This is a genomic window from Bacillus mycoides (assembly GCF_001757995.1).
Classification (GTDB): domain Bacteria; phylum Bacillota; class Bacilli; order Bacillales; family Bacillaceae_G; genus Bacillus_A; species Bacillus_A mycoides_B.
Map to the genome: position 1 here is coordinate 1 of NZ_LXLV01000002.1, position 48,598 is coordinate 48,598.

50 protein-coding genes, 2 tRNA genes and 2 rRNA genes are annotated in these 48,598 nt (G+C 36.3%); 53 read left to right on the forward strand and 1 reads right to left on the reverse strand.

What is annotated here, in order from left to right:
- The 11 genes from BWGOE10_RS00110 to rsmI form a co-directional block, all read left to right on the forward strand.
- Positions 1 to 115: ribosomal RNA gene (locus BWGOE10_RS00110) — 23S ribosomal RNA — on the forward strand; the annotation flags it as partial.
- Positions 116 to 164: 49 nt separating this feature from the next.
- A 5S ribosomal RNA gene (rrf, locus tag BWGOE10_RS00115) occupies positions 165 to 280 on the forward strand.
- 198 nt (positions 281 to 478) lie between these two features.
- Entirely contained in the window at positions 479 to 658 is a 180-nt protein-coding gene (locus BWGOE10_RS00120; protein WP_070140493.1) for a sigma factor G inhibitor Gin, read from the forward strand.
- A gap of 79 nt (positions 659 to 737) precedes the next feature.
- The gene (locus tag BWGOE10_RS00125) at positions 738 to 2,159 is read left to right on the forward strand and encodes an aminotransferase class I/II-fold pyridoxal phosphate-dependent enzyme (RefSeq protein ID WP_070140494.1); all 1,422 of its coding nucleotides are present in this window, start codon (positions 738 to 740) and stop codon (positions 2,157 to 2,159) included.
- Between the two features lies 1 nt (position 2,160).
- Positions 2,161 to 2,787: a dTMP kinase gene (gene tmk, locus BWGOE10_RS00130; protein WP_002091594.1), complete on the forward strand. Its 627-nt coding sequence runs from the start codon at positions 2,161 to 2,163 to the stop codon at positions 2,785 to 2,787.
- Between the two features lie 35 nt (positions 2,788 to 2,822).
- Complete coding sequence (gene holB, locus BWGOE10_RS00135) at positions 2,823 to 3,806, forward strand: DNA polymerase III subunit delta' (protein WP_002009636.1); 984 nt, start codon at positions 2,823 to 2,825, stop codon at positions 3,804 to 3,806.
- Positions 3,807 to 3,811: 5 nt separating this feature from the next.
- Positions 3,812 to 4,639 carry a stage 0 sporulation family protein gene (locus tag BWGOE10_RS00140; RefSeq protein WP_002107285.1) on the forward strand — a complete coding sequence of 276 codons (828 nt, stop codon included), beginning with the start codon at positions 3,812 to 3,814 and terminating at the stop codon, positions 4,637 to 4,639.
- 14 nt (positions 4,640 to 4,653) lie between these two features.
- Positions 4,654 to 5,004, forward strand: coding sequence for a DNA replication initiation control protein YabA (gene yabA / locus BWGOE10_RS00145; protein WP_002009639.1), 351 nt, complete (start codon positions 4,654 to 4,656; stop codon positions 5,002 to 5,004).
- A 120-nt stretch (positions 5,005 to 5,124) separates the two neighbouring features.
- Positions 5,125 to 5,865: a tRNA1(Val) (adenine(37)-N6)-methyltransferase gene (locus BWGOE10_RS00150; protein WP_016106811.1), complete on the forward strand. Its 741-nt coding sequence runs from the start codon at positions 5,125 to 5,127 to the stop codon at positions 5,863 to 5,865.
- A complete protein-coding gene (locus tag BWGOE10_RS00155) occupies positions 5,852 to 6,142 on the forward strand; it encodes a GIY-YIG nuclease family protein (RefSeq protein ID WP_070140495.1) in 291 nt (96 codons plus the stop codon). The genes BWGOE10_RS00150 and BWGOE10_RS00155 overlap by 14 nt, the downstream gene beginning before the upstream one ends.
- Positions 6,111 to 6,986, forward strand: a complete 876-nt coding sequence (gene rsmI / locus BWGOE10_RS00160; protein WP_070140496.1) for a 16S rRNA (cytidine(1402)-2'-O)-methyltransferase — start codon at positions 6,111 to 6,113, stop codon at positions 6,984 to 6,986. The genes BWGOE10_RS00155 and rsmI overlap by 32 nt, the downstream gene beginning before the upstream one ends.
- A gap of 20 nt (positions 6,987 to 7,006) precedes the next feature.
- Here the strand turns inward: rsmI and BWGOE10_RS00165 are convergent, their stop codons facing one another.
- Positions 7,007 to 7,291: an AbrB/MazE/SpoVT family DNA-binding domain-containing protein gene (locus BWGOE10_RS00165; RefSeq protein WP_000843037.1), complete on the reverse strand. Its 285-nt coding sequence runs from the start codon at positions 7,289 to 7,291 to the stop codon at positions 7,007 to 7,009.
- A 366-nt stretch (positions 7,292 to 7,657) separates the two neighbouring features.
- Between BWGOE10_RS00165 and metG the strand changes: the two genes are divergently transcribed.
- The 42 genes from metG (at position 7,658) to lysS (ending at position 48,147) form a co-directional block, all read left to right on the forward strand.
- Complete coding sequence (metG, locus tag BWGOE10_RS00170) at positions 7,658 to 9,640, forward strand: methionine--tRNA ligase (protein ID WP_070140497.1); 1,983 nt, start codon at positions 7,658 to 7,660, stop codon at positions 9,638 to 9,640.
- A gap of 164 nt (positions 9,641 to 9,804) precedes the next feature.
- A complete protein-coding gene (locus BWGOE10_RS00175) occupies positions 9,805 to 10,572 on the forward strand; it encodes a TatD family hydrolase (RefSeq protein WP_070140498.1) in 768 nt (255 codons plus the stop codon).
- Between the two features lie 260 nt (positions 10,573 to 10,832).
- Positions 10,833 to 11,390, forward strand: coding sequence for a ribonuclease M5 (rnmV, locus tag BWGOE10_RS00180; protein ID WP_070140499.1), 558 nt, complete (start codon positions 10,833 to 10,835; stop codon positions 11,388 to 11,390).
- The gene (gene rsmA / locus BWGOE10_RS00185) at positions 11,387 to 12,265 is read left to right on the forward strand and encodes a 16S rRNA (adenine(1518)-N(6)/adenine(1519)-N(6))-dimethyltransferase RsmA (protein WP_070140500.1); all 879 of its coding nucleotides are present in this window, start codon (positions 11,387 to 11,389) and stop codon (positions 12,263 to 12,265) included. The genes rnmV and rsmA overlap by 4 nt, the downstream gene beginning before the upstream one ends.
- A 110-nt stretch (positions 12,266 to 12,375) precedes the next feature.
- Positions 12,376 to 13,239, forward strand: coding sequence for a sporulation peptidase YabG (yabG, locus tag BWGOE10_RS00190; RefSeq protein WP_070140501.1), 864 nt, complete (start codon positions 12,376 to 12,378; stop codon positions 13,237 to 13,239).
- Between the two features lie 238 nt (positions 13,240 to 13,477).
- Positions 13,478 to 13,741, forward strand: a complete 264-nt coding sequence (gene veg, locus BWGOE10_RS00195) for a biofilm formation stimulator Veg (RefSeq protein ID WP_002107294.1) — start codon at positions 13,478 to 13,480, stop codon at positions 13,739 to 13,741.
- A 91-nt stretch (positions 13,742 to 13,832) separates the two neighbouring features.
- Positions 13,833 to 14,012 carry an acid-soluble spore protein SspF gene (gene sspF / locus BWGOE10_RS00200; protein ID WP_002094215.1) on the forward strand — a complete coding sequence of 60 codons (180 nt, stop codon included), beginning with the start codon at positions 13,833 to 13,835 and terminating at the stop codon, positions 14,010 to 14,012.
- Positions 14,013 to 14,208: 196 nt separating this feature from the next.
- On the forward strand, positions 14,209 to 15,078 hold the full coding sequence (gene ispE, locus BWGOE10_RS00205; protein ID WP_131798945.1) for a 4-(cytidine 5'-diphospho)-2-C-methyl-D-erythritol kinase: 870 nt from the start codon (positions 14,209 to 14,211) through the stop codon (positions 15,076 to 15,078).
- A 54-nt stretch (positions 15,079 to 15,132) separates the two neighbouring features.
- Entirely contained in the window at positions 15,133 to 15,981 is an 849-nt protein-coding gene (gene purR, locus BWGOE10_RS00210; RefSeq protein WP_070140503.1) for a pur operon repressor, read from the forward strand.
- Between the two features lie 123 nt (positions 15,982 to 16,104).
- Positions 16,105 to 16,479: a RidA family protein gene (locus BWGOE10_RS00215; protein ID WP_070140504.1), complete on the forward strand. Its 375-nt coding sequence runs from the start codon at positions 16,105 to 16,107 to the stop codon at positions 16,477 to 16,479.
- Positions 16,480 to 16,631: 152 nt separating this feature from the next.
- On the forward strand, positions 16,632 to 16,925 hold the full coding sequence (spoVG, locus tag BWGOE10_RS00220) for a septation regulator SpoVG (RefSeq protein ID WP_000454042.1): 294 nt from the start codon (positions 16,632 to 16,634) through the stop codon (positions 16,923 to 16,925).
- Between the two features lie 322 nt (positions 16,926 to 17,247).
- Entirely contained in the window at positions 17,248 to 18,627 is a 1,380-nt protein-coding gene (gene glmU / locus BWGOE10_RS00225; protein WP_002091584.1) for a bifunctional UDP-N-acetylglucosamine diphosphorylase/glucosamine-1-phosphate N-acetyltransferase GlmU, read from the forward strand.
- An 18-nt stretch (positions 18,628 to 18,645) separates the two neighbouring features.
- Positions 18,646 to 19,599: a ribose-phosphate diphosphokinase gene (locus tag BWGOE10_RS00230; protein WP_000107420.1), complete on the forward strand. Its 954-nt coding sequence runs from the start codon at positions 18,646 to 18,648 to the stop codon at positions 19,597 to 19,599.
- Positions 19,600 to 19,671: 72 nt separating this feature from the next.
- The gene (pth, locus tag BWGOE10_RS00235) at positions 19,672 to 20,232 is read left to right on the forward strand and encodes an aminoacyl-tRNA hydrolase (protein ID WP_002144538.1); all 561 of its coding nucleotides are present in this window, start codon (positions 19,672 to 19,674) and stop codon (positions 20,230 to 20,232) included.
- Positions 20,233 to 20,302: 70 nt separating this feature from the next.
- The gene (locus tag BWGOE10_RS00240; protein ID WP_002091576.1) at positions 20,303 to 20,527 is read left to right on the forward strand and encodes an anti-sigma-F factor Fin family protein; all 225 of its coding nucleotides are present in this window, start codon (positions 20,303 to 20,305) and stop codon (positions 20,525 to 20,527) included.
- Between the two features lie 105 nt (positions 20,528 to 20,632).
- Positions 20,633 to 24,163 (forward strand): transcription-repair coupling factor, encoded by a 3,531-nt coding sequence (mfd, locus tag BWGOE10_RS00245; RefSeq protein ID WP_070140505.1) that lies wholly within the window; start codon positions 20,633 to 20,635, stop codon positions 24,161 to 24,163.
- Positions 24,164 to 24,298: 135 nt separating this feature from the next.
- Positions 24,299 to 24,835 carry a stage V sporulation protein T gene (gene spoVT, locus BWGOE10_RS00250; protein ID WP_000648312.1) on the forward strand — a complete coding sequence of 179 codons (537 nt, stop codon included), beginning with the start codon at positions 24,299 to 24,301 and terminating at the stop codon, positions 24,833 to 24,835.
- Positions 24,836 to 25,066: 231 nt separating this feature from the next.
- The gene (locus BWGOE10_RS00255) at positions 25,067 to 26,668 is read left to right on the forward strand and encodes an oligosaccharide flippase family protein (protein WP_070140506.1); all 1,602 of its coding nucleotides are present in this window, start codon (positions 25,067 to 25,069) and stop codon (positions 26,666 to 26,668) included.
- 12 nt (positions 26,669 to 26,680) lie between these two features.
- Positions 26,681 to 28,141, forward strand: a complete 1,461-nt coding sequence (mazG, locus tag BWGOE10_RS00260) for a nucleoside triphosphate pyrophosphohydrolase (RefSeq protein WP_070140507.1) — start codon at positions 26,681 to 26,683, stop codon at positions 28,139 to 28,141.
- 14 nt (positions 28,142 to 28,155) lie between these two features.
- Positions 28,156 to 28,431, forward strand: a complete 276-nt coding sequence (locus BWGOE10_RS00265) for an RNA-binding S4 domain-containing protein (protein ID WP_070140508.1) — start codon at positions 28,156 to 28,158, stop codon at positions 28,429 to 28,431.
- A 58-nt stretch (positions 28,432 to 28,489) separates the two neighbouring features.
- Positions 28,490 to 28,798: a sporulation protein YabP gene (gene yabP, locus BWGOE10_RS00270; RefSeq protein WP_001059101.1), complete on the forward strand. Its 309-nt coding sequence runs from the start codon at positions 28,490 to 28,492 to the stop codon at positions 28,796 to 28,798.
- Entirely contained in the window at positions 28,795 to 29,448 is a 654-nt protein-coding gene (yabQ, locus tag BWGOE10_RS00275) for a spore cortex biosynthesis protein YabQ (RefSeq protein ID WP_002107301.1), read from the forward strand. The genes yabP and yabQ overlap by 4 nt, the downstream gene beginning before the upstream one ends.
- Positions 29,445 to 29,804 (forward strand): cell division protein DivIC, encoded by a 360-nt coding sequence (gene divIC / locus BWGOE10_RS00280; protein WP_002124547.1) that lies wholly within the window; start codon positions 29,445 to 29,447, stop codon positions 29,802 to 29,804. Before yabQ ends, divIC begins: the two co-directional genes overlap by 4 nt.
- 87 nt (positions 29,805 to 29,891) lie before the next feature.
- Positions 29,892 to 30,377 (forward strand): S1 domain-containing RNA-binding protein, encoded by a 486-nt coding sequence (locus BWGOE10_RS00285; RefSeq protein WP_002009683.1) that lies wholly within the window; start codon positions 29,892 to 29,894, stop codon positions 30,375 to 30,377.
- Between the two features lie 159 nt (positions 30,378 to 30,536).
- Positions 30,537 to 30,610 (forward strand) — tRNA-Met (locus BWGOE10_RS00290).
- 13 nt (positions 30,611 to 30,623) lie between these two features.
- Positions 30,624 to 30,695: transfer RNA gene (locus BWGOE10_RS00295), tRNA-Glu, on the forward strand.
- A 260-nt stretch (positions 30,696 to 30,955) separates the two neighbouring features.
- On the forward strand, positions 30,956 to 33,427 hold the full coding sequence (spoIIE, locus tag BWGOE10_RS00300; RefSeq protein ID WP_070140509.1) for a stage II sporulation protein E: 2,472 nt from the start codon (positions 30,956 to 30,958) through the stop codon (positions 33,425 to 33,427).
- Between the two features lie 204 nt (positions 33,428 to 33,631).
- On the forward strand, positions 33,632 to 35,062 hold the full coding sequence (gene tilS, locus BWGOE10_RS00305; protein WP_070140510.1) for a tRNA lysidine(34) synthetase TilS: 1,431 nt from the start codon (positions 33,632 to 33,634) through the stop codon (positions 35,060 to 35,062).
- The gene (hpt, locus tag BWGOE10_RS00310; protein WP_002124550.1) at positions 35,059 to 35,601 is read left to right on the forward strand and encodes a hypoxanthine phosphoribosyltransferase; all 543 of its coding nucleotides are present in this window, start codon (positions 35,059 to 35,061) and stop codon (positions 35,599 to 35,601) included. The genes tilS and hpt overlap by 4 nt, the downstream gene beginning before the upstream one ends.
- Before the next feature lie 85 nt (positions 35,602 to 35,686).
- On the forward strand, positions 35,687 to 37,588 hold the full coding sequence (gene ftsH, locus BWGOE10_RS00315) for an ATP-dependent zinc metalloprotease FtsH (RefSeq protein ID WP_070140511.1): 1,902 nt from the start codon (positions 35,687 to 35,689) through the stop codon (positions 37,586 to 37,588).
- A 221-nt stretch (positions 37,589 to 37,809) separates the two neighbouring features.
- The gene (locus BWGOE10_RS00320) at positions 37,810 to 38,598 is read left to right on the forward strand and encodes a type III pantothenate kinase (RefSeq protein WP_070140512.1); all 789 of its coding nucleotides are present in this window, start codon (positions 37,810 to 37,812) and stop codon (positions 38,596 to 38,598) included.
- 6 nt (positions 38,599 to 38,604) lie between these two features.
- A complete protein-coding gene (gene hslO / locus BWGOE10_RS00325) occupies positions 38,605 to 39,480 on the forward strand; it encodes a redox-regulated molecular chaperone HslO (RefSeq protein WP_070140513.1) in 876 nt (291 codons plus the stop codon).
- A gap of 117 nt (positions 39,481 to 39,597) precedes the next feature.
- Entirely contained in the window at positions 39,598 to 40,521 is a 924-nt protein-coding gene (gene cysK, locus BWGOE10_RS00330; RefSeq protein WP_070140514.1) for a cysteine synthase A, read from the forward strand.
- Positions 40,522 to 40,744: 223 nt separating this feature from the next.
- Positions 40,745 to 42,142, forward strand: coding sequence for an anthranilate synthase component I (trpE, locus tag BWGOE10_RS00335; protein ID WP_070140515.1), 1,398 nt, complete (start codon positions 40,745 to 40,747; stop codon positions 42,140 to 42,142).
- 5 nt (positions 42,143 to 42,147) lie between these two features.
- A complete protein-coding gene (gene pabA, locus BWGOE10_RS00340; RefSeq protein WP_002113273.1) occupies positions 42,148 to 42,735 on the forward strand; it encodes an aminodeoxychorismate/anthranilate synthase component II in 588 nt (195 codons plus the stop codon).
- The gene (gene pabC / locus BWGOE10_RS00345; RefSeq protein WP_070140516.1) at positions 42,729 to 43,601 is read left to right on the forward strand and encodes an aminodeoxychorismate lyase; all 873 of its coding nucleotides are present in this window, start codon (positions 42,729 to 42,731) and stop codon (positions 43,599 to 43,601) included. Before pabA ends, pabC begins: the two co-directional genes overlap by 7 nt.
- On the forward strand, positions 43,576 to 44,436 hold the full coding sequence (folP, locus tag BWGOE10_RS00350) for a dihydropteroate synthase (RefSeq protein WP_070140517.1): 861 nt from the start codon (positions 43,576 to 43,578) through the stop codon (positions 44,434 to 44,436). The genes pabC and folP overlap by 26 nt, the downstream gene beginning before the upstream one ends.
- Complete coding sequence (folB, locus tag BWGOE10_RS00355; protein ID WP_002159624.1) at positions 44,437 to 44,799, forward strand: dihydroneopterin aldolase; 363 nt, start codon at positions 44,437 to 44,439, stop codon at positions 44,797 to 44,799. It abuts the gene before it with no gap.
- The gene (gene folK, locus BWGOE10_RS00360) at positions 44,796 to 45,311 is read left to right on the forward strand and encodes a 2-amino-4-hydroxy-6-hydroxymethyldihydropteridine diphosphokinase (RefSeq protein WP_070140518.1); all 516 of its coding nucleotides are present in this window, start codon (positions 44,796 to 44,798) and stop codon (positions 45,309 to 45,311) included. The genes folB and folK overlap by 4 nt, the downstream gene beginning before the upstream one ends.
- The gene (locus BWGOE10_RS00365; RefSeq protein ID WP_002009706.1) at positions 45,263 to 45,466 is read left to right on the forward strand and encodes a helix-turn-helix domain-containing protein; all 204 of its coding nucleotides are present in this window, start codon (positions 45,263 to 45,265) and stop codon (positions 45,464 to 45,466) included. Before folK ends, BWGOE10_RS00365 begins: the two co-directional genes overlap by 49 nt.
- 23 nt (positions 45,467 to 45,489) lie before the next feature.
- The gene (gene dusB / locus BWGOE10_RS00370; protein ID WP_070140519.1) at positions 45,490 to 46,488 is read left to right on the forward strand and encodes a tRNA dihydrouridine synthase DusB; all 999 of its coding nucleotides are present in this window, start codon (positions 45,490 to 45,492) and stop codon (positions 46,486 to 46,488) included.
- Positions 46,489 to 46,647: 159 nt separating this feature from the next.
- Positions 46,648 to 48,147, forward strand: a complete 1,500-nt coding sequence (lysS, locus tag BWGOE10_RS00375) for a lysine--tRNA ligase (protein ID WP_070140520.1) — start codon at positions 46,648 to 46,650, stop codon at positions 48,145 to 48,147.
- Positions 48,148 to 48,598: the final 451 nt, after the last annotated feature.

Here is a 48,598-nt window from a genome sequence, read left to right on the forward strand (position 1 = left end):
TTCCCATAGCGTAAGCTAGTAAGATCCCTGAAAGATGATCAGGTTGATAGGTTCGAGGTGGAAGCATGGTGACATGTGGAGCTGACGAATACTAATAGATCGAGGACTTAACCATATAATGTGTAGCAAATGTTATCTAGTTTTGAAGGAATATGCCTTCATAGTTTGGTGATGATGGCAGAGAGGTCACACCCGTTCCCATACCGAACACGGAAGTTAAGCTCTCTAGCGCCGATGGTAGTTGGGACCTTGTCCCTGTGAGAGTAGGACGTCGCCAAGCAAGATAAAAACACAAGTCTTTTGACTTGTGTTTTTTTGTTTTTAAACAGTACGCGAAAAAAGTAAAGGGAATACATAAGTAATACAAACACGTGGCCCAAGAGTAAATCATATTATATAAGAAATTGATGTATATTTTCCGGAAATTTGTTAAGGAATAGAGGTATATAATATGTTTATTTAAAAGGGAGGAAAGATTATGAAATTACTAAGTGAAATTTGCATCGTTTGTGAGACAGAAAGAAGAGAAGGAATATATGTATATAATAATTTAATATGTTACGAGTGCGAAAGAAATCTGGTGAATACTGAGACAAATGACCCGAAGTATATACATTATTTAAAACAACTGCGAAAATTAGAAGTATCATATTTTTAAATAGGCATTATGCCTATTATTTTTTTTGCCCTAATATCTGTATAATAGATACAGAATGAACAATAAGGAAGAGGTACATATGAATCAAAATCGTATGCCTTTATATGAGGCTTTAATGGAATTTAAAGAAAGGCGATTACTATCTTTTCATGTTCCAGGTCATAAGAATGGTTTAAACTTCCCTCAGAAAGCTACAGGGGGGTTTAAGGACATATTATCGATTGATGTAACAGAGTTAACAGGATTAGATGATTTACATAGTCCGTTTGAATGTATAGATGAAGCACAGCAATTATTAGCAGAAGTATATGGCGTGCACAAAAGTTATTTTTTAATTAATGGTTCAACAGTTGGAAATTTAGCAATGATTTTGTCTTGCTGCGGCGAGCATGATGTTGTCCTCGTACAAAGAAATTGTCATAAATCAATCATTAATGGTTTGAAATTAGCAGGGGCGAATCCGATCTTTTTAAATCCATGGATTGATGAAGTACATAACGTGCCAGTAGGTGTTCATGATGAAGTTATTAAGGAGGCAATTACAAAGTATCCAAATGCAAAAGCACTTATTTTAACACATCCTAATTACTATGGTATGGGAATTGATTTAGAGGCAAGTATCGCTTACGCACATGCACATAAAATTCCTGTTCTAGTAGATGAAGCCCATGGGGCACATTTTTGTATAGGGGACCCCTTCCCGAAGTCAGCATTAGTTTATGGTGCGGATATTGTGGTTCATTCCGCACATAAAACATTACCTGCGATGACAATGGGATCTTATTTACATATAAATAGCCATTTGGTGAGCGAAGAAAAAGTTTCCTCCTATTTAAGTATGCTACAATCTAGTAGCCCATCGTATCCAATTATGGCTTCTCTTGATATAGCGCGTTTTGCAATAGCGGTTATAAAGGAAGAGGGGCATGATGAAATCGTTGAGTTTTTACGCCGATTTAGAGAAGGATTGCGATTTATCCCACAAATAGCCATTTTGCAATATCCATCGCAAGACGAATTAAAGGTTACGGTGCAAACTCGCTGTCAGTTATCGGGGTATGAATTACAGTCTGTATTTGAAAAGGTCGGTATATATACGGAAATGGCAGATCCATATAACGTCCTATTTATATTACCGTTACAAGTAAATGAGGAGTATATGAAAGCTATAGAGATAATTCGAGTAGCTTTGCAGCAATATAAGGTAAAAGACAAGACAGCATCAATTCGTTATACTTATAAAGGGGAGATGTCCCCTTTACCGTATACGTATAAACAATTAGAGAGATACGAAACGAAGTTAGTATCTATAGAAGAAGCCGTTGGTATGATAGCTGCAGAAATGGTGATTCCGTATCCACCTGGAATTCCATTGATCATGTATGGGGAGAGAATTACTCAAGAACATACAAATCAAATTACTCATTTAGAGAAAACAGGGGCTCGTTTTCAAGGTAGTACGAAATATATGAACGTGTATGATATAGAAAGTAGGTTTTAGGATGAAGGGATTATTTGTAACAATTGAAGGGCCAGAAGGTTCGGGTAAAACAACATTAATTAAAAGTTTATTACCATATTTTGAGCAAAAGGAACAAAAGGTAATGGCGACCAGGGAACCGGGTGGTATTGCAATTTCTGAAGATATTAGAACAATTTTACATAAACAAGAGTATACGATGATGGAAGCACGTACAGAGGCGCTTCTGTATGCTGCTGCACGTAGACAACATTTAGTGGAAAAAGTTATGCCAGCACTTGAGGAAAACTATCTTGTACTATGTGATCGTTTTATAGATAGCTCTTTAGCGTATCAAGGATATGCAAGAGGCTTAGGTATGGATAAAGTATTTGAAATTAATCGTTTCGCAACGGAAGATTGTATGCCTAGTTTAACAATCTATTTAGATATTGAGCCAGAGGTAGGTTTAGCACGAATCGAAAAAGATGCAGGACGTGAAGTAAATCGACTAGATATGGAAGATATCTCTTTCCATAAACGTGTGCGTGAAGGGTATTTACAAGTTGTAGAGCGTTTCTCTAATCGCATTGTATTAGTAAATGCTGATCAACCAATGAAAAAACTTATAGAAGAAGTTGTTCAGATTATAGAAGATAAATTGTTATAATAGAAGGAAAGAATGAAATAAGTGAGGTATGCAGTATGATAAATACGTGGGAGCAGCTTTCTGCTATACAGCCCATCGGTGTCAAAATGTTGATGAATAGCATTGCAAAAGAGCGTATATCCCACGCTTACTTGTTAGAGGGAGGGAAAGGGACTGGGAAGTTCGCCACAGCAATTCAAATGGCAAAAAGTTTTCTCTGTTCACAAAGAAATGGTGTAGAGCCTTGTCATGTATGTACGAATTGTCGCCGAATTGATTCAGGTAACTACCCAAACTTACATATTGTAAAACCAGATGGATTATCTATTAAAAAACAGCAAATTCATGATTTACAAGAAGAGTTTTCAAAAACAGGATTAGAAGCAAATAAAAAAGTATATATTATTGAGCATGCAGATCGTATGACAGCAAATGCAGCGAATACGCTCTTAAAGTTTTTAGAAGAACCAAGTAGTGATACAACAGCTATTTTACTTACTGAACAAAGTCATCAGATTTTAAATACAATCTTATCTCGTTGTCAAGTTGTTACGTTTAGGCCGTTGCCTACAGAATCTTTAATTAAGAGGTTAGAGGAAGAAGGTATTACAGTTTCTTTATCTACACTTGCTGCGCAGCTTACAAATAGTTTTGAAGAAGCTTTATTAATGTGTAATGATGAATGGTTTGCACAAGCGAGAGCTTTAGTGATAAAATTATGTGAAGCGCTCGAAAAAGATAAGGCCTCTATTTTTTTTGTACAAGAAAAATGGGGGAAGCACTTTGGAGAGAAAGAACAATTACAGCAAGGCTTAGATATGTTACTCCTTATTTATAAGGATTTATTATATGTTCAACTTGGAGAAGAAGATCGTCTTGTTTTTCATGAGCAGAAAGAGATGTTTGAATCCTTTTCTTATGCTCAGAAGCGCATTGTATCAGCTCTCTTTAATATATTAGAGGCAAAAAATAGAATCAACGCTAATGTAAATGCGCAGCTTGTGTTCGAACAGTTAGTGTTGCGGTTGCAGGAGGGATGACCGTTTTGTATGATGTAGTAGGTGTTCGCTTTAAGAAGGCCGGAAAGGTATATTACTTTGATCCAAATCAGTTCGATATCTCAGAAAATGAGTTTGTAATTGTAGAAACGGTAAGAGGTATTGAATACGGAAAAGTAGTTATTACCAAAAAGCAAGTTGATGAAAACGACGTTGTATTACCGCTTAAAAAAGTTATTCGTATTGCAAATGAAAATGATCGTACCATTGTTGAAGAGAATAGGCATGCTGCGAAAGAAGCATATCAAGTTTGTCAACAAAAGGTAGGAGAACATAATCTTGATATGAAGCTTGTAGATGTAGAGTATACGTTCGATCGTAATAAGATTATTTTTTACTTTACTGCGGATGGTCGGATTGATTTCCGGGAACTAGTGAAAGACTTAGCGGCAATTTTTAGGACAAGAATTGAGCTGAGACAGATCGGCGTTCGTGACGAAGCAAAAATGCTTGGTGGTATTGGCCCATGTGGTCGTATGCTTTGTTGTTCTACTTTTTTAGGAGATTTTGAACCTGTATCCATTAAAATGGCAAAGGATCAAAATTTATCATTAAATCCTGCAAAAATCTCTGGTTTATGTGGTCGCTTAATGTGTTGCTTAAAATATGAGAATGATGAATATGAGGCAGCAAAGGAACAACTTCCTGATTTAGATCAACGTATACAAACACCGCATGGTACTGGCCGTGTTATCGGATTAAATATTTTAGAAAGATTAATTCAAGTGGAGCTAGTAGACAAGGAACGGATAGTAGAATATACGTTAGATGAATTAATTAATAAAGGGGTCGTTTCGAGTCAAACCACAGATTAATGAGGTGGGTGCTTGTGGAGAAAAAGGATATTTTTGCATCGGTTTCTAGTATGGAAGAGCAAATTGGACATTTATACAAACAGTTGGGAGAATTAAAACAACATCTTGCAGAATTATTGGAAGAAAACCAACATATAAAAATGGAAAATGAAAATTTGCGACATCGTTTTGAAGAAGTGCAGAACAAGGAAAAACAAAAAACTCAAAAACGCAAAGAAATGAAGGCGAAGACAGATATTGGTGAAGGCTACGATAACCTAGCAAGACTATATCAAGAAGGTTTTCATATTTGTAATCTACATTATGGAAGTGTACGTAAAGAGGGAGATTGTTTATTCTGTCTGTCATTTTTAAATAAAAAATGAGATTACCTTTCCAATATAATTGGAAAGGTAATTTTTTATACATGAGAGTAGAATGAAATTTATTTTTACATTAATAGAGGATGAAATAGGGTAGGTTAAGTGTAAGAAAGGGAGCAATATATGAATTTATATGAAGATGAGCGTTTAGATTACTTATTAGCGCAAGATATGAAGATTGTACAAAGTCCATCAGTATTTAATTTTTCTTTGGATGCTGTTTTACTTGCAGATTTTGCTTGGGTTCCAATTCAAAAAGGTAATTTACTTGATTTGTGTACAGGTAACGCAGTTATCCCTCTTTTATTAAGTACGAGGACAAAAGGGAAAATTACAGGTGTAGAAATTCAAGAGCGCTTATATGATATGGGAATAAGAAGCGTTCAATACAATAATTTAGAAGAAAGAATTCATTTAATCCATGGAGATTTGAAAGATATGCCGGAGAAACTTGGACGTCATCAATATGATGTTGTAACATGTAATCCTCCTTATTTTCAAACACCACAAACTTCTGAGAAGAATATCAATGAACATTTAGCGATAGCTCGTCATGAAATTATGTGCACATTAGAGGATGTTGTATATGCAAGTAGCCAGCTAGTGAAACAGGGTGGGAAAGTAGCATTTGTACATCGTCCAGGTCGGTTGCTCGACATCGTCACATTAATGCGCAAATACAAAATCGAACCGAAACGTGTGCGATTTGTTTATCCTAAAGCTGGTAAAGAAGCGAATACATTGTTAATTGAAGGAATTAAGGATGGGAATGCAGATTTAAAAATCTTACCACCTCTTTTTGTATACGAAGAAAACAATGAATATACAAAGGAGCTTCGTTCAATTTTATATGGAGAAGAATAAGCATTGTTTTTATGTCGTGGAGTGTTCTGATGGAAGTTATTATGCTGGATATACAAATCATATAGAAAAACGGATTCAGACCCATAATAGTGGAAAAGGCGCTAGATATACACGTGCTAGGCTTCCAGTTGGTTTAAAATATGTAGAGAATCATGAGGATAAACGAACGGCTATGCAAGCTGAATATCACTTTAAACAGTTAACGAGGAAACAAAAAGAAGAATATATGCAAAAAGGAGAACGCTATGTGGCAGCAAAAAAGCTTTCAGCAAAATGAAAAAGGGTTTTTATATTTAGTACCGACTCCAATTGGAAATTTAGAGGATATGACATTTCGTGCAGTCCGAATTTTAAAAGAGGCAGATGTTATTGCTGCGGAAGATACAAGGCAAACGAAGAAGCTTTGTAATTATTTTGAAATTGAAACACCAGTTATGAGTTATCACGAGCATAATAAAGAAGTAAGTGGACGAAAAATTTTAGATAAGTTAGAAGATGGTAAGACTGTAGCCATTGTAAGTGATGCTGGTATGCCATGTATTTCAGATCCTGGTTACGATATTGTTGTAGAGGCGGTGGCAGAACAATATCATGTTATTCCACTCCCTGGGGCAAATGCGGCTCTTACAGCATTGATTGCATCAGGACTTGAGACAAAACACTTTTATTTCTATGGTTTCCTGCAAAGAAATAAAAAGGAACGTAAGATTGAGTTAGAAAAGCTGCGCTATATTCCAACTACAATGATGTTTTACGAGGCACCGCATCGTTTAGATGATACTTTAATCTCTATGCAAGACGTGTTAGGAAATAGAGAAATCGTATTATGTCGCGAGCTAACGAAAAAATTTGAAGAATTTATTCGTGGCACAATTGAGGAAGCAATTGAATGGACGAAGCAAAATGAAGTCCGTGGTGAGTTTTGTATTTTAGTAGCAGGTTCAACAGAAGAACCTACTCCAGAAGAACAATGGTGGGAAGCTATTTCAGTATATAATCATATTGAACATTATATAAATGAAAAAGGTATGAATTCAAAAGAAGCGATTAAAACAGTCGCTAAAGACCGAGATTTGTCGAAACGTGATGTATATCAAATCTATCATGTGGATAAAAAATAAGCTTCTCATAATTGAGAAGCTTATTTTGCTGTTTCGATATAATCTTGAAGTTCGTTTAAGACCTGTTCAGCGCCTTCTTTACTTAAGATAATTTTACCTTCAGCTAAAGATAGGTTACCATCAGATACTTCACCAGTTACTTGGCAAGTCATGTTTGGTTTATATTTCTTTAAGATGATTTTCTCGTCATCAACGTAGATTTCAAGAGCATCCTTTTCTGCAATACCTAAAGTACGGCGTAATTCGATTGGAATTACTACACGACCTAATTCATCAACTTTACGAACGATACCAGTAGATTTCATAATTCTTTTCCTCCTAAATAAATAGTTTATAAGTTTCGAGTCTATTTTTTTGATTCGTCATTTTTCGACAAAATACCCTATGGACATATGATACCAATCATTTACATTTCCGTCAATTCTTAAATTCTATATTTTTAAAAAAGATTTATAGATTTTTATACTTCTTATATATAATAGAATGTGAGTCATTTCTATAATTGTTTCGTATTATTTTTATAATGTTTATACTTTTTGGAAAAATATTGTATATTTTTTTGAATATGAGTAATAGATGATAAAGATATCGAGCATTAACTCGTTTTTATATGTGAGTTTTTGATATACTGTTTATAAATACATATGAGGTTATTCGGGAGGTCCAAAACGATGAAAGAGGAAAATAAGTCCTTTTATATTACTACCCCAATTTATTATCCAAGTGGAAAGTTACACATTGGACATGCTTATACGACAGTAGCAGGAGATGCCATGGCACGATATAAGCGTATGCAAGGATACAATGTTCATTATTTAACAGGAACTGATGAGCATGGACAGAAGATCCAAAAGAAAGCAGAAGAACTAAATGTTACACCACAAGCATATGTGGATAACATTGTATCAGGGATTAAAGAACTTTGGGAGAAGATGGATATCTCTTATGATGATTTTATTCGTACAACTGAAGATCGTCATAAAGATGTTGTTGAGAAAATCTTCAAGCAGCTAGTAGATCAAGGTGATATTTATCTTGATGAATATGAAGGTTGGTATTCTGTACAAGATGAAACATTCTATACAGCGCATCAATTAGTAGATCCAATTATGGAAGGTGACAAAGTAGTTGGTGGAAAAAGCCCAGATAGTGGTCACGCTGTAGAACTTGTTCGCGAAGAATCGTATTTCTTTAGAATGGGTAAATATGTAGACCGACTATTAAAGTTCTATGAAGATAACCCTCATTTCATTCAGCCGGAGTCCCGTAAAAATGAAATGATTAATAACTTCATTAAACCAGGATTAGAAGATTTAGCTGTTTCTCGTACTTCATTTGACTGGGGAGTTCGTGTTCCAGGTAACCCAAAACACGTTATTTACGTATGGGTAGATGCGTTGTCTAATTACATTACTGCATTAGGATATGGAACAGAAAATGAAGAGAAGTATAAAAAATTCTGGCCAGCAGATGTCCATTTAGTTGGGAAAGAAATCGTTCGTTTCCATACAATTTATTGGCCAATTATTTTAATGGCTTTAGATTTACCACTTCCGAAGAAAGTCTTTGCTCATGGCTGGATTTTAATGAAGGATGGAAAAATGAGTAAGTCAAAAGGAAACGTAGTAGATCCAGTTACACTAATTGATCGTTACGGATTAGATGCATTGCGTTACTACTTACTTCGTGAAGTTCCATTTGGATCTGATGGAGTATTCACACCAGAAGGATTTGTTGAACGAATCAACTTTGATTTAGCGAATGATTTAGGTAACTTATTAAATCGTACAGTAGCTATGATTGATAAATACTTTAACGGGGAGATCCCTGCATTTAAAGCAAATGTAACTGAGTTCGATGAAACGCTAGTGACATTTGCCAAAGATACATTGAAAAAAGTAGAAGAGGCAATGGAGAATATGGAATTCTCTGTAGCACTAAGTTCCATTTGGCAATTAGTTAGCCGTACGAACAAATATATTGATGAAACGCAGCCATGGGTATTAGCGAAGGATGAGAATGATCGTGAAAAACTTGCGTCTGTAATGGCCCACTTAGCTGAGGTACTTCGTCAAACAGGTATTATGCTTATGCCATTCCTAACAGTAGCACCAAGTAAGATGTTTGCTCAACTTGGACTTACTGAAGAGGCGCATAAATCTTGGGAAAGCCTATCTACAATTGGATGTATTCCAGCTGGAACAAAAGTAGAAAAAGGAAACCCTATTTTCCCTCGTTTGGAAATGGAAGTAGAAGTGGGGTATATTAAAGAACAAATGCAAGGTTCTGCCTCTCAAGTAGAAGAGAAAAAAGCAGAAGAACCAAAGGCAGAAGAAATTACAATTGATGATTTCTTTAAAGTAGAATTACGAGTAGCTGAAGTAATATCCGCTGAACCTGTGAAAAAAGCAGATAAGTTGTTAAAAATTCAGCTTGATTTAGGTACAGAGAAGCGTCAAGTGGTTTCTGGGATTGCTAAATTCTATTCCCCAGAAGAACTAAAAGGTAAAAAGGTTATTTGTGTAACGAACTTAAAACCTGTGAAATTACGTGGTGAATTATCACAAGGTATGATTTTAGCAGGTGAAGAGGATGGCATATTGTCATTAGCATCAATTGACCAAAAATTACCAAATGGTACAAAGATCAAGTAATTGTGACAAGAAAAGAGATGTTTCACGTGTAACATTGGTGAAGCATCTTTTTTCTTTTTACATTCTTTTTTTGCATTAAAATTATAGTATTGTTATCGTTAAGTTAGAAAGAGTGTAGTTTTTCTATGAGAGAATTGATTTCAATATAAAAGGAGTTATTTATTATGTTGTTTGATACACATTCACATTTAAATGCAGAGCAATTTGAAGAAGATTTACAAGAAGTTATCGCGAGAATGAAAGAAGCGGGAGTTACATATACAGTTGTTGTTGGATTTGATGAAGTAACGATAAAGAAAGCAATTGAATTAGCAGAGGCTTATGATTTTATTTACGCTGCAGTTGGATGGCATCCTGTTGATGCAATCGACATGAAAGAAGAACATTTAGCTTGGTTAGAAGAATTAGCGGCTCACCCTAAAGTAGTTGCAATTGGAGAAATGGGATTAGATTATCACTGGGATAAGTCTCCAAAAGAAATACAGAAGGAAGTATTCCGTAAACAAATTGCATTAGCGAAAAAGGTGAAATTACCGATTATTATACATAACCGCGATGCAACTCAAGATATTGTTGATATTCTAGAGGAAGAGAATGCAGCTGAAGTAGGAGGCATTATGCATTGCTTTAGCGGTAGTGTAGAAGTAGCGCAGCGATGTGTCGATATGAACTTTTTAATTTCATTAGGTGGGCCAGTAACATTTAAAAATGCCAAGAAACCAAAAGAAGTTGCTATGGAGATTCCGTTAGAAAAATTATTGATAGAGACAGATTGCCCGTATTTAACACCACATCCATTTCGAGGGAAACGAAATGAACCTAGTTATGTAAAACTGGTAGCAGAAGAAATTGCGAATTTAAAAGGAATTTCTTATGACGAAGTAGCACAAATAACAACAAAGAATGCCAAAGCCTTATTTGGTGTTGAATAAAAAGGAATGGGGAGTCCCATTCTTTTTTTGTTTTTTGAGAAGAGAGATAGTAGAAATGATAAGAACCCACTATTTACTCATAACATAAGTGTAGAAATATTGCGGATAAATTAAGATGGAGATAGAAGTGTTACAATAAGGGTAGTGAACAAAGATTTTTCTCTTCTACTTTTTAAAATGTAAGATTGGGAAAATAATAATGGAAAAGTCGTCATTTTTTTGTTTTACTAAGTAGAGATGAAACGAGTGTGGAGGCAAGCATGAAAATTAAAGAGATTATCGTTGTAGAAGGTAAAGATGATACAGTTGCGATTAAACGTGCTGTTGATGCGGATACAATTGAAACGAACGGTTCAGCAATCGGTGATCATGTTATTGAGCAAGTTAAATTAGCGCAGCAAAAACGAGGCGTTATTATTTTCACAGATCCGGATTATCCTGGAGAGCGTATTCGAAAAATTATTTCTGACAAGGTTCCTGGATGTAAGCATGCTTTTTTACCGAAGGAAGAAGCAATTGCGAAAAGGAAAAAAGGTGTTGGAATCGAACATGCTTCTAATGAGTCGATTCGCCGTGCTTTAGAGAATATACATGAAGAAATGGAAGCTTACACAAGTGAAATTAGTTGGAGTGATCTAGTCGATGCGGGCTTAGTGGGCGGAGAAATGGCAAAGAGTCGCAGAGAAAGAGTGGGTAAGCTATTAAAGATTGGTTATACAAACGCAAAACAGTTACATAAACGTTTACAAATGTTTCAAGTTTCAAAGGAATCATTTGCAGAAGCTTATAAGCAAGTAATACAGGAGGAAAAAAAATGAAGGATATCGCAACACCAAATCGTACGAAAGACATTGTTGAAAAGTATGGATTTTCATTCAAAAAAAGTTTAGGACAAAATTTTTTAATTGATACAAATGTATTAAATCGTATCGTTGATCACGCAGAAATCGGTTCAGAAAGTGGCGTAATTGAAATTGGACCAGGTATCGGTGCGTTAACAGAGCAATTGGCGAAGCGTGCTAAAAAAGTAGTGGCTTTTGAAATTGATCAGAGATTATTACCAATTTTAGACGAGACGTTAGCTCCATATAGCAACGTTACAGTTATAAATAAAGATGTACTAAAAGCAGATGTACATGAAGTGTTTAGTGAGCAATTCGAAGAAGGACAAGATGTAATGGTAGTAGCTAACTTACCATACTACATTACAACACCAATTTTATTTAAATTGCTTGAAGAAAAATTACCGGTTCGTGGATTTGTTGTTATGATGCAAAAAGAAGTTGGAGATCGTTTAGCTGCTAAACCTGGAACGAAAGAGTATGGTTCTTTATCAATTGCCATTCAGTATTATACAGAGGTAGAAACAGTTATGACTGTACCGCGTACAGTGTTTGTACCACAACCAAATGTTGATTCAGCGATTATCCGTCTTCTAAAGCGTCCTAAACCAGTTGTAGAAGTGACAGATGAAACTTTCTTCTTTGAAGTAGTACGAGCAAGTTTCGCACAGCGTCGTAAAACTTTAATGAATAATTTATCAAATAATTTAAATGGTTTCCCGAAAGATAAAGAGCTGTTGGATCGAATTTTAACAGAAGTAGGAATTGATCCGAAGCGAAGAGGCGAAACGCTATCTATCGAAGAGTTTGCAACATTAAGTAACGCATTAATTCTTCATAAATTGTCATAAGAATATGAAAGGGACAGTTCAACTTGAGCTGTCCCTGTTGTCACCTTTCCTTTCCTAAATTCATACTTTAAAAACAGGTAAGATGGCCTAACGAGTTTGGAGGTAGGAGAATGGCTTTACATGTTGGAGAATTAGTTGAACGATATTCTCATAATAGGGATATTCTTTTTCGTATTATAGAAATAAAAGGCGATATGGCAATATTATTTGGAGAGGAAATTAGACTTGTGGCGGATGCACCACTTGCAGATTTAATTAGTATAGATCAACGAGAACATAAAAAAAGAGTGAAGCGTGAAAAAGAAACAATGGAGCGTACTTACCGGTTGTTTCAGCAAGATTACGTGTTGATGAAACAAAGACATGAACATAATTCAACTGGTGGATATACAAGTGAAGTGAATTATTTTCAAATGCCAGGGCGTGTATTGCATATAGATGGAGATCCTTTATATTTGCGCAAGTGCTTAGATTTATATAATAAAATAGGCGTGCCTGTTCAAGGTATTCATTGTAAGGAAACAGAGATGCATGAAAAGGTAGTAGACTTAATAGATCATTTTCGCCCAGACATTTTAGTTATTACAGGACATGATGCATATACAAAGTCAAAAGGAGTTATGGGAGATTTAGCAGCATATAGACATTCTAGACATTTTGTACAGGCTGTTCGAGAAGTGCGAAAAAAGTATCCATCATTAGATCAACTCGTTATTTTTGCTGGGGCTTGTCAATCACACTTTGAGGCGTTGATCCGAGCAGGTGCTAATTTCGCTAGTTCACCGTCTAGAATTAATATTCATGCTCTAGATCCGGTATATGTAGTTGGCAAAGTTAGTTTCACCTCATTTATGGAAAGAGTCAATGTATGGGACGTTGTGCGTAATACAATTACTGGTGAAAAGGGACTAGGCGGAATTGAAACAAGAGGGATTTTACGAACGGGATTACCCTTTCAACATTATGATGAATGAGCAAGGTACATACGTATCTTGCTTTTTTATGTGGAAATGATTTAAATGAATCTGGATAAAAAGGGACAAGAACGTGCAGACTATACAATGATACTTGTACAATATAGTATTTCTTCCATCTATTTGAACGCATGATGCTTTTATAAGGATATTGTCTGTAAATTGCGGTTAATAATTGGGATAGATATATCGTGTTTTAAGTGTTCAATCTAAATTACAGCGAGGTGTAGCAAGGTATATGTCAAAACGTTTAGATGAAATTAAAAGCGAATTAGATCACCATCTTGGACAGCGACTTGTATTAAAGGCGAATAGTGGAAGAAGAAAAACTGTGGAGCAATCGGGTGTACTTGCAGAAACGTATCGTTCTGTGTTTGTTGTACAGTTAGATCAGCAAGAAGATGCATTGCAACGTGTATCTTATAGTTATGCAGATGTTTTAACAGAGACAGTAGAGTTAACATTTTACGATGAACCTCATAATGAAGCATTTTATAATTAATGTGTTGTTTGTTACATATATTCCCATAAATGAAAAGCTATATTATTTTGCATACTAATTATACCGTAGCAAAATAAGGAGGGACTCTGCATTGAGTAGACGAAGAGGAGTCATGTCAAATCAATTTAAAGAAGAGCTTGCAAAAGAGCTTGGCTTTTATGATGTTGTTCAGAAAGAAGGATGGGGCGGAATTCGTGCGAAAGATGCTGGTAATATGGTGAAACGTGCTATAGAAATTGCAGAACAGCAATTAATGAAACGAAACCAGTAGTTGTAAGATACTTTCTATGCTACGGTAGCCGAGGAGAGATTCCTCGGCTTTTTGCACGCTAAAAGGTGCCGTCATTTGACATAAGTAGTTTCATTCTGAATGCTTTTCGTTATAATTAGGGAAGTGTCATCGTCTTACTATAAATTTATGGTAAAATAAACGATAAAAGATTGAGTACATAGAGTGGGTGAATAGATTGAAGCTACTAGTGAAAGCACCAGCAAAGATTAATCTGTCGTTAGATGTACTGGGAAAAAGACAAGATGGATATCATGAAGTGAAAATGATTATGACAACAATAGACCTAGCAGATCGTTTAGAGCTAATGGAATTAGCAGAAGACCGTATTGAAATTTTGTCCCATAATCGGTATGTCCCAGACGACCAACGCAATTTAGCTTATCAAGCAGCGAAATTATTAAAAGAGAAGTTTAATGTAAAAAAAGGTGTATCTATTACTATTGAAAAAACGATTCCAGTAGCCGCTGGATTAGCAGGTGGAAGTAGTGATGCAGCAGCGACATTACGTGGCCTTAATAAGTTATGGAATTTGGGGCTGACAATTGAGGAGTTAGCAGAGCTTGGCGCAGAAATTGGGTCAGATGTATCGTTCTGTGTATATGGCGGAACTGCAATTGCCACTGGAAGAGGAGAAAAAATTGAACATATAAAGACTCCACCTTCTTGTTGGGTTATTTTAGCAAAGCCCCACATCGGTGTATCTACTGCTGATGTGTACGGAAATTTAAAATTAAATCGTGTGACACATCCAAATGTAGATAAAATGGTTGAAGTCATTAATGGCGGGGACTATAAAGGAATTTGTGATACTGTTGGTAACGTTTTAGAAGATGTGACATTTGCGATGCATCCAGAGGTTGCACGTATTAAGGCGCAGATGAAACGATTCGGTGCGGATGCCGTATTAATGAGTGGAAGTGGTCCAACTGTATTTGGTCTTGTACACCATGATTCGCGAATGCATCGTATATATAACGGATTAAAAGGATTTTGCGAACAAGTATATGCAGTTCGTTTATTAGGAGAGCGAGAAACGCTTGAATAAAGACGTATAATACGTTATGATTTGTTTAGAATATTCGTGATTTGAGGTGAGAGTGTGAAAATTAGACGAAGTACAAGATTGGTTGATCTGACTTATTACTTGTTACAAAATCCTCGTCAGCTAGTTTCTCTCACTTTTTTTGCTGAAAGGTATCAATCGGCTAAATCTTCCATTAGTGAAGATTTAGTTATTATTAAGCAAACGTTTGAACAACAAGGAGTCGGCACATTGCAAACGGTACCAGGAGCAGCAGGAGGAGTGAAATATATTCCATATATAAGTGGAGAGGAGGCAAATCTGATTATTAATGAGCTTTGTAGCTTATTTGAAAATCCGGATCGTATTTTGCCAGGTGGTTACTTATATATGACGGATCTTTTAAGTAATCCTCGTCAAATTAATGGCGCGGGTCGTTTGTTCGCTTCGGTTTTTGCTAGGCAATCAATTGACGCAGTTATGACGGTAGCAACAAAAGGAATTCCACTTGCTTATGCAGTGGCGAACTACTTAGATGTACCGGTAGTAATTGCGAGAAAAGATAATAAGGTAACAGAAGGACCCACTGTTAGTATTAACTACGTATCAGGTTCCTCTAAGCGAATCCAAACGATGACTTTAGCAAAGCGTAGCCTTCCAGAAGGATCCAATGTTTTAATTATTGATGATTTTATGAAAGCTGGCGGAACGATTCAAGGTATGATGAGCATGCTAGAAGAGTTTAAAGCTAATGTTGTTGGTATTGGCGTATTAGTAGAATCCACAGACATTGAGGAAAGACTTATTAATAACTTTGTATCATTAATCCGTCTTTCAGAAGTTGATGTGAAAGAAAAAGCAATTCATGTGGAAAAAGGGAACTATTCACTTGCACCATTTGATGAAGGGCTTGTAGAGGCTGAGTAAAAAGGTAAAGCAGATAGCTTTACCTTTTTTTATCCCTATTTATAAATTACAAAATAGATGGACAAACTGCCTTTGGTACACTATTTTTAAAGAGTAAAAATAAATAATAAAAGGGTGAAAAGTATGAAAGTTGTTCAAACAAGTAAAGCACCACAAGCAATCGGACCATATTCACAAGGGATTATTGTAAATAATATGTTCTATAGTTCAGGACAAATTCCGTTAACGGCAAGTGGAGAACTTGTAACAGGAGATGTAACAGTACAAACAGAGCAAGTATTTGAAAATTTACAAGCAGTATTAACAGAAGCTGGTGCTTCATTTGATACAGTGGTAAAAACAACAGTATTCTTAAAGGATATGGATGATTTTAATGCTGTTAATGAAGTATACGGTTCTTATTTCTCTACTCATAAACCAGCGCGTTCTTGTGTACAAGTAGCAAAATTACCGAAAGATGTTTCTGTTGAAATCGAAGTAATTGCCCTAGTTAAGTAACCTTTTGTAAGTGATAACCTCTACTAATCCTTATATTCAACTACAATAAAAATTTTTATCTTAAAAATTTTTAAAAAATTAAAGGGAAAATAGAAATTTTGTGGAATTTATACAAATATATCGCTTATTTAGAAAAGGGTGGTGAACACAAGATGGAAGTGACTGACGTAAGATTACGCCGCGTAAACACAGAAGGCCGCATGAGAGCAATTGCCTCTATTACTCTAGACCATGAATTTGTTGTTCATGATATTCGTGTAATTGATGGTAATAATGGATTATTTGTAGCAATGCCAAGTAAACGTACTCCAGATGGAGAATTCCGTGACATTGCACATCCAATTAATTCTAATACACGCTCTAAAATTCAAGATGCGGTTTTAACAGAGTATCACCGTTTAGGCGAGTTGGAAGAGGTTGAGTTTGAAGAAGCAGGCGCTTCGTAAAATTCGAATGAAAAGGGCTTTTGAAAGAAAGCCTTATAATTTTGTAGCAAACTCCTGTAAGCATTTACAGGAGTTTGTTTTTTTTGATTTCATATAATTTGTATTCAGAAAATTCGAAATCTATTTAGGGAAAGAGAAGAAACTTCTAATTTTTTGAAAATCATTTTAAATAGTATAGCTTATTTCTTAAAAAAGATACTAAAGAGTAAAACATCGTATAAGAATTATGGTAAAATTTAATAGTTAAAATGTGTTTCTTGAAATATATGATGATTTAGGATAATATCGTTAATGGATAAATAGGTTGCGATGGAGGGTCTATATGTCAAACAGATTTGCAGTGATTCTAGCTGCAGGTAAAGGCACACGTATGAAGTCCAAGCTATACAAAGTGCTGCATCCTGTATGTGGAAAACCAATGGTACAACATGTAGTCAATGAAGTATCTCAATTAGGATTGCAGAAACTTGTAACAGTCGTTGGACATGGTGCTGAAAAGGTACAAGAACAGCTAGGAAACGTAAGTGAGTTTGCATTACAAGCAGAACAACTTGGTACAGCTCATGCTGTCGATCAAGCTGCAAGTGTACTTGCAAATGAAGAAGGAACAACTTTAGTTATTTGTGGTGATACACCTCTAATAACTGCTGAAACGATGGAAGCATTGCTTCAGCAACACGAAGAAGCGGGAGCAATGGCGACGGTACTAACAGCGTACATAGAAGAGCCTGCTGGATATGGCCGTATCGTTCGTAATGAGAATGGTCATGTTGAAAAGATTGTTGAGCATAAGGATGCAAATGAAAAAGAATTAGCTATTAAAGAAATCAATACAGGTACGTATTGTTTTGATAATAAAGCTTTATTTGCTTCACTTTCTAAAGTTTCAAATGATAATGTACAGGGCGAGTATTACCTTCCGGACGTTATTGAAATTTTAAAAAATGAAGGTCATATTGTATCAGCTTATCAAACAGAGCATTTCGATGAAACGTTAGGTGTTAACGACAGAGTCGCTCTATCGCAAGCGGAAATTATTATGAAAAATCGTATCAACCGAAAGAACATGGTAAATGGTGTTACAATTATTGATCCAAGTAACACATACATTTCTGCGGATGCAATTATTGGTAGTGATACAGTTCTTCACCCAGGAACGGTTATTGAGGGGAACACTGTAATTGGTTCTGATTGTGAAATTGGACCGCATACAGTAATTCGCGATAGTGAAATTGGAGACCGTACGGTAATTCGTCAATCTACTGTACATGACAGCAAACTTGGTACAGAAGTATCGGTTGGTCCATTTGCACATATTCGCCCAGATTCAGTTATTGGAGATGAAGTGCGCGTTGGAAACTTCGTAGAAATCAAAAAAACTGTTTTTGGTAATAGAAGTAAAGCTTCACACTTAAGTTATATCGGGGATGCACAAGTTGGAGAAGACGTGAATCTTGGTTGTGGTTCAATTACGGTGAACTACGACGGCAAGAATAAATTTAAAACTGTAATTGGTAACGGGGTATTTATTGGATGTAATTCAAACCTTGTTGCTCCTGTAACAGTTGAAGATGGTGCTTATGTGGCAGCAGGCTCTACAATAACAGAGAATGTTCCGTCAAAAGCATTATCTGTAGCACGTGCGCGTCAAGTTAACAAAGAAGACTATGTTGATCAATTGCTGAATAAGAAAAAATCATAATGTGGAGGGTTAATCTAGATGTCGACTCAATATCTAAATTCTAATTTGAAAGTATTCTCTTTAAACTCTAATAAGGAACTTGCTGAGCAAATCGCAAAGCATATTGGAGTAGGACTAGGAAAATGTTCTGTTGATCGTTTTAGTGATGGAGAAGTTCAAATTAACATTGAAGAAAGTATCCGTGGTTGCGATGTATTCATTATTCAATCTACAAGCTTCCCAGTAAACGAACATATCATGGAATTACTTATTATGATTGATGCATTAAAACGTGCATCTGCAAAAACAATTAATATTGTTATTCCTTACTATGGTTATGCGCGTCAAGACCGTAAAGCGCGTTCTCGTGAACCAATTACATCGAAACTTGTAGCAAACTTGCTTGAAACAGCAGGTGCAACTCGTGTAATCACTCTAGATTTACATGCTCCACAAATTCAAGGATTCTTTGATATCCCGATCGACCACTTAATGGGTGTACCGATTCTTTCAGATTACTTTGAAACAAAAGGCCTTAAAGATATCGTAATCGTATCTCCTGATCACGGTGGTGTAACTCGTGCTAGAAAAATGGCGGATCGCCTAAAAGCGCCAATCGCTATTATTGATAAGCGTCGTCCTCGTCCGAATGTATCGGAGGTAATGAACATTATCGGTAACATCGAAGGCAAAACAGCAATTTTAATTGATGACATCATTGATACAGCTGGTACAATTACATTAGCGGCAAACGCTCTTGTTGAGAACGGTGCTTCTGAAGTATATGCTTGTTGTACACATCCAGTATTATCTGGTCCAGCAATTGAGCGTATTCAAAATTCGAATATTAAAGAGTTAGTTGTAACGAACTCTATCGTATTACCAGAAGAGAAGAAAATTGATAAAGTACATGAACTTTCAGTTGCTCCATTAATCGGAGAAGCAATCATTCGTGTATACGAAGAAGAATCTGTAAGTGTATTATTCAATTAATTGGATAGAATGAGACGTAACCAAGCTTGGTTACGTCTTTTCGTATCGAAAAAAGAAAGTAGTGGTACAAGAATGAAATTAATAGTAGGACTTGGGAACCCAGGTAGAGAATATGAATTAACAAGGCATAATATTGGATTTATGGCGATCGATGAGCTTGCAAAGCGTTGGAGTATTTCTTTGAATGAACAAAAGTTTAAAGGAGTATTTGGTGCAGGCTTTGTTAATGGGGAAAAAGTCATCTTACTAAAGCCACTTACATATATGAATTTGTCTGGGGAAAGTATCCGTCCGCTCATGGATTATTATAAAATTGATGTTGAGGACTTCATTGTTATGTATGATGATTTAGATATTCCTGTAGGTAAATTACGCCTTCGCATGAAAGGTAGTGCGGGTGGACATAATGGTGTGAAATCAACAATTTCACATTTAGGAACACAAGAATTTCAACGTATCCGTATGGGAATCGATCGTCCGAAAAATGGGATGAAAGTAGTGGATTACGTATTAGGACGTTTTACATCTGAAGAAATATCTGGCGTTAATCAATCCATTGAAAATGCAGCTGATGCATGTGAGGAATGGTTAAATAAACCTTTTCTCCAAATCATGAATACTTTTAATAGTTAAGCGCACAATCTGGAATATTTTATTTTGTTTTATCCCATACTAGTAGCAATTGGATATTTAGGAGGCTAGTATGGAAGGTTATTATTACTGTAGACATTGCGGAAGTAATGTGGGCTCCATTATCGCAGAAAAAGTATATAGCGACGTTTTGTTTCAACTAACAGAGCAAGAAGTAGTGGATATGATTCATTTTCATGAGAATGGAAATATATATATAAAAACGATTTGTGAATCGTGTCAAGAAACGCTCGCATCTTATCCTGAGTATTATGAATATGAAAAATTTCTGCAATAAAATGTTGTCGCTTTGGCATGTCCAAAGCATTTTTCTGTTTTCTTTTTCCGAAATATTTGCATAAAATATAGTAACTTGCTCTTTATGTTGAGAGGAGTTTTGAAAATGATAGGTTTATTAGAGCAATTTTATAAAAATGAAGAAATACAATCGGTTATTAATGGGCTAGAAGATGGGTTGAAAGAACAACTTGTATCGGGTATGGCAACATCCTCTCGTTCATTATTAATGGCAGCTTTATATAAAAAAACAAAGCAATCACAACTTATTGTGACGCACAATTTATACCAAGCACAAAAAGTACATGAAGATTTAGTGGCGTTACTTGGTGAAAAAGATGTTTGGCTATATCCGGTAAATGAATTGATAGCATCGGAAGTTGGTGTTGCAAGTCCAGAATTGAAGGCGCAGCGTATTGAAGTGTTAAATCGCTTAGCTGCGGGAGAGAATGGAATTATTGTAGCGCCAGTTGCAGGGCTGCGTAGGTTTTTACCAATAAAAGAATTATGGAAGCAAAGGCAAATTGAAATCAATCTAGGGCAAGAGATTGATTTAGATGCACTCTTGCATACTTTACATCATATTGGCTATGAGCGTAAGTCGATGGTAGAAGCTCCAGGGGAGTTCAGTTTGCGCGGGGGAATATTAGATATTTACCCATTAACTGAAGAATTACCATTTCGTATTGAATTCTTTGATACACAGGTTGATTCTATTCGATTATTTGATGTGGAAGAACAGCGCTCTCAAGATAAAAGGGAAAGTGTTCGGTTTGGTCCGGCAACAGAGTTTTTATTTTCACAGGAAGAATTGAAATCGGGGATTAAGCATCTTGAAGAAGGTTTGACTAAGACGATGCAAAAGCTTTCCGATGATAAATTAAAGACTACTGTGCTTGAGACGGTTAGTCATGAAATTGAAATGTTGAAAAACGGGCAAAGTATAGAACAAATGTTTAAATATTTATCTATTTTCTATAAAGAACCTGCTAGTCTGATAGATTATTTACCAGAGAACGGTGTTGTAATTTTAGATGAGATTTCCCGTATTCAAGAAACAGCATCACATCTTGAAACAGAAGAAGCGGAATGGTATATCTCACTTCTTGGCGAAGGAACAATTATTCAGGATTTATCTTTCTCCCACTCGTTTGAGGAGTTTCTTCATAATAAAAAAAGAAGTTTTGTATATTTAACGTTATTTTTACGCCATATAGCACACACACATCCCCAAAATATTGTGAATGTGACATGTAAAACGATGCAAGATTTCCACGGACAGATGCATTTGTTAAAAACTGAAATTGATAGATGGAATGAAGGGCATTTTACGACCGTTGTGCTTGGAACAGATGATGAACGTGTAAAAAAACTACAACATATTTTAAGTGATTATGATATTGATGCAGACATTGTAGAGGCCACAGATATCTTATTGCCTGGAAGGTTACAAATTGCTGTAGGTGATTTACATGCAGGCTTTGAAATGCCGATGCAAAAGTTTGTTGTCATTACTGAAAAGGAGCTTTTTCATAAGAAGGTTAAAAAATCACAACGTAAGCAAAAGTTATCTAACGCTGAACGTATTAAAAGCTATTCGGAATTAAAAGTTGGAGACCATGTAGTTCATGTGAATCATGGTATAGGTAAATTTTTAGGTATTGAGACATTAGAGATTAATGGTGTTCATAAAGATTATTTAAATATTAAATATCAAGGTAATGATAAGTTATACGTTCCAATTGAACAAATTGATCAAGTGCAAAAATACGTAGGGTCTGAAGGTAAGGATCCAAAAGTTTATAAATTAGGCGGAAATGATTGGAAGAAGGTCAAAACGAAAGTTGAAAAATCTGTACAAGACATTGCAGATGACCTAATTAAATTATATGCCGAGCGTGAAGCTTCGAAAGGTTATGCATATACACCAGATACGGCAGAACAACAAGAATTTGAATCTTCTTTCCCATATCAAGAGACAGAGGATCAATTACGTTCTATTGAAGAGATTAAGAAAGATATGGAACGCGGACGTCCGATGGATAGGCTTCTTTGTGGTGACGTAGGATATGGAAAGACTGAAGTAGCTATTCGTGCGGCATTTAAAGCAATTATGGATGAAAAACAAGTTGCGATTTTAGTACCGACAACAATCCTTGCACAACAACACTATGAAACAATTCGAGAGCGTTTTCAAGATTACCCGATTAATATAGGGTTACTAAGTAGATTCCGTACACGAAAACAACAAAATGAAACGATTAAGGGTTTAAAAGATGGAACGGTGGATATTGTAATCGGAACGCATCGTATTTTATCTAAAGATGTTACGTATAAAGATTTAGGACTTCTTATTATTGATGAAGAACAAAGATTCGGCGTTACGCATAAAGAAAAAATTAAACAATTGAAAGCAAATGTTGACGTGTTAACATTAACGGCAACTCCGATTCCGCGTACACTTCATATGTCTATGCTTGGTGTGCGCGATTTATCTGTTATTGAGACACCACCAGAGAATCGTTTCCCAGTACAAACATATGTAGTAGAGTATAATCCAGCATTAATGCGAGAAGCGATAGAGCGAGAGTTAGCAAGAGGCGGTCAAATTTACTTCCTATATAACCGTGTGGAGGATATTGAAAGAAAAGCAGATGAAATTTCGATGTTAGTTCCAGATGCTCGTGTAACATACGCACATGGGAAAATGAATGAAGGTGAATTAGAGTCTGTTATGCTATCGTTTTTAGAAGGGCAGCATGATGTTCTTGTAAGTACAACAATTATTGAGACGGGTGTAGATATTCCGAATGTAAATACATTAATTGTATTTGATGCAGATCGTATGGGATTATCACAGTTGTATCAGCTTCGTGGTCGTGTTGGACGTTCTAATCGCGTCGCGTATGCCTACTTTGCATACAAACGTGATAAAGTGTTATCGGAAGTTGCAGAGAGGCGTCTGCAGGCGATTAAAGAGTTTACAGAGCTTGGATCTGGTTTCAAAATTGCGATGAGAGACTTATCAATTCGTGGTGCGGGTAATTTGTTAGGGGCAGAACAACATGGATTTATTGATTCTGTCGGATTTGATCTATATTCTCAAATGTTAAAAGATGCAATTGAGCAACGTAGAGGAACAGATGGAGTTGAAAATACCGTTAATGTTGAAATTGATTTAGAAGTCGATGCATATTTACCGGATGCGTATATTTCAGATAGTAAACAAAAAATTATGATGTATAAACAATTTAGAGGTATTTCTGCAATTGAAGATATTGAAGAGTTGCAGGAAGAGATGATCGACAGATTTGGTGATTATCCACAAGAAGTTGGTTATTTATTACAAATTGCAAACATTAAAGTGTTGGCGATGAAAGAACAAATTGAGTTAATTAAGCAAAATAAATTTGAAGTAACATTCCTGTTTTCTGAACAAGCGAGCCAAAATATAGATGGTGGAAAATTATTCATGCTAGGAAGTAGTTTTGGTCGTATGATCGGTCTTGGTATGGAGGGGTCACAATTGAAAATTGTGATGAAAACGAATGGATTAGAGACATCGAAATGGTTAACAATTGCTGAAAATTTATTAAAAGGCTTACCAGATGTAAAAAAAGAAGTAATAAATGCCTAATATAAGATAAAAAATACAATTCGACGTGCATAGAAGAACTAATGTGTAAAATACTATGTTTAATAGTTGGTGATTTTTACATGAACAGGTAAATTCACCACTTTGATCATCAGTAGAAAGTGAGGCAGCATTAGAATGAAAGCAACTGGAATCGTACGTCGAATTGATGATTTAGGCAGGGTAGTAATCCCGAAGGAAATTCGTAGAACTTTACGTATTCGAGAAGGGGACCCACTAGAAATATTTGTTGATCGCGATGGAGAAGTGATTTTGAAAAAATATTCTCCAATTAGTGAACTAGGTAATTTTGCAAAGGAATATACGGAAGCTTTATACGATAGCTTAGGACATAATGTGCTTGTATGCGATCGTGATTCTATTATCGCAGTAGCAGGCGTATCTAAAAAAGAATACTTAAATAAAAGTGTTGGCGATTTAATTGAGAAGACAATGGAAGAGCGTAAGTCTGTAATTATGACAGATGAAAGTGAAATTTCAATTATTGATGGAGTAACAGAAAAAGTGAGCTCCTATACAATTGGCCCGATTGTTGCGAATGGGGATCCAATTGGAGCTGTTGTTATCTTCTCTAAAGAGGCTATTATAAGTGAAGTAGAGCATAAGTCAGTAAATACAGCTGCAAGCTTTTTAGCGAAACAAATGGAGCAGTAGTGAAGTGTAATTTCTATAAGTAGCAATCTTTCCTAATTATGATATTTCTATTTGAGAAATTAACTATTGGGAGATATAAGTATATTGAACGAAGGTAGCGCTTTGCTACCTTTTTTCATTGAATATTTTTGCTGTTGAAAGAAGTCAGTGAATGTAAGGAATATGAAGGAGAGCCAGTTTTTCTTTGTGATATAATACGAGGGGTGAGAATAGAAAAAGGAGTTTTCTTGTATGGAAGCGAAGAAGTACCAAGCCTTTTGGCGAGGGGCTATTATATTAACAATTGCAAGTTTTGTTACGAAGGTATTAAGCGCTTTTTACCGTATTCCATATCAAAATATCGCGGGTGATGTTGGTTTTTATATTTACCAACAAATTTATCCGTTTTATGGATTTTGTTTAATTTTAGCTACTTATGGGTTTCCCATTATTATTTCAAAAATGGTCGCAGAAAGATTAGAACGAGGAAAACAAAAAGAAGCAGAAGAAATTATTTGTGTATCTTTTTGGTTTCTATTAGGAATTGGATTTATAGGGTTTTTCACATTATTCTTTGGGGCTGAAACAATTGCATCGGCTATGGGCGATATACATTTAGATAAATTATTACGTGTTATTTCGTTTTCATTCCTACTAATGCCATTTTTATCTGTAGCGAGAGGATATTTTCAAGGGTTCAATAATATGATGCCGACGGCTGTTTCGCAAGTAATTGAACAAACGATTCGTGTTTCTATTATTGTATTTTTATCACTATTCCTTATTGCTCATGGATTTGATTTATATACAGTTGGTGCGGGTGCTATGCTAGGTTCAATTGCAGGCGGGCTTATTGGGATTATCGTACTTTTACTTTATATGCGTCATGATTTCCAAGCTATTTTCTTTAAAAGTTGGAAGAGAATTGGAGGTAAAAAAAGGATTATTCGAATCCTTTTTTGGCAGGGATTAGCGATTTGTATTAGTAATTTAGTCCTTATTTTTATACAAATGGCAGATGCTATTTCCTTTTATACTTTGCTTATTCGCGCGGGAGAGCAAGTTGAAAATGCAAAGGTACTAAAAGGTGTTTATGATAGAAGTATCCCGCTTATGCAATTAGGTACTGTTGTGACAACTTCTTTCTCATTGTCACTTATTCCTATTATTACAGCGGCGAAAGAAAGAGGAGATCTTTCATTTATTCAAGAAAAGGTAAAGTTAGCAATGAAAATAACATTTGTTATTGGATTTGCAGCTGCTATTGGATTAACTTGTATTATTCAACCTACAAATATTATGTTGTTTGAAAATAGTGATGGATCAGATGTGTTATCGATTTTATCTTTATCTATTTTATTTAGTTCATTGTCAATTACAACTGCTTCTATTTTGCAAGGAGTGGGACAAACATTAAAACCAGCAATATTCGTTGTATTTGGAGGTTGTTTGAAGTTAGTTTTAAACTATATATTAATGCCGTATTTTGGTGTAAAGGGAGCTGCAATTGCAACTTTAGTTGCGCTTATTGTAATTGCCTTGCTAAATAGTGTGTTACTTATGCGAGCTGTATCGGAGCCGCTTATTGATAGGCGGAATATGTTAGGTGTAGCTATTAGTGGTATCGGTATGGGGTTTGTATTAATAATCTTTATGCGTATGTTGCGAATGTCCGGATTAGTAATTGATACAGGACATAGAGGAATTGCGACGCTTGAAGCGCTGTTAGGTGTAGCTATCGGTGGATTAGCATATATGTTTTTAATTTTAAAATTACGTGTATTTACAAAAGAAGAATTAGGAACCGTTATGAAACAAGAGAAAAAAGAAGGTTCATTGAAGAAGAGTGGATAGAGGTGACTGGTTGTGAGTGGAATCATTACTATTTTAGGATTAGGTGCTGGTGAGTTAGATCAGTTAACGATGGGTGTATATCGAAAGATAAAAGAAGCAGACCATATGTTTGTTAGAACGAAGGAACACCCAGTTATAGAAGAATTGGAGAAAGAAGCTATAAAGTATACGGCCTTTGATAATGTATATGAGGCACATGATACATTTGAAATTGTATATGAAACAATCGCGAATACATTGCTAGAACAAGCTAAAGGTGCAGAAATTATTTATGCTGTTCCAGGTCATCCGCTTGTAGCAGAAAGAACAGTTCAGCTACTTTTGGAAAAAGGAGAAGCGGCAAATATTGAAGTGCGAATTGAAGGTGGACAAAGTTTCCTTGATCCGATGTTTGCAAGTCTAAAAATTGATCCGATTGAAGGGTTCCAATTAATTGATGCTACATCATTTGAAAGAGGACAATTAGAATTACGTCAACATTTAATCTTTTGCCAAGTGTATGATGCGTTCGTTGCTTCAGATGTGAAACTGATGTTAATGGAGATGTTACCAGATGATTATGAAGTGTATATCGTAACAGCTGCAGGAACTTCATTTGAGCAAGTAAAAAAGGTACCGTTATACATGTTAGATCATGAAACGGAGTTAAATAATTTAACGAGTGTATATGTACCTCCGGTTAAGGAACGTGCGTCTTTGTATCAGCAGTTTGATGTGCTTAGAGCAATTATTGCGGAACTGCGTGGACCGAATGGTTGCCCATGGGATAAAAAGCAAACTCATCAATCTTTAAAGAAATACTTAATTGAAGAAGCGTATGAAGTGCTAGAAGCAATTGATGAAGAGGATGATGATCATTTAGTAGAAGAACTAGGTGATATATTATTACAAGTTATGCTTCATGCTCAAATTGGAGAGGATGAAGGTTGGTTCTCTATAGATGATATTATTCGGACTTTAGCTGAGAAAATGGTTCGTCGCCATCCGCATGTGTTTGGGAATACGGATGTAAATAATGCTGATGAAGTGATTGCAAATTGGGAAGAAATTAAAAAACAAGAAAAGGGATTCGTGAAAGAATCTGTTTTAGCGGGTATTCCAAAAAGCTTGCCGCAGCTAATGCGTGCTTATGAAATTCAGAAGAAAGCTGGAAAGGTTGGATTTGATTGGGTTGATGTGCAGCCGATGATAGAGAAGGCCTTAGAAGAATGGCAAGAATTCCAACAAGAAGTTGTAAACATGGATGAGAAAAAGATGCTAGGTGAATTTGGTGATTTACTATTTGCATTTGTTAATATAGCTCGTCATTATAAATTAGATCCAGAAGAAGCGTTACGTTCAACTAATGAGAAATTTATGGCTCGCTTTTTATACATGGAAGCAAAAGTAGCTGAAATGAATAAGGAAATGCAAGATTTATCATTAGAACAGTTAGATATTTTATGGGAAGAGGCAAAACAAACAGAGCGTTAATAGGGGGATTTGATATGCGTCTAGATAAATTTTTGAAAGTATCACGTTTAATTAAAAGAAGAACATTAGCAAAAGAAGTGTCTGACCAAGGAAGAATTTCGATTAATGGCCAAGTGGCAAAAGCGAGTTCAGATGTGAAGGTAGAGGATGAATTAACAATTCGTTTCGGGCAAAAAATAGTAACTGTGAAAGTAAATGAATTGAAAGAAACAACTAAAAAAGAAGAGGCAGCAAACATGTATAGTCTCGTTCGTGAGGAAAAAGTGAAAGCGGAAGAAGGCTTGTTCTAAAATAGGTTATCCCTTCATACATTACTATTAGCTAGTATAAAGCTATGGGGGGATTTTCGTGAATAATGGTTACTCACCTATGTCTTCTAATCAACAAAATGTTTCTGTAGAGCATGATATTATCATGCGTGGCAGGCGTGTAATCGATATTACTGGTGTAAAGCAAGTAGAAAGTTTTGATAGCGAAGAGTTTTTACTTGAGACTGTAATGGGTTTTTTAACAATTCGTGGTCAAAATTTGCAAATGAAGAATTTAGATGTAGAAAAGGGTGTTGTATCAATTAAAGGGAAAGTTCATGAGATGCTGTATATTGATGAGAACCAAGGGGAGAAAACTAAAGGCTTCTTTAGTAAGTTGTTTAAATGAGCCTAACAATTCAGTTGTATACAATGCTTTCAATGATTGGGATGGGTGCTTGGATTGGTGCCTCTTTAGATACATATCAACGGTTTTTAAAGCGCCAAGAGCGTAAACGTTGGCTTGTATTTATACAGGATATACTATTTTGGATTGTCCAAGCATTATTCGTTTTTTATGTATTACTGCGTGTGAATGAAGCCGAACTACGTATATATGTATTTTTGGCGTTACTATGTGGTTTTGCAGCATATCAAAGCTTATTGAAAGCACTATACATGAAGATGTTAAATTTTCTCATCTATATTTTTGTGCAAACAACACAATTTTTTGTTCGAATTATACAGCTACTCATGATAAAACCTGTTATTATTATAGCGCAGCTATTTATTGCATTTATATTATTCTTATTTCGTATACTGCTTTCAATTGGACATGTGTTATGGAAAATGGTGATTTGGATATTACTTTTCATATGGAAAGTTTTTTTCTCGCCTGTTCGATTTATTGCTTCGCTCATATGGAAACTTCTCCCTAATCGTGTTAAACTTTTTATAATGAAGCATGTAGGGTTCCTGCAATATGTAGCAAAATTGAAGGGACATATCTTCCAATTATGGGAGCGTATAAAAAAGAAGTTAGGGGGACCTCGGAAATGAGGGAACTGAGACAAAGAACAATCGAAAAACAGAGTCCAAATCCTGTTAAAGAACATATAATACAAACGGATGAGAACAGGAAGCGACTTTATCGCCGTTTAGCGGTTTTTCTTGTCTTTGCTTTTACAATTATTGCTAGTATTAGTGTGACGTTTTATCAACAAAACAGTTCCATTAAAGCAAAAGAAGCAAAAGTTAAGGACATGAAAAAAGAACTGGATTCATTAACGAAAAAAGAAAAGAATCTAAAAGATGAAGTTCAAAAGTTGAATGATGAAGAGTACGTTTTAAAGATTGCTAGAAGGGATTATTTCTTCTCCGGAAAAGGGGAGATAATTTTTCCTGTTTCTAAGTAGAGTATGTCTTATTGACACTACATTTTAGGATTATATATAATAAAGTAAAATTTGACTTTTTAACCACTAAGGAGGAGCATTTTTTTTATGTCAATCGAGGTAGGCAGCAAGTTACAGGGTAAAGTAACAGGTATTACAAATTTTGGGGCTTTTGTGGAGCTGCCAGAAGGCTTAACAGGTCTTGTTCATATTAGTGAAGTTGCTGATAATTATGTGAAAGATATTAACGATCACTTAAAAGTAGGCGACCAAGTAGAAGTAAAAGTTATCAATGTTGAAAAAGATGGCAAAATTGGCCTATCTATTAAGAAAGCGAAAGAACGTGAAAAAACAGAAGGAGATCGTCCACGTGGTGAATACCAACGCGGTGGTGATCAACAACGTTCTGGACGTCCACAACGTAATAATCGTTCTTCCAACAGAGATAACCGCGGTGGCGGTAACGAACGAGCTCCAAAAGAAACATTTGAGCAAAAGATGGCACGCTTTTTAAAAGATAGTGAAGATCGTTTAACTTCTTTAAAGCGTAACACAGAATCTAAACGTGGTGGCCGTGGCGCACGTCGCGGATAATAAGTCCGTTTAATTCTTAACATATAGAGAGGTACCCAGAGTAATTACTCGGGTACTTTTTTATGTGAGAGAATATATTTTTAAAAAAGTTTTTGAGATGTGTTGACTTTAAAACGTATCTGATGTAAGATACTAATTGTCCGTTAAATACGACGACATGGCGGTGTAGCTCAGCTGGCTAGAGCGTACGGTTCATACCCGTGAGGTCGGGGGTTCGATCCCCTCCGCCGCTATATTTAATTTAACGGCCCGTTGGTCAAGTGGTTAAGACACCGCCCTTTCACGGCGGTAACACGGGTTCGAATCCCGTACGGGTCATCTGAAAAGATCATGCAAATTTGCATGGTCTTTTTTGTTGAATATAAATTAAGACGTACAATACTTCTACAAAATCACCCTATATTTTCTGAACATTCTTTCAACTTATTTTAAATAAATTAAATACTATGTATATATGTAGATTTATTTCGAATAAAAAGTCGAACGATTATAAAAGTCAAAACTGTTGTTTTGACAAAAATCCCAACAATCATCTTTTATAATAACAGTAATTAAACTATGCAGGTGGTGTTAAAAATATGCCTAAAGCAGGAAGGACTACTATGAATACAAGTGCATTGGCGATGAATGAAAATCAGCTTGGAACAATAAAGTGGACGAGTAAGTTGCGAATGAAGTTTGAACAAGTTTTCTTTAGATGGGGATTCATTATTGCTGTTATTGGTTTTCTTTTGGGACGAGCATATATATTAACAAACATTTTACCGTTTGCATTGCCGTTTTTTGCTGCTGTTTATGTTATGAAGCGAGATAAAATGCCGCTCGCGTTCTTAGCCCTAATGGGGGGAGCACTTTCAGTTTCGATAGATAATTTATTTTTTACTTTTGCATCTATCTTTACCTTCTTTATTTATAATATCTTCTTTAGTCGGTTTACACGTAAAACTGTTGGACTGGTACCATTCCAAGTATTTATCTCCGCATTAACCGCACATTTAGTTGTTGTATATTTTGCACAGCAAACTGTCACCATGTATGATTTGCTCGTCAGTACGATCGAAGCGGGGCTTAGCTTCGTATTAACGATGATATTTTTACAAAGTGTTCCGCTTTTAGTGGAAAGGAAAGGGAAGCAACAAGCGTTAGAAACAGAAGAAATTGTTTGTTTAATTATATTACTAGCATCTGTTTTAACGGGCACAACGGATTGGTTTGTTTATGATGCTTCTATTCAACATATTTTCACTAGATATTTAGTGTTGGTATTTGCCTTTATTGCAGGGGCAGCTACAGGGTCCACAGTAGGAGTTGTCACTGGGTTAATATTAAGTTTAGCGAATGTGTCTAGCTTGTCTCAACTTAGTCTCCTTGCCTTTTCAGGATTGCTTGGGGGATTGTTAAAAGAAGGGAAGCGTATAGGAGTTAGTTTAGGTTTATTAATTGGTACAAGCTTAATTACATTATATGTAGACAAGCAAACAAGTATTTTAACAACTTTACTTGAATCTGGTGTAGCAATTGTTTTCTTCTTATTAACACCGAAGCTTGTTATGGATCGTATTGCTAAATTTATGCCGGGTACACAGGAACATTCTCAAGATCAACAACAATATTTAAGAAGGGTGCGCGATGTTACAGCAAACAAGATTAATCAATTTGCTAATGTATTTGCTGCTTTGTCTAATAGCTTTTCCGTATATGGGTATGTGGAGCAGGAAGATAAAGAAACAGAAGCTGATTTATTTTTAAGTACAATTACTGCAAAAACATGTCAAACATGCTTTAAGAAGGATCAATGTTGGGTAGTTAATTTTGATAAAACATACGATTATATGAAACAAATAATGAGTGAAACAGAAGAAGGGACGCTGCAGCATAATCGGAAGTTAGTTCGTGAATGGGACAAGCATTGTGTGAGAGGGAAGAAAGTAACGGATTTAGTAGCGGGTGAATTAGATCACTTCTATGAGGGGCAGAAATTAAGAAAACAAATGAAGGAAAATCGTAGAATTGTAGCGGAACAATTACTAGGTGTATCAAAAGTGATGGAAGATTTCGCTAAGGAGATACAACGAGAAAGAGAGAACCATCAAGCGCAGGAGGAGCAAATTTTACAAGCGTTTCGTGATTTCGGTGTCGAAGTGGAGCATGTTGATATTTATTGTTTAGATAGAGGAAGTATTGATATTGAGATGTTGATTCCAGCTGTATCTAATGAACATGGGGAATGTGAGAAGTTGGTTGCTCCAATGCTTTCAGATATTTTAAAAGAGAATATCGTCGTTAAGCATGAAGAGAAATCCTCATATCCAAATGGGCACAGTTTAATATCGTTTGGTTCAGCGAAGACGTATTCTCTGGATACAGGATTGGCCACAGCTGCAAAAGGTGGTGGGTTTGTTTCAGGTGATTCCTACGCGATGATGGATTTGAGCGTTGGTAAATATGCACTTGCGATTAGTGATGGTATGGGAAATGGACAAAGGGCTCATATGGAGAGTAGGGAAACGGTAAAATTATTACAAAAGATACTTCAATCAGGTATTGATGAAGAAATAGCAATTAAGTCCATCAATTCAATTCTTTCTTTAAGGACGACAGAGGAGATGTATACAACGCTTGACTTGGCTATGGTAGATTTACGGGATGCGAGTGCGAAGTTTTTAAAGATTGGATCGACGCCGAGTTTTGTTAAACGCGGAAATAATATTTTGAAAATTGAGGCAAGTAATTTACCGATGGGAATCATTGAAGATGTTGAAGTTGATGTGGTTGGTGAGCAATTAAAAACAGGTGATCTTCTTATCATGATGAGTGACGGCATTTTTGAGGGAGCGCAACACGTGGAGAATCACGAATTATGGATAAAACGTAAAATTAAAGAACTACAAACAGAGGATCCACAGGAAATTGCTGATATTATTATGGAAGAAGTAATTCGCTCTGGTGATGGTTATATAAATGATGATATGACTATTGTGGTGGCGAAAGTAAAGAAAAATATGCCGAAGTGGGCTACGATTCCAATAGTAGGAATGCAGGCGCAATAAAATAATCAAAAAAACCTAGGTAGATACCTAGGTTTTTTTGATTAAAAAGGTAATGTGATTACTTTGTTAAATATACAGGAGGGATGTAAGATAAAAATGTGGATTTTTTACATCTTTTTTTTGCACAATGTTTGTAAAAGTTGTACCATTATATACAAGGTAACTAATGTTGTTGTTCTTGTTTAATGAAAGGTGATTGCGAAGTTGAAAGATGCATTTGTTGAAAAAGTAGATGACTTTGTAAAGCGGCATGATTTATTAAAGAAACATTCAACAATTGTTGTAGGGGTTTCTGGTGGTCCTGACTCTTTGGCTCTTTTATATTATTTGTTAGAAAAAAGGGCAGAAAAACAGCTCGAAATTGTAGTAGCGCATGTGGATCATATGTTTAGAGGTAATGAATCTCATGAGGATCTACAATTTGTACAGGGTCTTTGCAAAGAGCTAGGAGTTATTTGTGAAACGCTAAGGATTAATGTGTCGCAATATCAACAGCAACATGGAATGAATGCGCAAGTTGCTGCTAGAGAATGCAGATATGCATTTTTGGAAAGAATAATGAAGAAATATGATGCGAGATATGTAGCTCTTGGTCACCATGGAGATGATCAAGTAGAGACGATTTTAATGCGCCTTGTACGAGGGAGTACTCCGAAAGGATACGCAGGAATTGCAGTGAAGCGTTCTTTTCATAATGGATATTTAATTAGGCCGTTACTTGGGGTAACTAAGGAAGAAATTGTTGATTACTGTAATAAATTAAAAGTTATTCCGCGTATAGATCCGAGTAATAAAAAGGAAGTATATACAAGGAATCGATTACGTAAATATGTCCTTCCTTATTTGAAAGAAGAAAATCCGCAAATGCATGAGAAATTTCAAAAATTCAGCGTGCAGATGCAAGAGGATGAGGCTTATTTGCAGGAATTAGCTTTTGAGAAAATGAATAAAGTAATTACAAAAAAAAGCGATAAACAAATTAGCTTATCAATTCCTGCCTTTGAATCCATGTCTATGCCTTTACAAAGAAGAGGGATTCAACTAATATTAAACTATCTTTATGAATATAAGGTTCCATCTTCGCTTTCTTCTATACATATTGACAAGGTGATTGAATTTTTTAAGCGGGCACAGCCTTCAGGTTCACTAGATTTTCCAGGTGGTTTGAAAATTGTTCGCACATACGAAGAATGTAGTTTTGGATTTAAACAAGAAATTGCTTCTCCTTTTTCGCAAGATTTATCAGTACCTGGGACAATTATATTGCCGAATGGGGATAAACTTGTAACAGAGGTGAGCGAAGATATACCGAGTAACATGAATGAAACAGTATTTGTTGCTAAGTATAATGATATATCATATCCACTTCGTATTCGGTCTAGGGAAAATGGAGATCGCATGTCAATGCAAGGTATGGCTGGTACAAAAAAGATAAAAGCTGTTTTTATCGAAGCGAAAGTACCGAAAGAAAAAAGAGAAGAATGGCCGATCGTTTGTGACGCAAGTGGAAATATTATTTGGGTGCCCTTGTTGAAACGATCTGCATTTGCTACTTCGAAAGAGATAGCAAAGAAGGGTAAATACATGATTATTCACTACAAAAGCAAGGAGTCTTCCGGGAGGATAATGAAATGATGAATCAAGATATCGAAAAAGTATTAATTTCTGAAGAACAAATACAGGAAAAGGTGCACGAACTAGGTGCAGTTATTGCAGAGGATTACAAAAATACAGTACCTCTTGCGATTGGTGTACTAAAGGGCGCAATGCCATTTATGGCAGATTTATTAAAGAGAACAGATACATATCTTGAAATGGATTTTATGGCTGTATCTAGCTACGGTCACTCTACAGTTTCAACAGGCGAAGTAAAAATCTTAAAAGATCTTGATACTTCTGTAGAAGGTCGCGATATTTTAATCGTTGAAGATATTATTGATAGCGGTCTTACACTAAGCTATTTAGTAGACCTGTTCAAATATCGTAAAGCGAAATCTGTAAAGATTGTTACGTTATTAGATAAGCCAACAGGCCGTAAGGTTGATCTGAAAGCAGATTATGTTGGATTTACTGTTCCTCATGAATTTGTTGTAGGATATGGATTAGATTATAAAGAGCAGTACCGTAATCTTCCTTATGTAGGAGTATTAAAACCAAGTGTTTACTCAAATTAATTAAATATAGGCGTTACAATTGTATAGGAAAGTTTGTCTATGTTACGATTTACTATAGTGTTTATGCCGTGAGAGGAGGTTAGGAATGAATCGTATCTTCCGTAATACCATCTTTTATTTACTGATATTCTTAGTAGTAATTGGAATCGTAAGCTATTTTAATGGTTCGACGCAAAAAACGACATCAGTTAGCTACGATAAATTCATTACTCAACTTGAAAAAGGTGAAGTGCGTAATGTGCAGCTTCAACCGAAAAATGGTGTATTTGAGGTAAAGGGACAATTCAAGACTTCTAGCCAAGGAGAACAATTTGTTACTTATGCACCAAATACTGAGGAATTACAAAAGAAAATTAATGATAAAGCGCAAGGGGCTGAAGTTAAGTATCAACCAGCAGAAGAAACAAGTGCTTGGGTAACGTTCTTCACTTCTATCATTCCGTTTGTCATTATCTTCATTTTATTCTTCTTCTTATTAAATCAAGCTCAGGGCGGCGGTAGCCGTGTTATGAACTTCGGGAAAAGTAAGGCGAAGCTATACAATGATGAAAAGAAAAAAATTCGTTTCCGAGATGTTGCTGGAGCGGATGAAGAGAAACAAGAACTTGTTGAGGTAGTTGAATTCTTGAAAGACCCTCGTAAGTTTGCTGAAGTTGGTGCCCGTATTCCGAAGGGTGTTCTATTAGTGGGACCTCCAGGTACAGGTAAAACTTTACTAGCACGTGCTGTTGCAGGTGAAGCAGGCGTTCCGTTCTTCTCTATTAGTGGTTCTGACTTCGTAGAGATGTTCGTCGGTGTCGGTGCATCCCGTGTACGTGATTTATTTGAAAATGCAAAGAAAAATGCTCCTTGTATCATTTTCATTGATGAAATTGATGCAGTAGGACGTCAACGTGGCGCGGGTCTTGGCGGTGGTCATGATGAGCGTGAACAAACGTTGAACCAATTGCTTGTTGAAATGGATGGGTTCGGTGCAAACGAAGGTATTATTATCATCGCTGCGACAAACCGTCCCGATATTCTTGATCCAGCGTTATTACGTCCAGGTCGTTTTGACCGTCAAATTACAGTAGATCGTCCAGATGTAAATGGTCGTGAAGCTGTACTTAAAGTACACGCTCGTAATAAACCGCTTGATGAGAATGTCAACTTAAGAGCAATTGCAACTCGTACACCAGGATTCTCTGGTGCCGATCTTGAAAACTTATTAAACGAAGCGGCTTTAGTAGCTGCGCGTCAAGATAAGAAGAAAATTGATATGAGTGACATCGATGAAGCGACGGATCGTGTTATTGCAGGTCCAGCTAAGAAAAGTCGTGTTATCTCTGAAAAAGAACGTAATATTGTTGCATTCCATGAGGCTGGCCATACGGTAATTGGTGTTGTCCTTGATGAAGCAGATATCGTTCATAAAGTAACAATTGTCCCTCGTGGTCAAGCTGGTGGATATGCGGTAATGCTTCCGAAGGAAGATCGTTACTTCATGACAAAACCAGAGTTACTTGATAAAATTACTGGTTTACTTGGTGGTCGAGTAGCTGAGGAGATTGTATTTGGTGAAGCAAGTACAGGCGCTCACAACGACTTCCAACGTGCGACTGGTATTGCAAGACGTATGGTTACAGAATTCGGGATGAGTGATAAGCTTGGACCGATGCAATTTGGTAGCTCACAAGGTGGTCAGGTATTCTTAGGAAGAGACTTCCATTCAGAACAAAACTACAGTGATGCAATCGCGCATGAAATTGATGTGGAAATGCAAACAATTATTAAAGACTGTTATGCTCGTGCGAAACAAATTCTTACTGAAAAACGAGATAAGCTTGATATTATCGCGAAAACGTTACTTGAAGTAGAAACATTAGATGCAGAGCAAATTAATCATTTATATGATTATGGCAGATTACCTGAGCGTCCAACGTCTTCAGATGATGTGAAAGTAAACATCAATATGAAGAAAGACGATGAAGATACAGAAGATAAGTAAGAAACGAAGGAGTGACAATAGTCACTCCTTTTTTTATGGAATGAATTTAAGTGGCAAAAGAATTTAAATGAAACTATTATTAAAAATTGAAATAGAGAGTAATCTTTTTGTACAATGATGAGTATAGAAAAACTGATTATATAAGTATGTGTGATATGATGTTTTTATAAGTTTTATACATACTGCACAAATAAAGATTAAATAAGATAAGTGGTGAGAATATGATTTTTGTATTGGATGTAGGGAACACAAATGCGGTACTAGGTGTGTTTGAAGAGGGGAAACTTTGTCAGCATTGGCGCATGGAAACAGATCGTCATAAAACAGAAGATGAGTATGGGATGCTTGTAAAGCAGTTACTTGAGCATGAAGGTCTTTCTTTTGAAGATGTGAAAGGTATTATTGTGTCTTCAGTCGTACCGCCAATTATGTTCGCTTTAGAGCGTATGTGTGAAAAGTATTTTAAAATTAAACCGCTTGTAGTGGGGCCTGGGATAAAAACTGGCTTGAATATTAAATATGAAAATCCACGTGAAGTAGGCGCGGACCGAATTGTAAATGCAGTAGCAGGGATCCACTTATATGGAAGTCCGCTTATTATTGTTGATTTTGGTACGGCTACTACATATTGTTATATTAACGAAGAGAAGCATTATATGGGTGGCGTCATTACGCCAGGAATTATGATTTCGGCAGAGGCCTTATATAGCAGAGCAGCAAAGCTTCCTCGTATTGAAATTACAAAACCGAGTAGTGTTATCGGGAAGAACACAGTAAGTGCAATGCAATCAGGTATTCTTTATGGATACGTTGGACAAGTGGAAGGTATTGTTAAGCGCATGAAAGAAGAAGCTAAACAAGAACCGAAAGTTATTGCGACAGGTGGATTAGCAAAATTAATTTCAGAAGAATCAAATGTAATTGATATTGTAGATCCGTTTTTAACGTTAAAAGGTTTGTATATGTTATATGAACGTAATGCAAATTTACAACATGAGAAGGGTGAATAAATAAGTATGAAAGATTATTTAGTAAAAGCGTTAGCGTTTAATGGAGAGGTTCGTGCTTATAGTGTACGTACAACAAATACAGTAAGTGAGGCGCAAAAACGTCATGATACATGGAGAACAGCTTCAGCGGCACTTGGTCGTTCTTTAACTGCGGGTACAATGATGGGTGCCATGCTAAAAGGTGAGCAGAAGCTAACGATTAAAGTAGAGGGTAACGGCCCGATTGGTCCTATCTTAGTCGATGCCCATGCAAATGGGGATGTACGTGGTTATGTAACGAATCCACATGTTGATTTTGAAGGAACGGAACAAGGGAAATTACGTGTATATCAAGCGGTAGGTACAGAAGGATTTGTAACGGTAATTAAAGATATCGGTATGCGTGAACCGTTTATCGGTCAATCTCCAATTGTTTCAGGAGAACTAGGGGAAGATTTCACATATTATTTCGCGGTTTCTGAGCAGACACCATCTTCTGTAGGTGTCGGTGTTCTCGTAAATGGCGATGATAGCATATTGGCAGCGGGTGGATTCATTCTTCAAATTATGCCAGGTGCGCAGGAAGAAACAATTTCATTTATTGAAGAGCGTTTGCAAAAAATTCCTCCTGTATCACAACTGATTGAACAAGGGCTTTCTCCAGAAGAGCTACTATATGAAGTGCTTGGAGAAGATAAAGTGAAAGTGTTAGAAACAATGGATGTTCAATTTAGTTGTACATGTTCACGCGAGCGCATTGAAAGTGTGCTAATTAGTTTAGGGAAAGCGGAATTAGAACAAATTCGTGCAGAAGAAGAAGAGACGGAAGTTCACTGTCACTTCTGTAATGAACGACATAAATTCGCTAAAGAAGATATTACAAGCCTAATTGAGAGTCTGTAATAAAGAAGTTTAGGCGGAGAATCAGCCGCCCAAATAGATTGACAAACAGGGAATTTTCTGACAAAATCTAAATATAGATAAAACCAATAAAAATACTCGGTGTTAGGAGTGACAGGAATGCGAGTGGCACAATCAGTTTCAGAATTAATCGGGAAAACGCCGATCGTTAAGTTGAACCGCATCGTAGAATCAGACAGCGCAGATGTATACTTAAAATTAGAGTTTATGAATCCGGGGAGCAGTGTTAAAGATCGTATCGCGTTAGCTATGATTGAGGATGCTGAAAATAAAGGATTATTAAAAGAGGGCGATACAATCATTGAGCCGACAAGTGGTAACACAGGTATTGGCTTAGCGATGGTAGCTGCCGCTAAAGGATATAAGGCGATTTTAGTAATGCCAGAAACAATGAGTATTGAGCGTCGTAATTTATTACGCGCTTACGGTGCTGAATTAGTATTGACTCCAGGACCTGAAGGAATGGGTGGAGCAATTCGAAAAGCGACTGAATTAGCAAAAGAGCATGGTTACTTTATACCACAACAATTCCAAAACCAAGCGAATCCAGAAATCCATCGTATAACAACGGGTCCAGAAATCGTTGAACAAATGGGTGATCAATTGGATGCGTTTATCGCAGGTATTGGTACAGGTGGAACAATTACAGGTGCCGGTGAAGTGCTGAAAGAAGCTTATAAAGATATTAAAATTTATGCGGTAGAACCTGCGGATTCACCAGTATTATCTGGTGGAAAGCCGGGACCACATAAGATCCAAGGAATTGGAGCGGGGTTTGTTCCGGATACATTGGATGTAGAGGTATATGATGAAATTATTCAAGTGAAAACGGAGCAAGCGTTCGAATATGCGAGAAGAGTGGCTAGAGAAGAAGGTATTTTAGTTGGTATCTCTTCGGGGGCAGTCGTTTATGCAGCGACAGAAGTTGCGAAGAAATTAGGTAAAGGGAAAAAGGTACTTGTTATTATCCCAAGTAATGGTGAACGTTATTTAAGTACACCGCTTTATCAATTTGAGTCATAATTGAATGTGATTTGAAAAGCATCCTTAAAAAAGGATGCTTTTTCTTTTTTGATTGGAAAAAGGAAAAGAGTGAATGACTAGAAAACTTCATGTAAAATAAGAAGTAGTATAATTAATTTATTTTCACTAGCCCTCAAGTATAATCATTCTCTATATAAATAATTTTATGTAGTTTGAGTTGATTGGCTTAAGAGGGTGGGATAACAGAAGACGGGGTGTTGATATGCAACGAAGAAAATCTTTAGCGCTTTCTATTCCATATCAGTTAGATTTTTTTAAGCAATATAAATTTCTTTCTCAGGATAAGCAGCAACATATTTTGTTAGAAAGTGGACGTGGTGGTCGTTATAACATTGTTGGGCTGGATCCAGTAGCGGTAATTCAGGGTAAGAATGAGACGTTACATATAAGTGAAAGTGGTAAGGAGACAATAGAGCGAGGGAATCCATTAGATTTGATGCAAGCGTATATGGAGAAATGGAAAACGGATTATAATCCGGAGTACCCACCTTTTCAAGGTGGGGCAATTGGATACTTTAGTTATGATTGTATCCGTTATATTGAAAAACTTTCTTCTCTTGCGGAGGATGATATTAATATACCTGACATATTCTTTTTGTTATTTGATGACGTGTTTGTGTATGATCAACAGGAGAAAGTATTATGGATTATTACGCATTATGTAGATGAGTGTGAAGAGGCAGAAGAACGATTAAATGAATGGAAGGGTCTTTGGATGAAAGAAGCACCCAAAGTGACTATGCCGTTTGAATGTCCTGAAAAGAAAAATGAAGCAGTCGCTTTTACGGAAGAGAGCTTTATGAAGGCTGTTGAACGTATTCAAGAATATATTGGAGCGGGTGATGTGTTTCAAGTAAACTTGTCGACAAGACAAGAAAGAACATTACAAACACATCCACTAGAAATATATACAAGTCTTCGTGAAATTAATCCATCTCCATATATGGGTTACTTGGAGTTTGGAGATTTTCAAATTGTTAGTGCTTCGCCTGAATTGCTAATTAAAAAGCAAGGAAAAGAAGTGAGTACAAGACCGATTGCCGGTACGCGCTCTCGAGGAGCAAGTGAACAAGAGGATGAGGAATTAGCGAAAGAATTAATTGAAAACGAAAAGGAAAGAGCAGAGCATGTAATGCTTGTGGATTTAGAACGAAATGACTTGGGCCGGGTTTGTAAATATGGCACTGTTGAAGTAGATGAATTTATGGTAATTGAAAAATACTCACACGTTATGCATATTGTTTCTAATGTGCGTGGTGAGGTGGAAGCAGATAAAGATGCTTTCGATTTGGTGAAGGCTGTATTTCCTGGTGGGACAATTACCGGTGCCCCGAAAATACGTACGATGGAAATTATTGAAGAATTAGAACCTGTTCGCCGAGGGATTTATACGGGTTCAATCGGTTGGATTGGTTATTCTGGAGATACGGAATTGAATATTGTAATCCGAACACTACTTGCTAAAGATGGACAAGCGCATGTGCAAGCTGGAGCGGGTATTGTAATTGATTCAAATCCAAAAAATGAATATAAAGAGTCGTTAAAAAAAGCAATCGCTTTATGGCGTGCAAAAGAAAGTAGCGAAGAAACGGTTAGGTGAGAGAAATGATATTAATGATTGATAATTATGATTCTTTTACATTTAATTTAGTGCAGTTTCTTGGAGAACTTGGACAAGAGCTTGTTGTTAAGCGTAATGATGAAGTGACTATTTCAGATATTGAGAATATGAAACCGGATTTTTTAATGATTTCGCCAGGTCCATGTAGTCCTAATGAGGCAGGAATCAGTATGGATGTTATTAAATATTTTGCAGGTAAGCTTCCGATTTTTGGGGTCTGTCTTGGACATCAATCAATTGCGCAAGTGTTTGGAGGGGATGTTGTCAGGGCAGAGCGTTTGATGCATGGAAAAACATCTTTAATGCATCATGATGGGCAGACGATTTTTTCTGATATTCCAAATCCATTTACCGCGACACGTTATCACTCTCTTATCGTTAAAAAAGAGACGTTACCGAATTGTTTAGAGATAACATCTTGGACTGAAGAAGGTGAAATTATGGCGCTTCGTCATAAAACGTTGCCGATTGAAGGGGTACAATTCCATCCGGAATCTATTATGACTTCTCACGGGAAAGAGTTGCTACAGAATTTCATTCGCAAATATAGCCCAAGTGTGACATCGTGTTAATTTACGTAAATGGCGCGTATGTAGAAGCGAGTGAAGCGAAAATTTCTCCGTATGACCACGGTTACCTATATGGGCTTGGGGTTTTTGAGACGTTTCGTATTTATAATGGTCATCCCTTTTTATTGGGTGATCATTATGAACGCTTAATGGATGCGCTTGATACATTGCAAATCAAATGGATAATGACAAAAGATGAAGTAATGCTTATTTTAAAGAACCTACTCGTTAAGAATGGGTTAGAGCATGCATATGTGCGCTTAAATGTATCGGCGGGTATAGATGAAATAGGACTACAAACGGAAGTATATGAAGAACCGTCTGTTATTGTTTTTATCAAACCTCTAGCAGCTCCAGGGAATGTAGTGGAAAAAGAAGGAGTTATTTTAAAGCAAGTGCGAAATACACCAGAGGGTGCGTTTCGCTTAAAGTCCCATCATTATTTAAATAATATTTTAGGGAAACGCGAAATTGGAAATGTTGTGAATAAGGAAGGTATTTTTCTTACTGAAACAGGTTATGTTGCAGAGGGTATTGTTTCGAATCTCTTTTTTGTTAAAGGAGATATTTTATATACTCCTTCATTAGAAACAGGGATTTTAAATGGAATCACTCGTGCGTTTATTATAAAGGCTGCTGAAGAGCTAGATATAGAGGTAAAGAAAGGATTCTTTACAAAAGATGAATTGCTTTCAGCGGATGAAGTGTTCGCAACGAACTCCATTCAAGAGATTATCCCCCTTTATCGTATAGAGGAGAAAGATTTCCCGGGTAAAGTGGGAGTGGTTACAAAAAGACTTATGGATCTTTATGAAGTGCAGAGAGAGAAATTGTGGAGCAGAAATGAATTGCGAAGAGGAGATGTGTAGTTTGAAGTGGGATTATGATTTGCGCTGCGGCGAATATACATTGAATTTAAATGAGAAGACATTAATTATGGGGATTTTAAATGTAACGCCAGATTCGTTTTCTGATGGTGGAAGTTACAACGAAGTAGATGCTGCGGTGCACCATGCGAAAGAAATGAAAAATGAAGGTGCTCATATTATTGATATCGGTGGTGAATCTACCCGCCCAGGTTTCGCTAAAGTTTCAGTAGAAGAAGAAATAAAGCGAGTTGTTCCAATGATTCAGGCAGTGTCAAAAGAAGTGAAGCTACCTATTTCTATTGATACGTATAAAGCTGAGGTTGCGAAACAAGCGATTGAAGCTGGTGCTCATATTATTAATGATATTTGGGGAGCGAAGGTGGAGCCGAAGATTGCTGAAGTTGCAGCCTATTATGATGTGCCCATTATTTTAATGCATAACCGAGATAATATGAACTACCGCAACTTAATGGCTGATATGATTGCTGATTTGTATGAGAGTATTAAAATTGCTAAAGATGCGGGTGTGCGAGATGAGAATATTATTTTAGACCCAGGTATTGGCTTTGCGAAAACACCTGAACAAAATTTGGAAGCGATGCGTAATTTAGAGCATTTAAATGTATTGGGTTACCCGGTTCTATTAGGTACTTCAAGAAAGTCCTTTATTGGCCATGTGTTAGATTTACCAGTGGAGGAACGTCTTGAAGGAACGGGCGCTACCGTTTGTCTTGGTATTGAAAAGGGCTGTGAGTTTATCCGTGTTCATGATGTGAAAGAAATGGCGCGTATGGCTAAGATGATGGACGCGATGATTGGTAAGGGGGCAAAGTAATTGGATAAAATTTATATCCATGATATGGAGTTTTACGGTTATCATGGTGTATTCCCAGAAGAAAATAAATTGGGTCAGAGATTTAAAGTGGATTTAACGGTGGAGTTGGATTTAAAGCGTGCAGGAGAAAGTGACGACTTAGAGCATTCTGTCAATTACGGGGAGCTTTTCGAACTATGTAGAAAAGTGGTTGAAGATAGAACGTATAAGCTTGTAGAGAGTATCGCTGAAAATATCGCTACAGATATATTGAAACAATATGAGGGTATTTCACAGTGTACAATTAAGGTAATTAAACCGGATCCGCCGATACCGGGACATTATCGTGCTGTAGCGGTAGAAATTACGAGAGAACGTCCATGAATAATATAGCGTACATTGCATTAGGTTCCAATATTGGAGAGCGTTATACTTATTTAACTGAAGCAATTCAGTTTTTAAATAAAAACCAGCATATCCAAGTTGATGATGTTTCGTCTGTATATGAAACTGATCCGGTTGGCTATACTGACCAAAATTACTTTTTAAATTTAGTTATAAAAATTTCTACCAATTTATCACCGCAAGAATTATTGAAAGTAACACAAAAGGTAGAGAATGACCTAGGAAGAAAAAGGGAAATTAGATGGGGTCCGAGGACCATCGACCTTGACATTTTACTATATAATCAAGAAAATATTGAAGCAGAGAATCTTATTGTTCCGCATCCGCGGATGTTCGAAAGAGCTTTTGTTATCGTTCCGTTGTTAGAGATTAATCAAGATATAAAACAAAACATTTCACGTTCACAAGTAGAAGAAATGAAAAGGCGAGAGGGAGTAACGGTATGGAAGCAGAAAAATGGGGAAGACGCATTCGTGCTTTTCGAAAGCTAAAAGGCTATACGCAAGAAGGTTTTGCGAAAGAATTAGGGGTATCTGTATCGGTTTTAGGTGAAGTTGAGAGGGGCAATAGATCACCTTCCCAAGATTTTGTAGTAGAAGTCGCTAAAACATTAAACGTTTCAATAGACGAATTGATGCCAAAGTGACCGTAAAGGAAGGAGTAAGTCGGGTGTTAAAGATTGCAAATATTGAGATGAAAAATCCAGTTGTACTAGCACCGATGGCGGGAGTGTGTAACTCTGCATTCCGTTTGACAGTAAAAGAATTTGGTGCAGGTTTAGTTTGTGCTGAAATGGTAAGTGATAAGGCAATATTACTTAATAACAAAAGAACATTAGATATGTTATATATCGATGAGAGAGAAAAGCCATTAAGTTTACAAATTTTTGGTGGAGAGAAAGAAACTCTTGTAGATGCTGCGAAATACGTAGATAAATATACGACAGCAGACATTATTGATATTAATATGGGTTGTCCAGTACCGAAAATCACTAAGTGTGATGCGGGAGCAAAGTGGCTTTTAGATCCAAATAAAATATATGAGATGGTAGCGGCAGTTGTAGATGCTGTTGAAAAACCAGTTACAGTTAAAATGCGTATTGGTTGGGATGAAGATCATATTTTTGCAGTTGAAAACGCTAAAGCTGTTGAGCGTGCTGGTGGGCAAGCGGTAGCAGTTCATGGACGTACACGAGTGCAAATGTATGAAGGGAAAGCGGATTGGGATATTATTAAACAAGTAAAGCAATCTGTGAATATCCCGGTTATCGGAAATGGTGATGTGGAAACACCGCAAGATGCAAAGCGTATGCTTGATGAAGTTGGTGTAGATGGAGTTATGATTGGTCGCGCTGCTCTTGGGGATCCATGGATGATTTATCGTACGGTAAAGTATTTAGAGACAGGTGAATTAATGCCGGAACCGACAGTGCGTGAGAAAATTGATGTATGTATGTTGCATCTAGATCGTCTTATCGATTTAAAGAACGAAAATGTCGCTGTAAGAGAGATGAGAAAGCATGCAGCTTGGTATTTAAAAGGTGTTCGTGGTAATGCAAGTGTGCGTAATGGTATCAATACTTGTAACACACGTGAAGACCTTGCGAATGTATTAGGTGCATTTGTAGAAGAAGTAGAAGCGAAACAACAAACAATTTACGTTGGTTAATAAGGGGCGTAGGAGATTGACATTCTCCTATACACTTCCTATAATTACGTGAAAGAAAGAAGAACTGCCAGTTAGTTGCTGGCAGTTTTTCTAGTTGAGTAGAAAATGCTATACTGTATATATTGTAAAAATTAATAGAGCTGGAGTGATATCAATATCATGGATAACATGAACCACGAAGAATTAAACGACCAATTGCTTGTTCGTCGTGAAAAGCTACATAATTTACGTGAGCAAGGAATCGATCCGTTCGGTAAACGATTTGAACGCACAAATTCAACAACTGACTTAGTAAGTCTATATGGAGAATTCTCTAAAGAAGAATTAGAAGAGAAAGAAATCACTGTTTCTATCGCTGGTCGTATTATGACAAAACGCGGTAAAGGAAAAGCGGGATTTGCGCACATTCAAGATTTACAGGGGCAAGTTCAAATTTATGTTCGTAAAGATACTGTTGGAGATGAAGAGTACGAGTTATTTACGACAGCGGATTTAGGTGACCTAGTAGGTATTGAAGGTAAAGTGTTCAAAACAAACGTTGGAGAACTTTCAGTAAAAGCAACAGGATTTACACTTTTAACGAAATCTCTTCGTCCATTACCGGATAAATACCATGGATTAAAAGATGTTGAACAACGCTACCGTCAACGTTACTTAGACTTAATTACAAGTATGGAAAGTCGTGAAACATTCGTTACTCGTAGTAAAATCATTCGTGAGATGAGAAGATACTTAGACGATAATGGTTATCTTGAAGTGGAAACGCCTATGATGCATGCGATTGCAGGTGGAGCGTCTGCTCGTCCTTTCACTACGCACCATAATGCGTTAGATATGGAATTATATATGCGTATCGCAATTGAACTTCATTTAAAACGTCTTATTGTGGGTGGATTAGAAAAAGTTTATGAGATCGGTCGTGTATTCCGTAATGAGGGTGTATCAACTCGTCATAACCCTGAGTTTACGATGATTGAATTATATGAAGCGTACGCTGATTATAATGATATTATGAAACTAACAGAAAATATGGTTGCTCATATCGCGAAAAAAGTATTGGGTACAACAACAATCCAATATGGTGATTATGAAATTAACCTAGAACCAGAATGGACACGTCTTCATATGGTAGATGCAATTAAGCAACACTCTGGAGCGGATTTCTGGAATCCAATGAGTGTGGAAGAAGCGCGTGAACTTGCAAAAGAACATAATGTAGAAATTAAGAATACAATGGAAGTTGGTCATATTATTAATGAGTTCTTCGAACAAAAAGTAGAAGATAAATTAATCCAACCAACATTTATTTATGGTCATCCGGTAGAAATTTCGCCACTTGCGAAAAAGAATGACGAAGATCCACGATTCACAGATCGTTTCGAGTTATTTATCGTTGCTCGTGAACACGCAAATGCATTCACGGAGCTAAATGATCCAATCGATCAAAAAGAACGTTTTGAAGCTCAATTAAAAGAGCGTGAGCAAGGTAATGATGAAGCTCATATGATGGATGATGACTATATTGAAGCTCTTGAGTATGGTATGCCTCCTACAGGTGGATTAGGAATCGGTATTGATCGTCTTGTTATGTTATTAACAAACGCACCATCTATTCGTGACGTACTATTATTCCCAGCTATGCGCCATAAACAAGACTAAGCTTTGGAGATTTCTCCAAAGCTTTTTTTATTTCTTTATTTGAGGGGAGAGAAACCTTTTATTAAAAGGAAAGCGAGATTATTGCTCATTAAATGGATGCCAGATTAAAAAACTATACTTATATAGAAGAAAGGTGCTGTTTTTATGCTTTTTTACTAAGTTAAAAATTTTATTAGAAAAACTATTGCATTTCATTTTTCTACATGATATATTAATAACCGTCGCTGATGCGGAAACGCAGAAAACGACAAAAAAGAAATTGAAAAACTTAGTTGACATCGAAAAATGAAGATGTTAACATAAGGAAGTCGCAAATGAGCGACTAAGTAGTTCTTTGAAAACTGAACGAAACAAACAACGTGAACGTCAATTTTTATTTTTAGATGCTAGACAAACTAACTTTATTGGAGAGTTTGATCCTGGCTCAGGATGAACGCTGGCGGCGTGCCTA

Bases quoted from the DNA above. Each gene is read 5' to 3' on its own strand.
- BWGOE10_RS00120 (WP_070140493.1), top strand. From the start codon at position 479: ATGAAATTACTAAGTGAAATTTGCATCGTTTGTGAGACAGAAAGAAGA.
- BWGOE10_RS00125 (WP_070140494.1), top strand. From the start codon at position 738: ATGAATCAAAATCGTATGCCTTTATATGAGGCTTTAATGGAATTTAAA.
- tmk (WP_002091594.1), top strand. From the start codon at position 2,161: ATGAAGGGATTATTTGTAACAATTGAAGGGCCAGAAGGTTCGGGTAAA.
- holB (WP_002009636.1), top strand. From the start codon at position 2,823: ATGATAAATACGTGGGAGCAGCTTTCTGCTATACAGCCCATCGGTGTC.
- BWGOE10_RS00150 (WP_016106811.1), top strand. From the start codon at position 5,125: ATGAATTTATATGAAGATGAGCGTTTAGATTACTTATTAGCGCAAGAT.
- BWGOE10_RS00155 (WP_070140495.1), top strand. From the start codon at position 5,852: ATGGAGAAGAATAAGCATTGTTTTTATGTCGTGGAGTGTTCTGATGGA.
- rsmI (WP_070140496.1), top strand. From the start codon at position 6,111: ATGTGGCAGCAAAAAAGCTTTCAGCAAAATGAAAAAGGGTTTTTATAT.
- BWGOE10_RS00165 (WP_000843037.1), bottom strand. From the start codon at position 7,291: ATGAAATCTACTGGTATCGTTCGTAAAGTTGATGAATTAGGTCGTGTA.
- metG (WP_070140497.1), top strand. From the start codon at position 7,658: ATGAAAGAGGAAAATAAGTCCTTTTATATTACTACCCCAATTTATTAT.
- BWGOE10_RS00175 (WP_070140498.1), top strand. From the start codon at position 9,805: ATGTTGTTTGATACACATTCACATTTAAATGCAGAGCAATTTGAAGAA.
- rnmV (WP_070140499.1), top strand. From the start codon at position 10,833: ATGAAAATTAAAGAGATTATCGTTGTAGAAGGTAAAGATGATACAGTT.
- rsmA (WP_070140500.1), top strand. From the start codon at position 11,387: ATGAAGGATATCGCAACACCAAATCGTACGAAAGACATTGTTGAAAAG.
- yabG (WP_070140501.1), top strand. From the start codon at position 12,376: ATGGCTTTACATGTTGGAGAATTAGTTGAACGATATTCTCATAATAGG.
- veg (WP_002107294.1), top strand. From the start codon at position 13,478: ATGTCAAAACGTTTAGATGAAATTAAAAGCGAATTAGATCACCATCTT.
- BWGOE10_RS00215 (WP_070140504.1), top strand. From the start codon at position 16,105: ATGAAAGTTGTTCAAACAAGTAAAGCACCACAAGCAATCGGACCATAT.
- spoVG (WP_000454042.1), top strand. From the start codon at position 16,632: ATGGAAGTGACTGACGTAAGATTACGCCGCGTAAACACAGAAGGCCGC.
- glmU (WP_002091584.1), top strand. From the start codon at position 17,248: ATGTCAAACAGATTTGCAGTGATTCTAGCTGCAGGTAAAGGCACACGT.
- BWGOE10_RS00230 (WP_000107420.1), top strand. From the start codon at position 18,646: ATGTCGACTCAATATCTAAATTCTAATTTGAAAGTATTCTCTTTAAAC.
- pth (WP_002144538.1), top strand. From the start codon at position 19,672: ATGAAATTAATAGTAGGACTTGGGAACCCAGGTAGAGAATATGAATTA.
- BWGOE10_RS00240 (WP_002091576.1), top strand. From the start codon at position 20,303: ATGGAAGGTTATTATTACTGTAGACATTGCGGAAGTAATGTGGGCTCC.
- mfd (WP_070140505.1), top strand. From the start codon at position 20,633: ATGATAGGTTTATTAGAGCAATTTTATAAAAATGAAGAAATACAATCG.
- spoVT (WP_000648312.1), top strand. From the start codon at position 24,299: ATGAAAGCAACTGGAATCGTACGTCGAATTGATGATTTAGGCAGGGTA.
- BWGOE10_RS00255 (WP_070140506.1), top strand. From the start codon at position 25,067: ATGGAAGCGAAGAAGTACCAAGCCTTTTGGCGAGGGGCTATTATATTA.
- BWGOE10_RS00265 (WP_070140508.1), top strand. From the start codon at position 28,156: ATGCGTCTAGATAAATTTTTGAAAGTATCACGTTTAATTAAAAGAAGA.
- yabQ (WP_002107301.1), top strand. From the start codon at position 28,795: ATGAGCCTAACAATTCAGTTGTATACAATGCTTTCAATGATTGGGATG.
- divIC (WP_002124547.1), top strand. From the start codon at position 29,445: ATGAGGGAACTGAGACAAAGAACAATCGAAAAACAGAGTCCAAATCCT.
- BWGOE10_RS00285 (WP_002009683.1), top strand. From the start codon at position 29,892: ATGTCAATCGAGGTAGGCAGCAAGTTACAGGGTAAAGTAACAGGTATT.
- spoIIE (WP_070140509.1), top strand. From the start codon at position 30,956: ATGCCTAAAGCAGGAAGGACTACTATGAATACAAGTGCATTGGCGATG.
- hpt (WP_002124550.1), top strand. From the start codon at position 35,059: ATGATGAATCAAGATATCGAAAAAGTATTAATTTCTGAAGAACAAATA.
- ftsH (WP_070140511.1), top strand. From the start codon at position 35,687: ATGAATCGTATCTTCCGTAATACCATCTTTTATTTACTGATATTCTTA.
- BWGOE10_RS00320 (WP_070140512.1), top strand. From the start codon at position 37,810: ATGATTTTTGTATTGGATGTAGGGAACACAAATGCGGTACTAGGTGTG.
- hslO (WP_070140513.1), top strand. From the start codon at position 38,605: ATGAAAGATTATTTAGTAAAAGCGTTAGCGTTTAATGGAGAGGTTCGT.
- cysK (WP_070140514.1), top strand. From the start codon at position 39,598: ATGCGAGTGGCACAATCAGTTTCAGAATTAATCGGGAAAACGCCGATC.
- trpE (WP_070140515.1), top strand. From the start codon at position 40,745: ATGCAACGAAGAAAATCTTTAGCGCTTTCTATTCCATATCAGTTAGAT.
- pabA (WP_002113273.1), top strand. From the start codon at position 42,148: ATGATATTAATGATTGATAATTATGATTCTTTTACATTTAATTTAGTG.
- folP (WP_070140517.1), top strand. From the start codon at position 43,576: ATGAATTGCGAAGAGGAGATGTGTAGTTTGAAGTGGGATTATGATTTG.
- folK (WP_070140518.1), top strand. From the start codon at position 44,796: ATGAATAATATAGCGTACATTGCATTAGGTTCCAATATTGGAGAGCGT.
- BWGOE10_RS00365 (WP_002009706.1), top strand. From the start codon at position 45,263: ATGGAAGCAGAAAAATGGGGAAGACGCATTCGTGCTTTTCGAAAGCTA.
- lysS (WP_070140520.1), top strand. From the start codon at position 46,648: ATGGATAACATGAACCACGAAGAATTAAACGACCAATTGCTTGTTCGT.